This window comes from Anaerobium acetethylicum (assembly GCF_900096945.1).
GTDB lineage: Bacteria > Bacillota > Clostridia > Lachnospirales > Lachnospiraceae > Anaerobium > Anaerobium acetethylicum.
The window spans coordinates 1-57,671 of sequence record NZ_FMKA01000003.1 but is presented as its reverse complement, the minus strand read 5'-3'; the positions used below and the strand labels follow the sequence as shown (position 1 = coordinate 57,671).

Here is a 57,671-nt window from a genome sequence, read left to right as displayed (position 1 = left end):
AATGAAAGATTGCTGGGAATCCTTTCCACCAAGGAGAACGTAAATCTTTCGACTTTAGGTTTTGAAGCCGATGATGTGAAAAAGTACAGGGCAATCATTACACCAATCGATATCGCAGGTGAGCGTCTTGGAACATTATTCATCTACAAGAGCGACAGCCAGTATGAAATCGATGACATTATTTTGAGCGAGTATGGTACAACGGTCGTAGGGCTTGAGATGATGAGGTCTGTGAATGAAGAAAATGCAGAGGAAACAAGAAAGGTACAGATTGTCAAATCAGCAATCAGCACACTTTCATTTTCCGAACTTGAAGCGATTACGCATATATTTGATGAGCTTGAAGGAAGCGAGGGCATCCTTGTAGCGAGCAAGATCGCGGACCGTGTCGGGATAACAAGATCTGTTATCGTAAATGCACTTCGTAAATTTGAAAGTGCAGGCGTAATCGAATCACGTTCTTCAGGAATGAAGGGCACTTATATCAAGGTGCTTAATGATGTGATCTTTGATGAGCTTAAGGATATAAAAAAACACAGGAACAATAAATTATAAAATGAATGTCCGGTTATAACAACCCATGAGCCTCCACCGGCATCAGGGTTGAGGGGAGCCTTTAGAAAATCAGTATGATTTTCTAAAGGCTCTTTTTTTGATATATAGGAAATTCATCGAATTTCCTATATATCAAAAACGCTCCGCCAGGAGCTGCATGATGTGGGGGTAGAATGTGTCGCAGAAGCGAATTCTTTGGCCTTGCAGAAAATGAAAACAAAAAAGAGCATAACGTAAGCGACAAAGCATAAAAAATGCACAAAAATATAGACAGAAAACCTTGTTTTATACGGTCACATGTATTATAATCTGTAATGTGACCGTTTTGGGGCGTATGGTCGTCAAAACAGGACACCCATATAAGTTCTCAATATTACAATAGAATGAGGTGTTGAAAGTGATTAGTTCAGGTGTTTTTGACTATATTAATGTGCTGGACAAGGCGGCAGATGCAAGCTGGACCAGAAATCAGATAATCAGCAATAATATTGCAAATGTGGATACTCCGAATTATAAGAGGCAGGATGTTTCTTTCGAGGAAGCCTTACAGAGGGAACTGAGGACAGCCACAGAAAATTCTCTGGATGAAAAAGTTTCCCGCGTTTCGATTGACAGGCTTGCGGCTGATATCTACACGGATTCGGCTGGATATTCATACAGGATGGATGGCAACAACGTGGATATCGATACAGAAAATGTTGAACTTGCATCCAATCAGATCAAGTATGAGGCGCTTGTGGACAGTATGTCGCAGGAATTTGCAAGGATTAAATCGGTGCTCAAATAAATAGCTGCTTTTAGGCTGTGTTCTAGCGAAAAAAATCATGAAAGAGGGTATGAACTTATGTCAATATTCAATTCATTCAATATAAGTGCATCGGGAATGACGGCACAAAGATTCAGGACAGATATTATTTCCCAGAATATAGCAAATGTCAATACAACAAGGACGGAAGACGGGACACCATATGTACGCAAGATTGTGAGCTTTTCTGAAAAAACGGAAGGAACCTTCAGCACAGCACTTGGTCAGGCAAGAAGAGCATACAGCGGCAGCGGCGTAAAAGTAACATCAGTTACGGAGGATACCGCAACCGATATGATCAAGAGTTATGATCCGGCTCATCCGGATGCAGACGAAAACGGATATGTCACCTATCCCAATGTGAACGTCGTCACTGAAATGACAAATATGATTGATGCAAGCCGTTCTTATGAGGCAAACGTGACGGCATTCCAGTCAGGCAAATCGATGGCCATGAAAGGCCTCGAACTGGGCAAATAGGAGGATAGGAAATGTTAGATATTTCATCGCTATACAGTGTCGGATCGGGTTTGATACAGCAGGCATCGTCAGCCAGCACGGCGGCGGATACGGAAAAACCAGGTTTTGGAACAGTCCTGCAGTCAGCAATGGATATGATCAAAGAAACGAATCAGTTTCAGAATGTTGCTGAGACAGAGGAAATGAATTTTGCCATGGGATATTCGGACAATACCCATGACCTTGCGGTGGCTCAGCAGAAGGCGAATGTCAGCCTGCAGTATACTGTTGCCGTAAGAGACCGGCTGCTGGATGCATACAAAGAGATTATGAATATTCAGATATAAACGTCCGTAGACTAGGAGATTATGAATGAAGGACAGACTAAAACAGGTGCCCCAAAAATTACTTGATTTTTGGGATAAATATAATGGAAAACAGAAAACGCTGATGATCAGCATAGCGTGTGTGGTAATTCTGACCTTTACCATATTAGGAGTAGCTCTCAGCCAGCCAAAGATGGCAACTCTGGTTACCTGCGAGTCAGCCGCTGAGGCGGCTGAAGTCAAGGAGCTTCTTGAAGCAGAAGGAATACCCTTTGAGATATCAGATGACGGACTGATCATAGCTGTTGAAAAGGAATACCTGTCCGATGCCACGCTTCTGCTTGGCGCAAACAGCATACCTGCTGACGGATACAGCATAGACAATGTGTTTGACGGCGGCTTCAGCGCTACTGAAGCCGACAAAGAAAAAAAATACAAGCTTTATCTTGAAGAAAAGATCTCCGATGATCTTGAAACCATGGAGAGCGTAAAGACAGCAACTGTTCAGCTTTCGATACCGGAGAATGACGGAACTATCATTGCAAAAGAGCAGGATACGTATGCAAGCGTTCTGCTGGAACTGGACGGAAAGGTTGAAAACGAGGCAGCAAAAGGACTTGCAAAGTATATTGCGACCGCTGTTGGAAATAAGACTCCTGAAAGCATTCTGATCATCGATTCAAACGGAAACGTTCTCTTTTCGGGGGAGGAGCCTTCCAGCGTGTCAGGGAATGCCAGCAGCCAGCTCGCTGTAAAAAACGAGGCAGAAAACCTTGTCAAATCAGAAGTAAAAGATGTGCTTCTGGGTACGAACGTATATGACAATGTTGAAGTTGCACCAAACCTGGTTCTCAATTTTGATTTGATTAATGAGACAGAGCATACCTATACGCCTGCAGACGGGCAGAGCCAGGGGCTCTTAAGCCATGAAGAAACCTATGAGTCGGAAACTTCAGGAGGAACTTCTTCAGCGCCAGGAACTGATGCAAACGACGACACGACTTATGTGGTTGAAGATGGAAATCAATCTTCAGCCACAGTTGTTGAAGAGTCAAAGGATTATCTTCCAAATGAGAAGATCACAGATACCCAGTATGCTACCGGTGCAGTCAGATATAAGGAATCCTCTATCTCGATTGTTGCAACAACCTATAAGGTATATGATGAGCAGAAACTGAAGGCTCAGGGAGCCCTTGATGAGATGAGCTTTGACGAGTTCATGGCTGCAAACAAGGAAAAAATCAAGACGGAAGTCGATCCGGACTTCTACACAATGGTTTCCAAAGCAACCGGGATTGAAGAAGAGAATATTTCTATTGTAGCCTACGACATACCGTTCTTCCAGGCGTCAGAAGAAGAGGAAGGGACGATCTGGGACTATGCAGTTATTGCAATGATCATCCTGATACTGGCACTTCTCGGATTTGTGGTGTTCAAGAGCGCAAGGCCGCTGCATACAGGAGAAATCGAACCTGAGCTTTCGGTTGATGCCCTCCTGGCTGCAACGAAGGAAAACGTGGAACTTGAAAATATAGACTTTAAAGACAAATCGGAAACAAGGATTATGATCGAGAAATTTGTAGACGAAAATCCGGAAGCGGTTGCGCAGCTTCTGCGCAACTGGCTGAACGAGGAATGGGAGTGATAAGCAATGCCTAAGGAACAGGAAATAAGCGGAGTACAGAAGGCGGCGATACTGCTGATCGCCCTCGGCCCTGAGAAGGCAGCCAGCATATTCAAACATCTGAAAGAAGAAGAGATTGAGGAACTCACCCTGGAAATCGCGAATACGAGAAGCATTTCGCCTAAGACAAAGGACATGGTCATGAATGAGTTCTACGAAGTGTGCCTGGCGCAGCAGTATATCGCCGAGGGCGGTATCGGATATGCAAAGGATCTGCTTGAAAAAGCCCTTGGTTCTGACAAGGCGAGAGATGTAATCGGAAGGCTGACATCATCACTTCAGGTAAGGCCTTTCGAATTCATAAGGAAGACAGATGCATCGCAGCTTCTGAATTTCATACAGGATGAGCATCCACAGACGATTGCGCTTATTTTATCATATCTTTCACCGGCACAGTCTTCTGTAATCGTATCTGCCCTTCCGCCGGAAAAGCAGGCTGATGTTGCAAAACGTATTGCACAGATGGACAGGACATCTCCGGATGTGGTCAAAGAAGTTGAAAGAATACTTGAACGCAAGCTGTCTTCACTTGTCAACCAGGATTACACGATTATCGGAGGCGTGGATGCCATTGTCGATATCCTCAATACTGTCGACCGGGGAACTGAGAAGCATATTATGGAAAGCCTTGAAATCGACGAACCGGAACTTGCAGACGAAATCAGAAGGAAAATGTTTGTCTTCGAGGATATCCTTTCTCTGGACGACAGGGCAATTCAGAGAGTGCTCAGGGATGTGGACAATAACGACCTGGGAATCGCTCTGAAAGGTTCTACGGAAGAAGTACAGAATGTCATCTTCAACAATCTTTCCAAACGTCTTGCTGCCATGATCAAAGAAGATATGGAATTCATGGGGCCTGTACGTCTGAAGGATGTGGAAGAAGCGCAGCAGAAGATTGTCAACATTATAAGGAAGCTTGAAGATTCTGCCGAGATTGTTATATCAAGAGGCGGGGGAGATGAGATCGTTGTCTAATTTACTGAAATTCCATTCTGTTTACTGTGAAAACAGTGAAAAGAGAGTGATAGATTATAATGAACTGATTGCCAGCAGGATCGTGGAAAGGGCGTGGCAGGAAAAACATGCTGACGGTCAGGAGGCCTTTCCAGTATTTTGTGAAGGGCTTGTGGCTGGAGGCGTTGCCCCGGTGCCTGAACATGATGAAACAAAAGCCAGGGCAGAGGAAATCCTTGAAGATGCAAAGAAAGAGGCAGCCGGAATCCTGGAACATGCAAGGGAAGAGGCTGAAAGGATCAAGGAGCAGGGATTCAAACAGGGAAAGCAGCAGGGCTATGAGGAAGGCCATAGCGCTGCCATAGCAAGGGCCATGATTCTGCAGGATGAACTTCAGGATGAGCTGCTGAAAGCCAGACAGACACTGGAAGAGGAATATCAGAAAAAGGCAAAAGAACTGGAACCTATGCTGATGGATACCCTTGTGGACATATTTGAAAAGATTTTCATGATACAGTTCGGGGAAAGGAAAGAAATGATCATCAACATCATTCGCAATGCAGCAGGCAGGATAGAGACCAGTACGGAATTTGTCGTAAGGGTATCTCCTGAAGATTATGCAAGTGTTGTGAAAAAAAAGGATTTTATCATGAGGCATGCAGCAAACGTCTCCTCCATGGAAGTTGTTGAGGATCTGACACTTACAAAGAACAGGTGCATAATAGAAACGGCTGACGGCATCTATGACTGCAGTCTGGACACGCAGCTGGAGGGACTCGTAAGAGATCTGAAGACATTGTCATGCCTATAGAAAGCAGGATGTGATTTGGAAACGGCAGATTTAGAAAAATACAGAAAATTATCTGAAAGAATTTATTATAAAAAGCTTGGCCGTGTTGTGAAGATTGTCGGGCTTACGATTGAATCGGCAGGACCGGATGCAAAGCTCAATGATCTGTGCAGGATTGTGGCAGACGGGTATGAGAAGAAGTATGTTTTTGCAGAGGTCGTCGGCTTTAAGGATAAGAAGATTCTTCTTATGCCCTTTGACAGCGTTGAAGGAATCGGCCTCGGATGCGTGGTGGAGAACACCGGCCATACCCTTTCTGTACCGGTGGGAGATGACCTTCTTGGGAAGACCCTTGACGGGCTTGGCCGCCCACTGGATGGATCGGAGATTTCTGCGGCAGCATACTATCCTGTTGAAGCGATGCCGCCTGATCCCATGGAAAGGGCTATCATATCTGAGATTCTTCCGCTTGGGGTAAAGGCCGTCGATGCTCTGATCACCGTTGGAAAGGGCCAGAGGATCGGGATTTTTGCGGGGAGCGGTGTCGGCAAGAGCACCCTTCTCGGCATGTTTGCGAGAAACACCAAAGCTGAAATCAATGTGATCGCCCTGATCGGTGAAAGGGGCAGGGAAGTAAGGGAATTCATTGAACATGACCTTGGTCCGGAAGGAATGAAGCGCTCGGTCGTTGTTGTTGCAACTTCTGATAAACCAGCCCTTATCCGTAATAAGGCTGCAAAGACTGCAACGGCTATCGCGGAGTATTTCAGGGACCAGGGGAAAGATGTGCTTCTGATGATGGACTCCCTTACCAGGTTTTCCATGGCACAGAGGGAGATCGGACTTGCATCGGGGGAACCGCCTGTTACAAGGGGATATCCGCCGAGCGTATATGCTGAAATGCCAAAGCTCCTGGAGAGGGCTGGCAATTCAGACAAGGGATCCATAACAGGGCTCTATACGGTACTCGTAGACGGAGATGATTTCAATGAGCCCATAACGGACACGGCAAGGAGCATACTTGACGGTCATATCATGCTGTCCAGGAAGCTGGGCCATAAGAATCATTATCCGGCTATCGATGTGCTGCAGAGCATCTCCCGTGTTATGAGCAAGATTGCTGATAAACAGCATAAAACCGTATCGGGAAGGCTCAAGAATGTTCTGGCAACCTATAATGAGGCTGAAGATCTCATAAACATAGGGGCCTATAAAAAAGGATCGAATAAAAATATTGATTATGCAGTGGGAAAAATCGACCAGGTCAATGAATTCCTGAAGCAGGATGTGGATGATAAAGTCGAATTCAGGGAAGTCATAAGAATGCTAAACGAAATTTTTGATGAGTAGGTGGAGCGATGGCTAAATTTATCTATAAAATGCAGAATATACTTGATGTCAAATATAAACTTGAGGAACAGGCAAAAACCAGATATTCCGAAGCCAGGGTGAGGCTCGACGTCGAACAGGAAAAGCTGGAAGGCTTGAGAAACCGGAAGCTCATGTATGAGGATATGGCCAGGGAGCTCATGTGCGGTATCCTGAATCTTGCCCGTATAAGGCATGTCAGGCAGGAAATCGAGAGAATCAAAGAAGAGATAAAGAACCAGCTCATTCAGATCAGAGTGTCTGAAAAGAACCTGGAGCAGGCGAGGCTTACGCTGAACGAGGTCATCGTCGCCAGGAAGACCCATGAAAAACTGAAAGAGGATGCATTTGAAGAGTTTAGGAAAGAGCTCAACAGCCAGGAAAGCAGGGAAAACGACGAACTGGTAAGTTACAGCTATAGCAATAGGAACAGTTAGGCAGGTGGATGTATGGCGCAGGAGAGAAAAGGGTTGTTGGAGGAAACGACAGAGGAAAAGGGAACTGGCAGAAAGAAAAGGGAATCCCGCAAGCAGGAAGTGATAAGGCCTGCAGCGAGAAAGACGGACGGTGACGACGAAAGAGAAGAAAACAGGGGCGCAGTCTTTTTTGTGACCATGATCATCATAATCGTATGGCTCGCCATTTTCGCCTTGCTGATCAAATGGGATGTGGGGGGCTTCGGTTCCACGGTTCTTCGTCCGATTCTGAAGGATGTACCGGTAATAAACAGTATACTTCCGTCCCGGGAGGAAGAATATGCGGAGGAAGGTTATCCTTATGCAACGCTTGTGGAGGCTGTGGAGCAGATAAAATCTCTTGAATTGGAGCTTCAGGTTGTTCAGGAGGAAAAAAATGCCGATAAAGTAACTATAGAACAGCTTAATGCGGAGATAGACAGGCTGAAAGCCTTTGAAGGCAGTCAGGCTGAATTCGAGTCAGTAAAATCGGAATTCTATAATGAGGTGGTTTTTACCGAGAATGCCCCTGACATCAGTGAATATCAGAAATATTATGAATCGATCGATCCGGCAAATGCGGAAGTTCTTTATAAACAGATTGTGCAGCAGACAGCGTATTCTGCCCAGGTCAGGGAGTATGCAGGTGCATATGGGGCAATGAAGCCTGCACAGGCAGCAGGAATTCTCGAGGCGATGACGGATGACACAGACCTGGCAGCACAGATACTTGAGAATATCAGTACGGATGCCAGAGGTGAGATACTGGGAGCGATGGATCCAGACATAGCGGCCAAAATCACTAAAATCATGGCACCACAGAAAGGAGGATGAGGATGACAGGAGCAGTGATTGCGGGCATCGGTCCGACGGGCCGGGGAGGCCTGCAGGCAACAGCAAAAATGGAGCGTTCAGAAAGCCCGGTTTTCAAAAGCTTTATGGACGGGGCTTCGGCAGGAAATGTCGGAGAGGCTTCGTTGGAAAACAAAAAGGTCCTAAAACAGGAAACGGATTCCGAAGACTATGGAGTTTGTGAAGATGCGGATCGTGAGGAAGAAATATCAGGGTCAGACAGCATGATGAAAGAGGATGCTGCGGAGCCCGTGTCTGATAACGGCAGCAATATACAGAAGCTGTCTGAAACGGATTCCCCGGAGGCAGCACAAGAGATGCAGGATGCCACAAGGGAACTGGAGGCAGATATAAAAGCACTCATTATGGACAGATTCGGCATATCGGAGGAAGACCTCACGGAAATAATGGAGAATATGGGTATGGAGGCAATGGAGCTTCTTAATCCATCAAGTCTTGCAAAAATTGCTGTCGCTTTGTCGGGCGGCACTGACATGGCTTCCCTCATAACCGACAGCGGCCTGTATAAAGATTACATGGAGCTGGCGGGAGCAATGAATGAATTGAAGGAAGATGCAAGGAAGGATTCCGGCCTTTCCGAAGAAGAGTTTTCCTTGATGACGCAGATGTACAGCGAATCGAAAAGACAGGCGGATGTGACACCATCTGGAATTCAGGCGTCAGCCGTTGTGCAGAAGGAAGCTGAATCTCCACAGGGGACATCTGTAAGTGACGGGGCGGTAGAATTGAAAGTGGAGATCAGCAGCGAGATGAGCGTTACGGATAAAGGCAGCCAGAATGCAGGAACAGGAGAATCTGGAACCACCCAGAGCGATGGAGGCGGATTTGCAGGAACGCTTATGAACCGGATTTCCGAAGTGGCTGCAGCTTCAGGCCAGACCGCAGAGGATGTGCAGAATATCGTCAGACAGATCAGTGAAGAAATCAGGATAGCTGTCAGGCCTGACACTACCAGTATAGAAATGCAGCTGAATCCGGAAAATCTCGGAAAGGTGACTCTTCATCTGTCAAGCAGGGATGGAGCGGTATCAGCGCAGTTTGTTGCCCAGAACCAGGCGGTAAAAGAAGCAATCGAAGGCCAGCTGGTCCAGCTCAGGGAAACGTTGGGGAACCAGGGAGTAAAGGTTGAATCCATAGAAGTTACCGTGGAAAGCCATGAGACCGGCAGAGACCCGGGACAGGGTGGAAACAGTTCCGGACATCCGGAGCAGTCCGGGAACAGGGGCCGAAGGAGCATTGATCTCAGGGAACTGATTGGAAATGACAGGAGCATCATGTCTGAGGAAGAGGCGATTACGGCAAATATCATGATGAGAAACGGAAACAGTGTGGATTACACAGCTTAAAGGAGAGAAATCAATGAGTCTTGCAGCAGCAGTCAAAGATGGAATTATACAGGAAACAAAAACGACAGTAAAATCATCTGTAAAGCAGGTGAGCGGGGGAGCCCTTGATAAAGAAGCCTTTTTACAGCTTCTCGTGGCACAGATGAAGTATCAGGATCCGCTTGAACCTACTTCAAATACGGAATATATAGCACAGCTGGCAACGTTCTCGGAACTTGAGGAGATGCAGAACCTTTCCTCCAGCATGTCGGTCCAGCAGGCATCGGGCCTGGTCGGAGAGAATGTAATCGTCAGGTCGGTATCCGACACTACAGGGGAAACATCCTATGTATCGGGAAAGGTCGACTTCACAGTAATAGAAAACGGGAAAGCCTATCTCTCGATTGGCGGATCCCTGTATGCAATCGAAAATCTGGATACGGTAATCGATGAGGAGTATCTGGCCGGGCTGGAAGCAGAAGTATAGATAAGTAAATGGTAACTGTTCAGAACCCCCTTTAGTCCTGAATAGTTACAGTAAAGGAATGAAATAGACGGAAAATATCCCGATTGGCAGGAAGCCGTAAAAAACTTTAAAATTTCAGGAGGAAATTAATTATGATGAGATCACTTTATTCTGGCGTGTCAGGCTTAAAGACACATCAGACCAAGATGGATGTTATTGGTAATAACATCGCAAACGTCAATACTGTAGCATATAAATCCAGTTCTGTAACCTTCAGTGAAATCATGTATCAGACGACACAGGGCGCTTCAGGCGCGAATGCCCTTACAGGAACAGGCGGAACAAATGCAAAACAGATAGGTCTCGGCGTTACCACGGGCGCAATCAATACAAGCATTACCACAGCAGGTGCTTCCCAGACAACGGGAAATCCTTTTGATATCAAAATAACCGGTGACAGCTTTTTTATTGTCAACGATGGGACAACAAACTATTTCACCAGAGCCGGCGCTTTCTATGTTGACGGTGCAGGAAATCTGGCAATGACATCCACAGGATACAATGTAATGGGATGGCAGGTCGACAAGGCGACTGGCAGCATCAAGCAGGATACGGTTTCTGCTCTGAACATCATGTCGGAGGAAAACCAGACTGCGGCGCCGGCAGCTACTTCTGAAGCCATTGTAGGAGGAATCATTGACAAGAATAATACAAATGTATCCAGTGAAAACGGACAGGTCATCAATCTTTCCTTTTACGATAATCTGGGATATGCCTATACTTCAAAGTTATCTATCCATTCGACAGCTGATGACGGTGTTTACAGCGTAGAACTTGATGACATTCTGGATTCCAAAGGAAATTCAATTATCAAAGACGGCATGACGCTCCCAACACTCGGCGGGCAGGGGGCAGACGGGATTGCAGCTACTATGACCTTCGATACCTCAACAGGCGTGTTCAGCGGAATATCGACGGACGGAACGGCTTCAGGCAATACCATCAATCTCGGAATGGCCTCCCTGGGAGGAAACTTCTCGGATATCAATCTGGACTTCAGCACTACAAGGATGTTCAACAATGGAGGATCCTCAACAATCGGCGCATCCTCAGGCGATCTGAACGGCCTTGGGGCAGGAAAGAAGCTTGGAGCCATGATCGGAGTAAGCATATCCTCAAACGGCATGATTCATGGAACCTACGACAATGGCGATACGAAGACCCTTGGCCAGATAGCAGTTGCAAACTTTTCCAATGCCTCCGGCCTTTCAAAAGAAGGAGAAAATCTCTATGCTTCATCCCTGAATTCGGGAGAATTTGACGGAGTAGGGCAGGATATAACGGCCAACGGAGGAAGCATGGCTACAGGCGTGCTCGAAATGTCAAATGTCGACCTTTCATCGGAATTCACCGAAATGATTACGACGCAGCGAGGGTTCCAGGCAAATTCAAGGATTATAACGACATCAGATTCCATGCTTGAAGAGCTTATTAACCTGAAGAGATAAAATCAGGCCAGTGTTCGCTCTGTGACCAGTAACTCGCAGAGCGATGCACAGAACTGGTGCCCGGCTGAAAGGGGAATCTTATGATAGAAGTGACAAAACTGAATGGATCCAGAATCCTGGTTAATGCCGAGCTGATGGAAACGGTTGAGGAAACTCCGGATACAGTGATTACATTTGTAAACGGAAAAAAAATAATCGTAAAAGAAAGTAGACAGGAAGTCAGAAATTTAGTAATATCATATAAAAGAGAAGTTGTGACGATTTCTGAAAATAAAACAAAAGAAATAGATTAGGTAGGTGACGTTTGTGGATTTGGCATCAATTATCGGTTTGGCAGGCTGCATTTTAATTATCATATACGGAATTGTATCGGGTGTTGACGGTTTTTCCGCGCTGGGGAACTTCGTTGATCCCCCATCTGTATATATAACGGTTGGAGGCACGCTTTTTTCTGTTCTTGCAGCCTATAGTCTGAAGGATTTTTTAACGGGATTAAAAGGGTTTGTACTGGTCTTTAAGTCGGCAGAAGTCAATGAGGCGGAAACCATAAAGAGTATTATTGAACTTTCAAATGTAGCCCGTAAAGAAGGGCTTCTTTCTTTGGAAGAAGCTGCAAACAATCTGGAAGACGAGTTCCTAAGGAAAGGAATTCTGCTGATTGTTGACGGTACCGATCCGGAACTTGTCCGTGCGATTCTCGAAACAGAACTTACCTGCATCGAGAGCAGGCATAAGGTGGTAATCGGATTTTGGGAAAACATAGCGACGATGGGTCCGGCCTGGGGTATGATCGGAACGCTGATCGGACTGATCAACATGCTCAAGAGGCTGGATGATGCTGCATCGATAGGTCCGAACATGGGAATTGCCCTCATAACGACTTTATACGGCTCTATGCTGGCCAACTGGATAGGGACGCCAGTTGCAGCGAAGCTGAAGTATCAGAACGATGTAGAAATCATGATTAAGGAAGTGATGATCGAGGGGCTGCTTTCCATACAGGCGGGCGAAAATCCAAGAGTTATCGAAGAAAAGCTCAAATCCTTTATATCTCCTAAGCAGCGTCTGGAAATGCAGGAAGCTGTCGGAGGTGCGTAAGTATGGCTAGAAGAAAACTGGAAGACCCTCCAAAGGGCCTTGCCCCGTGGCTGGCAACATTCGGGGATCTGATGAATCTGCTCCTTTGCTTCTTCGTGCTTCTATTCTCCATGTCGAACATTGATGCGCAGAAGTACGCAGAAGTAGCGGCTTCCTTTGCGAGCAGTTTCAGCATCTTTCAGAGCGGAGGCACCGGAATCGGAGAGGGTGTACTGGTATCGAGCGGCACTACCCAGCTGAATCTTCTTGATGAATATTTCAGCACCATGGGCAGGTCTGAGGAAGGCGAAGAGACTGATGACAAAGAGGAATTCAAAAAGGCCCAGCTGGCTGAATCGGAAAAGATGTCGGAGGATATCACCAAAGCAGTTGAAAGCAGCGGGATTGCGGATAAGGTACGGATTGACTTTACAACCCAGTATGTCAGGCTGACGCTGAACGGGGCACTGCTCTTCGATTCGGGAAAAGCGGAGGTCAGGGAGGAGTCCCTGCATATTGTAGACCGGGTGGGGAACATTCTTCTGCAGTATGCGGACCATGTGATTGAAATAGAAGGCCATACTGACAACGTTCCGATCAGCAGCCCGCTATATAAAAATAACAATGTACTGTCTACGTTCCGTGCCCTTTCGGTCTCGGAATACCTGATCAATGAGAAGGGACTATCGCCGGAAAAACTGAAATATTCGGGCCGGGGAGAATATGTGCCGGTTGCGGATAACGCAACTGCCGATGGAAGAGCCAGAAACAGACGTGTCGAAATCAAGATCTACAATACATTGAGTGAATGATAAAGGAGTAACAGGATGAAAAAGAACCTATTGAGCATGATGATTCTTGCACTTGTTCTAATGAATACAGTCATGAATGCGGTTATTATTTTTGCCGTTCTTCCGGCAGCAAAAAAGACGGACACCCTTGTAACCAAAATATGCAGTCTGGTCGATCTCGAACTGGAGAGCGAGGAAGAAGCCACCGGCAAAGTTGATATAGCAAATATTGAAGTTTACGATATTGCAGACAAGCTGACAGTAAACCTTGCAAAAGGAGATGATGGTGCAGCACATTATGCGGTAGCCTCTGTTTCCATTTCGATGAACTCGAAAGATCCGGATTATGAGCAGTATAAAGACGCAGTCGCAACAAAGGAAAGTCTGATTAAGAGCAGAGTGATTGAAATTATTTCCAGCCGCACCATAGAAGAGGCTCAGGGGAACACGGAGGGGGTGCAGACTGAGATTCTGACAGCCCTTCAGGAGATGTTTGATTCCAAGTTCATTATCGATGTCGCTTTCAGGGATATTATATTCCAGTAATGTAGCAGATTGTCCAGATAGAAAAGCGATAAGGAGGTGGAAACAAATGGGAGAAGTGTTGTCCCAAAACGAGATTGACAGCCTGCTGCAGGCACTGAGCTCCGGTGAAATAGATGCGGATGAGATTAAGGAAACAGAAAAAAGACTGGTCAAGCCTTATGATTTTGCAAGACCGGCAAAATTTTCAAAAGAACATCTCAGGACGCTGGAAATCATATTTGAACATTATGGAAGACTGTTATCTACAAATCTGCCTGGATATTTAAGGTCAAACGTCCTGGCGGAAGTGGTGAATTCTGAAGCAGCAACCTATTCTGAATTTACAAATGCACTTTCAAATCCTGTACTGCTTGGAATTGTCAGTATGCCGCCGCTTCAGGGAAACATTATCATCGAACTGTCTGCCAACATGGGATATGCCATCGTAGACAGGATGCTGGGAGGCAAAGGCGTTATACTGGAAAAAAACAGGGAATTTACTGAAATCGAACTCTCAATCGTTGAACGTGTCATGAATATGGCAGTCAATCTTCTGAGGAACCCCTGGAAGAATGTTGTGGAAACAGAACCCAGACTGGAGAGGATAGAGACCAATTCTCAGTTTGCCCAGATCATCTCACCAAGCGAGATGATCGCCATAGTAACAATCAACCTGAAAATAGGCCCTGTGCAGGGACTGATAAACATCTGCCTTCCTTATATGGTACTGGAAGACGTCATGAATAAGCTCAATACGAAATTCTGGTTTTCCAATATGCAGACAAAAGATGAGAGCAGCCATGAGGAAGAGATTCAGGAGCGGATCGCTAATGCAGAGCTGCCGATTAAAGCAGTGCTTGGGAATAGCCGGATATCGGTAAGTGATTTCATGAACCTCCAGACCGGGGACATCATAAAAATAAATACGAAGGTCGAACAGGAATTAGATGTATACGTAGGAAATATCAGGAAATTCACGGCCCTGCCCGGTGCATCAGGAGATGCATATGCAGTAAGGATTACATCAGTTATTAGAGAGGAGCAGTAAAAGAATGGACGGTATGCTGTCGCAAGAAGAAATAAACGCATTACTGGGCAGTATGGCATTCGATGATGATGAAGCAGGCCAGGGGATAACTGAAGAGACCCTGACTCCTGAAGAACAGGATGCCATAGGAGAGATTTCAAACATTAACATGGGAACTGCAGCTACTACCCTTTATTCTCTTGTTAGCAGAAGGGTGACGATCACTACGCCGGTAGTGTCCTATGCTACCTGGGATGACGTTGTTGCAAATTATGACAGGCCATGTGTGTTCATACAGATTTCCTATAAACAGGGTCTGGATGGAAATAATATCCTGGTTTTGAAAGAAAAAGACGTAAAAGTCATAACCGACCTGATGATGGGAGGGGATGGAACAAATACAGATGTCGAACTTGGGGAACTACATCTGAGTGCAATAAGCGAGGCCATGAACCAGATGATGGGATCCTCGGCAACATCGCTTTCCTCGATGCTGAATAAAAAGATAGATATCAGCCCGCCAACTGCGTGTCTGATCAATCTTGAGGATGCCGCTGACGGTGCTGAAATATCAGAATTTCTGGCTGGAAGATTTGTAAAGATCGGGTTCAAGATGGAGATAGAGGGTCTGGTCGACAGCGAGATCATGCAGCTTTATCCCTTTGAGTTTGCCATAGAACTCTATAACAGGTTCAAGGAGACCATGAGCATGTCGTCAGGCGGAACCCAGGATGAACCGGCAGAGCCTCAGATGATGCCGACTCCCCAGCCACAGCCTGAAACAGTGCCGGAAATGGGAATGCAGATGCCGGAAATGGAGATGCAGATGCCAAACATGGGAGGGCAGATGCCGAACATGGGAATGCAGATGCCGAACATGGGAATGCAGATGCCGAATATGGGAATGCAGATGCCGAATATGGGAATGCAGATGCCGAATATGGGAATGCAGATGCCGAACATGGGAATGCAAACTCCGTACATGCAGCCGAATGTAAATGTTCAACAGGCCCAGTTCCAGTCTTTTTCCAATAATGTCAATATTCCAAACAACCCGGAAAACATAAACCTGATTATGGATGTACCGCTTGAAGTAACAGTCGAACTTGGAAGGACCACGAAGTCGATCCATGATATCCTTGAATTCTCGCCAGGAACCATTATAGAGCTGAACAAGATAGCAGGCGAGCCGGTAGATGTGCTGGTTAACGGCAAATTTGTCGCCAAAGGTGAAGTGGTTGTAATCGAAGAAAACTTCGGAATAAGAATAACGGAAATATTGTGAGTATGAAGGACATGGTCCTGAATAGTTGAGAATAAACCATAATAAATAGAAAGCAGGAGTGATAGTATGGCAAAGAATATTTTAATATGTGATGATGCGGCGTTTATGAGAATGATGATCAAGGACATACTTACGAAAAATGGATATAACATTGCCGGCGAGGCGGAAAACGGAATCAAGGCTGTTGAGAAATACAGCGAAACAAAGCCGGATCTGGTCTTGATGGATATTACAATGCCGGAAATGGATGGCATACAGGCTTTAAAGAAAATCAAGCAGGCTGATCCTGGTGCAGTTGTAATTATGTGTTCAGCAATGGGACAGCAGTCAATGGTAATCGAATCGATACAGTCAGGCGCAAAAGATTTTATTGTAAAGCCTTTTCAGGCAGACAGGGTCCTTGAAGCAGTAAAAAAGGTAGTCGGTTAACGAATGATGGTGGTGCTTATTACAGGAAGCTCCGGACTGGAGAGCTTCATTCAGCTTATAACAGTCCTGCTGATCTTCCTTTTTGTGCTGGCGGTGACTTATTTTACGACAAGATGGATTGGAAAATACCAGCAGGGACAGCAGCAGCATAAAAACATCCAGGTTCTGGAAACGACAAGGCTGACTAACAACAAATGCCTCCAGATCGTAAAAGCAGGAGATGCATATCTGCTCATAGCAGTATGCAAGGATTCTGTTACAATGCTCACAAAGCTGGAAGAAAGCAGTATAAAAGAGATGCAGGCGGAACATCCGGTACCGGGTGAAAGCTTCAGCGATGTGCTGAAAAAAATAAAATCCCAAAAAGCAGGTAGGAGTCAGCATGTTCAGAATAGCAAAAGGTAAACATCAGTTATTTTTAAATATCATAATCGGAATAGTTGCGGTTTTGCTCCTTGCATCAGGAGTGCATGAAACTGCATACGCAACTGCCGGAAATCCGGTTTCCGACAGCAGCGGGCCTGACGCGGTGACGGAAGACACAGGGCTGAACATATCCTACGACAGTGGGGGAACCACTTTGTCAGGAAGCCTGAAGATGCTGATCATCCTCACACTCATATCTCTTGCACCCTCTCTTCTGATTATGCTGACTTCGTTTACAAGGATACTGATTGTGCTGCATTTTACAAGATCCGCACTTTCCACGCAGTCAGCGCCGCCTAATCAGGTTCTGATCGGGCTGTCGCTGTTTCTGACTTTTTTCATCATGAGCCCCATACTCACACAGATAAACGAACAGGCAATCAAGCCTCTTGACAGGGGCGAAATCACCCAGGAACAGGCTTTGGAAGTGGGACTTAAACCCCTCCGCGAATTTATGTACGAGCAGACAAAGACAAAAGATCTGAAGCTTTTCCTCGATATCGCCGGCATCACAGAAGCAGAGGGAACGGAAGACATACCGACAACCGTACTCATCCCAAGCTTTATCATAAGCGAGCTGCGTACGGCTTTTATAATTGGATTTCTGATTTACATCCCTTTTATTATAATCGATATGGTTGTGGCTTCAACCCTCATGTCCATGGGAATGATGATGCTTCCGCCGACGACGATATCCATGCCGTTCAAGATTCTGCTGTTCATACTGGCAGATGGATGGAATCTGATAGTAGGAAGCCTTGTGAAAACATTTTACTGATATAAATGGTAACTGTTCAGAACCCCTGTCTCGCGAGGTGTTTTTTATGCTGAATTTGCATAAAAACCCGAGACATGCGTGTGCCAAATTGCCGATTTTGCAATTTGTGTGCATCATCTGTGACTATGAAGGACGTAGTCCTGAATAGTTACTATAATGAATGATGAAGGAGTGGTCATATGACACAGGAAGCTGTAATGGATTTAGCAAGGGAAACCTTGTACATAATGATTATCACGTCAGCGCCTCTGCTGCTGATCTCCCTTATAGTAGGGCTTGTGATCAGCATATTTCAGACTGTCACTTCGATACAGGAACAGACGCTGACTTTTGTCCCCAAGATTCTGGCGGTTTTTGTCGGGATCATGATATTCGGATCCTGGATCATGACGGTCATCAACAATTATGTTGTCAGGCTGTGGTCTGACTTCAGCATATACATAGGTTAGAATAATGGCGGATATAACATTCAATTTTGGGAATTTCGATTTTTTTCTGCTGATACTGGTGAGGATGGCCTCATTCGTATTTCTGGCACCTTTTTTCGGTTCTAGTGACACCCCACAGAGGATAAAAGCAGGTTTTTCGATATTTGTCTCTGTAGTGCTTTTTCAGGTGGTTCCCAAAAGCACCCTGGAATATGCATCGGCTACAGGCTTTGCTGTTATAGCTTTGAAAGAAGGAATTACGGGGCTGCTCATAGGGTTTGCAGCCAGCATCTGCAATTCCATCGTTTTGTTTGCGGGAAGGCTGATTGATATGGAAATCGGCCTGTCCATGGCGACGATGTTCGATCCGGTCAGCAGGCAGGAATCGAGCATTTCGGGCACCATGTATTCCTATTTCGTCATGCTGCTGCTGATCATAACCAATATGCATCATTACCTGATCCGTGTCCTGGCTGATTCCTTTACGCTGGTGCCGGTGGGAGGAGCCATATTCGATACCGGCAGCCTGTATTCCTCCATGATGGGATTCATGACGGATTTCACAGTAATCGGATTCCGCATTGCGCTGCCTGTATTTGCAGTGAATCTGATCATCAATGCAGTCCTTGGCATCCTTGCAAAAGTTGCACCCCAGATGAACATATTTGTGGTAGGAATGCAGCTGAAGATTCTTGCAGGGCTTGCAATATTGCTCCTGACTGTGGGGATGCTTCCTGGAATCTCGGATTTCATCTTCACCGCAATGAAGAAAATGATAGTTGCTTTTATTAAAGGAATGTACTGATTATGGAAATGAGAAACATGCACAGAGACGAGATGCCGAAAAATTTATTGCGCTATAATCTGCAGTACTTTGCGGCAGACGGAGGCGGCGGGGAAAAGACCGAGCCTGCCTCAGCAAAAAAAATGACGGATGCAAGAGAAGAAGGACAGGTCGCAAAAAGTAAGGAACTTGGGTCCGCCCTGGCCCTGATAGCCCTTTTCATGATTCTGAAATATTTTGGAGGCAGCATGGCTCAGGATTTTTTGGACGTGTTCAGATCCATATACGGAAAAATCCCTGAACTGGCCGGTGGCAGCGGAACGCTTACGGTAAAGGGTGCTGGGGCGCTGATGAATCTGATGGCGTTGAAAATACTCGCCATACTTGCCCCTGTACTCATAATAGCTACAGCAACGGCAATTGCGGCGGATATCGTACAGGTAGGCTGGAAAGTCACCAGCAAGCCCATGATGCCGAAGCTGAGCAAAATCAATCCGATTTCCGGATTTAAAAGAATGTTTTCAGTGCAGTCCCTGGCAGAGCTTGTAAAATCAATTCTCAAAATAGGGGTAATTTCCTATGTTGCCTATGACACGCTGAAGGATCAGATGGGGTTCATGTTCATTCTTTACGATATGCCTCTTCCTACGGCCATTGGAATGGTCTGCGATATGGTGATCAGTCTGGGGCTGAAGATCAGCTTCATATATCTGATCATCGGTTTCGGAGATTATGCATTCCAGAAGTTCAAATTAAAAAAAGATCTGAAAATGACGAAGCAGGAGGTCAGGGACGAGTACAAAAACTCAGAAGGAAATCCTGAAATAAAAGGGAAAATAAAGAGCAGGATGAGGGAGGCCTCACAGAAGAGGATGATGAAAGCTGTTCCCACAGCCGACGTAGTAATCACAAATCCGACTCATTTTGCAGTTGCCATAAAATACGACACGGAGGCATCAAAAGCACCGGTCGTCATAGCGAAGGGGGAAGACTACCTGGCTATGAAGATAAAAGAGACAGCGAAGGAAAACAAGATAGAAATAGTAGAAAACAAGCCGCTGGCAAGAATGCTTTATCATAATGTCGATGTTGATGCTGAAATTCCCCCTGAACTTTACCAGGCGGTAGCGGAAGTCCTGGCATATGTATACAGCTTGAAGAAGCAGTAGGATAAAATTTCATTTAGAAAAGAAAGGAGGAGTGGAGATGAAAAAATCAGAATTGGGAGTAGGCCTGTTTTTAATGGCGGCAATCGTATTCTTAATCATCCCCATCCCGTCACTGCTTCTGGACGTTATGCTTTCCGTCAATCTTTCCGTTTCCATGGTGATCATGTTTACGGCGCTTTTTTCGAAGGACATCCTTAGCATGTCGGCATTTCCGACAATCATCCTGTTCACGACAATGTTCAGGATTGCGCTTAATGTTTCAAGCACGAAGCTGATACTGACAAAAGGAGACGCAGGCAACGTGGTGGAGACTTTCGGCGAATTCGTAGGCGGCGGAGATATGATTCTTGGAGTAATTATATTCATCATACTGATCCTGGTGCAGTTTATCGTCATCAACAAGGGATCGGAGAGGGTTGCTGAAGTTTCAGCAAGATTTTCACTGGACGCCATGCCCGGAAAACAGATGGCCATAGATGCGGACCTGAATACCGGTGCCATAAGCGATGCGGAGGCAAGGGAGAGGCGTGAAAACCTGCAGAGGGAATCAAGCTTCTTTGGTGCCATGGATGGTGCGACAAAGTATGTGAAGGGGGATGCGGTAACAGGCCTCATCATCACGGTCATCAATATTGTCGGAGGACTTTCGATCGGCGTACTGAGGCAGGAACTGCCTGTGGCAGAGGCTCTTGCAAAATATTCTGTTCTGACGATCGGCGACGGTCTGATCAGTCAGATCCCGTCATTGATGATTTCCCTCTCAACAGGTATTATCGTCACGAAAGCAAGCAACAAAGCGGACTTCACCTCCGCAGTCATCGGGCAGCTCTTTTCTCTGCCAAAAGTGCTTTATATGGTTGGCGGAACGCTGATATTTCTTGGTATAGCAACGCCCCTGAGCACCTTCCTTTTTGTGGCAGAAGGAATCATGTTTATACTGGCAGGAAGATGGGCAGATAAGAAGCAGGGAATCGCAGCCATAGAGCAGGAGGCTGACGCTGACGAAAGCCAGGCAGAAGAAATCAGGAGGCCCGAAAACGTGGTTTCGCTGCTGCAGGTGGATCCGATAGAACTGGAATTCGGATACGGAATCATACCACTGGCTGACGTAAACCAGGGAGGCGACCTTCTTGACAGGGTGGTCATGATCAGGCGGCAGATAGCCATAGAACTTGGAACAATCGTACCGATCATACGCCTCAGGGATAACATTCAGCTGAACCCGAACCAGTATATCATAAAAATAAAAGGTGTACAGGTCAGCAGCGGGGAAATTCTTTTTGACCATTACATGGCCATGAATCCGGGGTTCGTGGAGGAGGAAATCACGGGAATCCCTACATTTGAGCCATCCTTCCATCTTCCGGCTATCTGGATTACAGAGGGACAGCGGGAACGGGCGGAAAGCCTGGGTTATACGGTAGTTGATCCGCCGTCCATTATAGCGACCCACCTGACGGAAATCATCAGGACACACATAGACGAGCTTCTTACAAGACAGGATGTCCAGAATCTCGTGAACAACCTGAAGGAGTCGAATCCGGCGCTGATCGAGGAACTTGTTCCAAAGGCACTCGGACTTGGCGAGATACAGAGGGTGCTGCAGAACCTCCTGAAAGAAGGCATTTCAATCAGAGATCTGCTGACGATTTTCGAAGCGCTTTCAAACAATGCGGGAATAACGAGGGATACGGACATACTGACGGAATATGCAAGGCAGGGTCTGAAGAGGGCTATTTCCCATAAATATTTTCCAGCTGGAGAGGCGACCAGCGTCATCACCCTGGATCCGAAGATTGAGCAGGATATCATGGGCTCTGTCAAGCAGACGGAACAGGGAGCATATCTTTCACTGGACCCGGAAAGGACGCAGGGCATCCTTGCATCCGTCGAGCAGGAAATCAAAAAGCTTGAAAATCTCGGAAGGAATGCAATTGTCATTACGTCCCCTATCGTAAGGATGTATTTTAAAAAGCTTACAGAGGATTATTTTAAAGACTTAATCGTAGTATCATACAACGAAATAGATTCCAACGTTGAATTACAGTCAGTAGGGATGGTGACCGAATCATGATCATAAAAAAATATCAGGGCAGGACGGAAGCGGAGGCTGTTCTAAAGGCAAAGGAAGAGCTGGGAAGCACCGCAATCGTCATGAATGTAAAAATAACAAGGCCGAAAGGAATATTCAGATTTTTCAGGTCAGGCACCACTGAGGTCACGGCAGCGCTTGAAGAACCGGAAGATGTTCTTAAAGAAACCTCTGCCATTGAAAAACGCCTGGACAGTCTCCAGAGCATGCTTGAACGCCAGACGGCAACCGGCAGCGAATTGAAAAGGGAAGTTGGTTCAGACGCAGTGAAAGAAGAGGCCGTGGAAAAGAGCGAAGCATTTCATTGCATGCAGCTGATCTACAGCACCATGATTGAAAATGAAGTAGACGAAAAATATGCAAACCAGATTATCGGAGAGATTGACCAGAATATGAGGAGCGAAGCTGAGCTTGGATCCATACTGGCAGGCATTTACCAGAAAATGATATTGAAATTCGGAGAGGCAAATCCGATCACCCTTTCGGACCAGAAGCCAAAAACCGTATTTTTCATCGGACCCACCGGGGTCGGAAAAACCACTACCATCGCAAAAATCGCTTCCAGATTCTGCGTTGAGGAAAAGAAGAAAGTGGTGCTTCTTACCGCAGATACCTATAGGATCGCTGCAGCGGAACAGCTCAGAACCTATGCAAATATCCTGGATATCCCTTTCAGGGTAATCTATACGCCTGAGGAGCTTCAGCAGGCCGAAGAGGATTACGCAGACTATGACCTTATCCTGGTCGATACGGCGGGTCATTTTTACAAGAACGAGGACCAGAAAGGCGAGATTAAAAATCTGCTGGATTCCATGGACCAGGAAGCTGAGACCGAGGTATTCCTGGTGGTCAGCGCAACAACAAAGTACGCCGATCTGATCGAGATTACCCAGGCATATGCGGGAATGGCTGATTACAAGCTGATTTTCACAAAAACCGATGAAACGGCGAAGCTGGGGAATCTGCTGAATATTAAGCTGCATTCGGGTGCGGAAATGTCATATATAACCTGTGGCCAGAATGTACCTGACGATATCGAGCAGTTCAATGGGCAGAGTATCGTCAAACGGCTTTTAGGAGGGAAGTAAGCAATGGATCAGGCAGAACGGCTTAGAACTATCATAAAAATGAACAGACAGGATAACAGCCAGAAGAAAATACAGAACCAGGATCATCCGAAACCGGCGAAGGTGATAGCTGTCACAAGCGGGAAGGGCGGAGTAGGAAAATCCAACGTATCGATAAATCTTGCCATACAGCTGACAAAGCTGCAGCACAGGGTGGTCATTTTCGATGCTGATTTCGGACTGGCCAACATAGAGGTCATGTTCGGGGCTGTTCCAAAGTATAATTTCAGCGATCTGATCTACGGAGGAAAAGGCATCAGGGACATCATAACCCAGGGGCCTATGGGCATTGGTTTTATATCAGGAGGATCCGGGATTCCCGGCATGGGGAACCTGACGAAGCCTCAGATCGAATATCTGGCAGGCTGCCTCTGTGAACTGGACGAGATAGCTGATATCATCATTATTGACACGGGTGCGGGAATATCGGATTCGGTCGTCAGTTTTCTGACGGCATGCGCTGAAATCCTGCTGGTAGTGACGCCGGAACCGACTTCGGTAACGGACGCCTACTCGCTCCTTAAGATATTGAACAGGACTCCGGGATTTGGCAATGAAAATACCAGCATACGTGTGGTAACGAACAGGGTCGGGTCTGAGCATGAAGGCGCAGTTCTTTACAGTAAGCTGAATGCAGTGGTCAAAAGGTTTCTTGATATCAGAATAGGATTCCTGGGTTATGTCCCGGAAGACAGGAATATATCGAGAGCTGTCATACAGCAGACCCCGATCAGCATCCAGAACCCCTGGGCAAAATCATCGAAGGCCTTCGAACGGCTGGCTTCTGTATTTGCAGAAAGTACCCAGAACCAGCCGCAGCAGCAGGGCTTCGTCCAGATCATTGCCGGGCTGATGAACAGAAAAATGTAGAATAAGGGGTTTGATTATGATTTCAGACATACTATCCATAGGGGACAAAGCAGAAGTCAAGGCAGTGCGAAGGGACGGAGACGTCAAAGAAATAAAAATCGATAACCGGAAATTAAAGAGCCAGGTAATAGATATCACAGGCGAAACAGATATAAAGGTCACCATGCCTATGGAAGGAGGCAGAATCATACTTCTGCCTTTAAACGGGATATTTGAAATGATTTTCTATACGGAAAAAGGCCTTTACAGATGCTTTGGAAGAGTCGTGGAGCGGAACAGGAGCGGCAATATTTATTATCTGGTTGTGAAACTTATATCAGCCCTTGTCAAGTTTCAGAGAAGGGAGCATTATAGATTCAGATGCACCATCAATACGTATTTCAGACCGCTGACGGAGGCGGAAAGCAGCAGGGAGGACCTGGAAAGCCTGCTGATGGGAATTGCCGAAGAAATGGAAGCTCCCGCAAAAAAATTCGAGCAGGGCACCATTGTGGATATAAGCGGAGGCGGTATGAATCTGGTCACCGACCGGCAGCTTGAAAAAGGAAGCCTCATGGCTATCTGCTTTCATATACAGCAGAATTTTATACTGAGGGAGTTTCATGTAATCGGCAGAGTGCTGCTTTCGGAAGAAACGGCCAACAGAAAGTCGTCCTTCGGAAACAGAATTGAGTTTGAACAGATCGTAAGTGATGAAAGAGAAGCGATTATCCGATATATATTTGAAGAAGAAAGAAAAATCCGCAAGAGTGAAAAGAGCTGAAAAATATGAAAAAAAATATTCTGATTGTTGATGACTCCGCGCTTATGAGAAGAGTCATGAGCGATATTGTGGAATCGGATAAACGGTTCCGGACTGCAGATATGGCAAAAGACGGGCTCGAGGCTTTTGAACTGCTGATTGAAAAGGAATACGATGCCGTCCTGCTTGACATCAATATGCCCAGGATGACAGGGCTTGAACTATTAGAACAGCTTCAGAAAAACAAGATGAAGGCCAGGATCGTAATGGTCAGTACACTGACCAGAGAAGGTGCGGCAGAAACAATCAGAGCCCTTGAACTTGGAGCTTTTGATTTCGTCACCAAGCCGGGAAATTACCTGGAAGCCAGAGGCATCGGCTTTAAGCAGGCACTGCTCGAGATGCTTGCGGCAGCAGTAATGCCCCGTTCTGGTGAGAAGTCTCAGGAGCCTGTCTGCAGAAAGACAGTGCGGGCCCTGAAGGATACGGAGGTCAGCAGAAACACCGCTGAAGCCGGAGGATCCAGGGTTGTGGCCCTTGCCTGTTCCACTGGAGGCCCAAGGTCTTTACAGTCGGTCCTGCCGCTGATTCCCGCTGATATAGATGCCGGCATACTGATTGTACAGCATATGCCCCCCGGATTTACCAATTCCCTTGCCCTGCGCCTTAACGAAATGAGCCGGATCAGGGTGAAGGAAGCAGAGGATGGGGAAATGATAGAAAATGGATGCGCATACATAGCACCCGGCGGAATGCATATGAAAATCGCCAGGGACGGTATGAAAAGGCACAGGGTCCTGCTCACGAAGGACGCTCCTGTCGGAGGACTCAGGCCATGCGCAAACCTGATGTACGAATCGCTTCTGGACTGCGGTTTCGATGAAATCATCTGTGTGGTGATGACAGGAATGGGCAGCGACGGAACTGAAGGCATACGCAGACTCAGCACGGGAAAAAGCACCTATGTCATAGCCCAGGACGAAGCGACAAGCGTTGTATATGGAATGCCCAAGGCAATAGCAGATGCCTGTCTTGCAGATGCAGTAGTGCCGCTCGACAAATTATCTGAATCAATTATGAAGAATGTGGGGGTACATGAAAATGGATGTTAGCCAGTATTTGGAAATTTTTATCGATGAAACAAAAGAACATTTACAGAGTCTGAACGAGCACCTGCTCATTATAGAGAAGGAGCCTGATAATAAGGATACGATAAACGAAATCTTCCGTGCTGCCCATTCCCTTAAAGGGATGGCAGGCACTATGGGCTATAAGAGGATGCAGCGGCTGACCCATGATATGGAAAATGTGCTGTCTGAAATCAGGAACGGAAAGATGAGCGTGACTGCAGAACTGGTCGATGTGCTTTTTCAGTGCCTGGATGCCCTTGAAGCATATCTGGAAAATATCCAGCAGACATCGGACGAGGGAACTGACGATAATGAAAAGATCGTCGGAGAACTGAACCGGCTGCTCGGCGGCGAAAGCACTGCGGCGGTTATAGCGAAAACAGCAGGAAAAACTGCAGCACCGGCTTCTGATGAAAACAAATACAGAAGCATCAAAATTGCGGATTATGAGATGCATGCATTCGATGAGGCTGTCAGCCAGGGAATGAATGTATACGGTCTGACTGTTTATGTACAGGAAAGCTGCGTGCTGAAAGCGGCCAGAGCGTTTCTTGTGTTTAAGGCAATAGAAGAACTTGGTGAAATTGTCAGAGCAGAGCCAGGCGTAGATGATATCGAAGATGAAAAATTCGATTTTGATTTCAGCCTGCTTGTGATTTCAGAGCATCCGGTTGAAAAAATAATCAAGGCTGTTGAAAACGTTTCGGAAATTGCAAAAGCAACAGGAGGCAAAATCGAACTCAAATCTGATTCTGTATCCGAAGCCGGAAGTGCCGAAACCAAGGAAAATGAAAAGGAACAGCCAGGGGAAGCAAAGGAACAGAAAAACCAGGCTGTTTCCACAAAAAAGCAGGGAAAACCTGTTTCAAACCGCACAGTGAGAGTCGACATAGAGAAACTGGATGAACTGATGAACCTGGTCAGCGAACTCATTATTGCAAAAAACAGCATCGTGTCGGCCGATTCCACTGATTCAGGCAGAGGCCGTAATGGTTTTCGTGATCAGATTGAATACCTGGAAAGGGTTACGACAAATCTCCATGAATCCGTGATGAAAGTCAGGATGGTTCCTATCGAGAGCGTTGTAAACCGCTTTCCGAGGATGATCAGGGATCTGAGCAAGAAGCTGGACAAAAAAATGGAACTGTATATGAGCGGTGAGGATACCGAACTGGACAGAACGGTAATAGATGAGATCGGCGATCCCCTCATGCATCTGCTGAGAAACTCAGCCGATCACGGACTGGAATCTGGAGAAAAACGTATCGCCCGGGGAAAGAATGAACAGGGAGCTATTTTTCTGGATGCCTATCAGGACGGAAACAACGTGGTGATAGAAGTAAGGGATGATGGAAATGGGATTGATGTTGAGAACGTAAGGGAAAAAGCTGTTGAAAGAGGAACCATTACCAGAGAACAGGCGGACACCATGAACGACAGGGATATCATAAACCTGCTGTTCCTGCCAAGCTTTTCAATGTCGAAAAAAGTTTCGGATATTTCAGGCAGAGGTGTCGGACTTGATGTGGTCAAGTCAAAAATAGAGAGCCTTGGGGGGGACGTCGAGGTCAGAAGCGTTCTTGGAGAAGGAAGTAAATTTATCATAAGGCTTCCACTTACCCTGGCGATCATACAGGCGCTTATGGTGGAGGTCGCAAAAGAAAAGTATGCGATTCCATTGGGAACGATCCAGACCATAGAAGATATACCGGTGTCTGATATCAGGCATGTACAGGGAAGGGAAGTAATCCATCTCAGGGGAGCTGTAATCCCGGTCGTACGGATGAACGGTATATTGGAAACCGGAGCTGTAGAAGAGGCGCAGGAAAATATGACTGTCGTCATCATCAAGAAGGGCGACAGATTCGCAGGGCTGGTTGTTGACAGCCTTATAGGACAGCAGGAAATCGTAATCAAGCCGATTGGAAAATATATCAGAAACAGCAAGCTGATCAGCGGAGCAACCATTCTCGGCGATGGAGAAGTAGCGCTGATCCTTGATGTCAATACTTTAGTATAGGGGGTGCCGGAATGGAAGAAAATAAAGCAGAATCAGGACCGATTCAGTACATCGTCGTCAGGATTGAAGATGAACAGTACGGTTTTGATATTAAATACGTGGATAACATTGTGCGCATGCAGAAAATCACCAGAGTCCCGAAGGCTCAGCATTATTTCAGAGGGGTGATCAATCTCAGAGGAGAAATCGTGCCGGTTATGAGCATCAGAACAAAAATGGGCCTTTCCGAAGATGAGTTTACAAATGAAACCAGGATCATTATTCTTGAACCTGAGCAGCAGGGAGCAGTTGGTGTCATTGTAGACGAGGTAAGGGAAGTAGTAACTCTCGAAGATGCCGATGTGGACAGACAGATGTGCGTTTCTGCTGAAGGCAGGAGCTCATTCATAAACGGAGTAGGGAAGCATAATGATGAACTGATTTCGCTATTTGACATCAGTGCCGTTATTTCAGACTAGATAAACAGGGAGGCGCGGCAAATGCCAAAAGTCGATTTGGATAACATGGATTCGGTTTATTTTGATGTGCTTAAGGAAATAGGCAATATCGGAGCCGGGAATGCAACCACGGCTCTTGCAAAGCTTCTGAACATGAGGATAGACATGAAGATTCCGAAGGTTGCAATGACAGGATTCGATCAGCTTACCTCTGTGGTCTGCAGCGAAGAAGAGATCGTTGTGGGAATCTATTTGCTGTTGGAGGGCGATGTGGCAGGAAGCATGATGTTCCTGTTAAAAGAGGCTTCGGCCCACCGCCTTGCAGACCAGCTTATGGGCAGGGAAAAACCAGCGGGGAACACATTTTCTGCAATGGATTTATCAGCACTGCAGGAGGCAGGGAATATAATTGCAGGTGCATATCTGTCATCCCTGTCGGCCCTTACCAATCTGACAATTACAGCATCGGTTCCCTATATCAGTATAGATATGGCCGGAGCAATTCTCAGCGTACCGGCAATTGAATTTGGAAAAACCGGCGACAAGGCACTGCTTATTGAGACCTGCATATCAGCAAAAATGATGATCAGCGGGTATTTCATTCTTATTCCGGAGCTGGCATCCTACGACAGGATTCTGGAAGCTCTGGGTCTATAACAGGGTGGTAAAGTGAAAATGAACGAGATGATCAAAGTAGGGATGGCAGATTACAAAGTCTGTCCTTATCCGGAAGCGATTACTACGCTGGGGCTGGGTTCGTGCGTAGGCATCGCACTTTATGATCCGGTATCAAGGGTTGCGGGCCTCGCCCATGTGATGCTGCCGGACAGCACAAAAATCAGTAACAACAGGAACAAGGCGAAATTTGCCGACACGGGAATTACCGGGCTGGTAGAGGCTATGGTGGAGTCGGGTGCGGTAAAAAGAAGACTCGTAGCAAAGATTGCGGGCGGAGCCCAGATGTTTGCTTTCAGCAGACAAAGCGATATGATGAAAATCGGCTTACGGAATGTAGAGGCTACAAAGATGAAGCTGCGGGAACTAGGCATAGCTGTTTTGGCTGAAGATATAGGGGATAACTATGGCAGGACGATAGAATTCCATTCCGCTTCGGGGGAATTGAAGGTCAAATCCGTTGGGAGACCGCCGAAATCAATATAAGGATATGTTGAGGAGGACAGGATGAATACAAGACAGATACCGGCCATAATCATGCTGATTGCAGGGCTTATTACATGTATTGTTACAGCATTTCAAAAAGTAAACACAATGACATTCCTGACAACGCTTTTTATGGTGCTGCTGGTTTTCTATGTATTGGGATGTATTGTAAAAATAGTGGTTGAGCGAACGATAAACACAGATAACAACAAAGACCAGGAAGAGACATCAGAGGAGGAGACGGAAAAATAAACAGGAAAGGCATCAGGCCGAATGGAGGAAAATATGGACGAAACGGGGAAACAGAAGTTATGGGAGGCTTATTCAAAAGGCAGAACGCCTGAATTAAGAGAAAAAATCATTATTGAATATGCCCCTCTTGTTAAACTGGTAGCAGGAAGGCTCAGCATGTATCTGGGCTATAATGTTGAGTATGACGACCTGGTTGGATATGGAATATTTGGCCTCATTGATGCAATAGACAAGTTTGATTATACAAAGGCTGTGAAATTTGAAACTTACGCAAGTCTCAGAATCAGGGGGGCTATACTGGATCAGATACGTAAGATGGACTGGATACCGAGGACGCTGAGACAGAAACAGAAGAAGATTGATGCAGCGAACAGAATGATCGAGGCTGAATCCGGAAAGTCCGCCACAAATGAAGAAGTGGCAGCAAAGCTGGAAATATCCCAGGATGAGCTGCTGAACTGGAAGTCCCAGATGAAAATAACAAATCTGGTATCACTGAACGAATATCTCGAGCAGGGTAGCGACATACCTTATGAAGGCGGAAAATCCTCGCATTTCGAACAGCCGGAAAAAATCGTGGAGAGCAGCGAATTGAAGGAAACCCTTGCCCAGTCCCTGGAACTTCTCACCGAGAAGGAAAAGAAGGTGATTCTTCTGTATTATTATGAAGATATGACGCTCAAGGAAATCAGCAAGGTGCTTGAAGTATCTGAATCGAGGATTTCACAGCTCCATACGAAGGCTCTGCAGAAGATGAAACAGAAAATGGGAAGCTATATGGGCATACTGAACAGCATATAAGGAGTGCAGAATATGGGGCAGACGAACGGAGATCTGGGACAGAATCAGGATGAAATGCTGAAAATAGAAGTTTCATCTGATAAAATGAAGGCTACGGCAAGATTTTACCCGCCATCTGAGCAGGGACAGAGGCTGACCCTGTCAGAAATAACGGACTATCTGGCTTCGAAAGAAATCAGGCATGGTATAGACATTCCGGCAATAGAAAGCTTTTTGAAGGAGAGGGACTACTCTGCAGAGTATATCGTGGCAAAAGGAACCGAACCGGTAAAAGGAAAGGATGCAGAAATAAGGTATCATTTCAATAGAGAACTGAAGGCAAGGCCAAAACTCAATGATGACGGTACTGTTGATTTCCACCAGCTCAATAATATCAGTCATGTTGAAAAGGGCGAGGTGCTTGCTGTTTTAATAAAGGAAACACCCGGGCAGCCAGGACAGAACATTTATGGGGAAATATTGAAGCCCAGGGAAGCGAAAAAGAAGATGCTCAGATTCGGAAGGAATATATCGCTTTCCGAAGATAAACTGTCGATCGTGTCAGATGTAAGCGGACATGTATCCCTGATAGATGGCAAGGTTCTTGTATCTGATGTCTATGAAGTGAAAGGCGATGTGGATACCTCCACCGGCGATATCATTTACGAAGGAAGCGTTGTGGTGTATGGAAATGTCAGAAGCGGATTCAAAGTCAGTGCAGCCGGAAACATTGAGGTCAGGGGATTTGTAGAGGCAGCAGCTCTTGAAGCAAAAGGACACATAGTACTCAGGCGCGGTATACAGGGCATGGGCAAAGGAAGCCTTTATGCAGGAGGAAATATCATAACGAAATTCATTGAGAGTGCCCAGGCAACAGCACAAGGCGACGTCATTGCAGAAGCAATACTCCACAGCAGGGTCTCTTCAAAGGGTGAAATCTGTGTAGAAGGACGGAAAGGCTATATCATCGGCGGAATGGTAAGGGCTGCAAATCTGGTAAAAGCGAATACGCTGGGTTCCCCGATGGGTTCGGATACAGTGATCGAAGTCGGTGCAGACCCACTGATGAAGGAACAGTATCAGGAGCTGAAGAAGGAAGTCCGAAATCAGGAGAAGGAACTTGCCAGGATGATGCCGATTTTATCGGCATTCAGAAAAAAACTTGGAATGGGAGAAAAAATTGCGTCTGACAAAATGCAGGATATACGTAAACTTGCAGAGGTCTTCCGTGGAATAGAAATCAGCTATGAGGAAAATAAAAACGAGATAGAGAAGATAAGCGGTATCCTGGCCAGGGATACAGATGCAAGAATAAAGGCCAGCGGTACCATATATCCGGGAACAAGGCTTGTGATTTCTGATTCCATGCTCTTTATAAGGGATGAAAGGAAATACAGCCAATTCGTAAGAGAAGGCGCAGAAATCAAAATGCTGCCGCTCTAGGCTGCTCTGGCAGCTGTCCAGTATAGAGATAGCAAGGAGAAACAGATGACAGTTTTAGAAATGTGTCTAATCATAATAGGCATTGCCCTGGTTGCGGGAAGTTACTTCATTTCCGAAAAAACATCTGATCAAAGCGGAGGACCCGTCGCTAAGGCAGATGTTTTTAAAACCATGATAGAGAAGGAAATCATAGAAGCAAAGCTGAAAATTGACAGCACTGTTGATGAGACCGCGGAAAATGTAGTAGAGAAGACAGAAAGGGAACTTGCAAAATTATCAAATGAAAAGATAATGGCTGTAAGCGAATATTCTGATACAGTACTTGCTGAGATCAACAGGAGCCACAAGGAAGTGATGTTTTTATACAGCATGCTCAACGATAAGGAAAAAGCCATAAAAAAAGACCTGGGAGGACCGGAAGCGAAGCCTTTGCAACCGGCAGAAGCGGCAGGTCCGGTTTCTCTGAAAGGGTTGGAAGAAGAGACTAAGCAAGAAACTAAGCAAGAAACTAAGCAAGAAACTAAGCAAGAGACTAAGCAAGAGACTAAACAAGAAACTAAGCAAGAGACTAAGCAAGAGACTAAACAAGAGACAGAAGAAACAGAAGAAGAGACTAAAGAAGAGATCAAAGAAAAAATCAAAGAAGAAACCAAAGAAATCAGAAATACTGGCACAAACAGCAACAGCAAAATTATGGATTTGTACAAAAACGGAATGACGCATCTGAAAATTGCTAAGGAACTGGGAATAGGAGTCGGTGAAGTCCGGCTTGTGCTGGATCTATTTAAAGAGGAAAGAAAATGAAATCAAGCCATTATGTAAGAGGTCTGGGAACAGGAATAATCATAGCTGCGGCAGTGCTGTCCATCGCATTCAGCTTCCGGGACCAGACCATGAGCAACAAGGAAATTATGGAAAAAGCAGAGGCGCTCGGAATGGTAAGGGAGGAGAATGTCCTCTTCCTGAAGGCGGAAGGAAAAGCGGAAGACGAGGAGAAGGGGACATTGGAAACAGCCGGGAATCAGGCGGCTGAAATGGTTCAGGAGGAAGAGGCATCAGATCAGGCAGCAACGCTGCCACCAGCAGAGGAATCTGCAGAGGAAGGAGACCTTTCATCGGCAGAGATATCCGGAGGCAGAACAGAACCATACGGGGCGTCAGATGTGGCAATTACAATCACTCCCGGAATGTGTTCCGAAGACATTGCAGACCTTCTGGAAGCAGCCGGACTTGTCGGAAAAAGTGAAAACTTTATCTCCTACCTGGAAAAGTGCGGTTACCAGAATTCAATACAGACCGGAGACTATGTATTCGGGAGCGATTCCACATACGAAGAGATTGCAGAAACGATTTCAGGACATTAGCAGGATGCATATTTGGGATGGAAGCGTGTTACTAGTCACAGAGTGAACAGTAATGCCGGAGTGGATAGTTCGTTACTATTCAGAGCCGGATAAATGAATAAAAAAGAGCCTACTCGATTCATCATAAGAGTAGACTCTTTCTGTATTGATTATTTTGGTGCCAAAACGGAAAATTTCATTTCATCCCCATGAATTTTGGACCCCATGAACTGCTCTATAAAATCAAAATATCCATCAGCCCCGTTCTGTTTAACCCATGTATCTATCGATTCTTTTATTCTCAAAAGACAGCGGACGGGTTCAACATAGTAAGCATGAAGCTGGTCATGATCGGATAAATCAATAGTTGTCTGGCTAGTGATGACTTCTTTTACTTCTTGGTTTGTAAAGGGATCGAATGCCATAAGAAGTGCTCTTTCAAGGCGCTGATTGTCATCGTCTCGAAAAGAATCCGTATTAATGCTTTCTCCTGTACATTGTTCTTTTACATCGAAGAGAACTAATGCAATGGCCTCTCTGAGCCTTCTGCTATTAGAGGAAGGATATTTACGGTGGATTTTAAGCGCGTTACCTTCTAACGGCATCAGCATCATAGCATGATATTCTTCCTGGCCAGAGTTTACTTTCCCAAATTCTTTTTCCATCTGAGAAAAGATTTTTTCAAATTGATAGTATTGCATAGTGACCTCCTGTATGTTTATAACTTCAAATTATTATATAATAAGAATTATCGCCTTAATCGGGATGTGTTTATTGTATGATATGCCAATTACTAATGCAAGAAAAAATGCTGAAAAGTGCTCATTTTTCAAGGCGTTTTAACACAATGGAGTACAAAATAAATGGGTTATGTGTTGAGGAGAAGATGTTGAAAAATAACACAACACATTAAAATGGCTGTGAATAGTAACGACGGTTCAAAAGAGTTTCAAATAATAACTTGATTACCACAAATCTTTGTGATATAATCGTTACGTTAAAAAAACACGCATTCGGATTTTCAGGACGGTGCCTAAAAGGTAGCCTGGAGAAGGGAAGCATGCGGAAGAAAACAACCAAATGGAGGTAAATTATGAGCGTAATATCAATGAAACAGTTACTTGAAGCAGGTGTACATTTTGGACATCAGACAAGAAGATGGAACCCTAAAATGGCAGAGTACATCTACACAGAAAGAAACGGAATCTACATTATCGACTTACAGAAATCTGTAGGTAAAGTAGACGAAGCTTACAAAGCAATCTCAGACGTAGTTGCTGATGGAGGCACAGTTCTTTTCGTAGGTACTAAAAAGCAGGCTCAGGACGCTATCAAAGCAGAAGCTGAACGTTGCGGAATGTACTATATCAACGAAAGATGGTTAGGCGGAATGCTTACAAACTTCAAAACCATCCAGAGCAGAATCGCAAGATTAAAAGCGATCGAAACTATGCAGGAAGATGGAACTTTCGAAGTTCTTCCTAAAAAAGAAGTAATCGAATTAAAGAAAGAATTAGGAAAGCTCGAAAAGAACCTTGGCGGAATCAAGAACATGAAGAGAGTGCCAGACGCTATCTTTGTTGTAGATCCTAAGAAGGAAAGAATCTGTATCCAGGAAGCACATACACTCGGAATTCCGTTGGTTGGTATCGCTGATACTAACTGTGATCCAGAAGAATTAGATTTCGTTATCCCAGGAAACGATGACGCAATCAGAGCAGTTAAGCTTATCGTATCTAAGATGGCAGATGCAGTAATCGAAGCTAATCAGGGAAGTCAGATGACTGAAGAAGCAGCTGAAGTGGCAGTTGAAGCTTAAATTTTAGATTTCAATGCTTCAGCCTGTGTGACAGGTTGAAGCATTTTCATATGCAGAACAAAAATTTAAAAAATATACGGAGGTATTTAAGATGGCAGTTACAGCAGCAATGGTAAAAGAATTAAGAGAAATAAGCGGCGCAGGTATGATGGATTGCAAAAAAGCACTTTCAGAAACTGACGGAGATATGGACTTAGCAATTGAATACTTAAGAAAGAACGGTCAGGCAAAAGCTGAAAAGAAAGCTGGAAGAATCGCAGCTGAAGGTATGGTTCAGGCAATCATCAAAGACGATAAAGTAGCAGCGATCGTAGAAGTAAACAGCGAAACAGATTTCGTTGCAAAGAATGCTGAATTCCAGGGATTCGTAGCAGATGTTGTTGAACAGGTTGCAGCTGCAGATGTTGCAGATGTAGAAGCTTTATTAGCATCAGCATGGGCAAAAGACGCTACTAAGACTGTAAAAGATGTTCTTTCAGAAAAAATCGCAGTGATTGGTGAAAACCTCAACATCAGAAGATTTGCAAAAGTGACAGCTGAAAACGGATGTGTCGTATCCTATATCCATGGCGGCGGAAGAATCGGTGTTGTTGTTGAAGCTGAAACAGACGTTGTTAACGACACTGTGAAAGAAGCACTCAAGAATGTTGCAATGCAGGTTGCAGCAATCACTCCTAAGTATGTATCAAGAAATGAAGTTTCAGAAGATTATATCGCTCATGAAACAGAAATCTTAAAAGCACAGGCTATGAACGAAAATCCTGGAAAACCTGAAAACATCATTGAAAAAATGATCATCGGACGTTTAAACAAAGAACTCAAGGAAGTTTGTCTCTTAGATCAGGTTTATGTAAAAGACGGCGATCTTACAGTTGGAAAATACGTTGATCAGGTAGCTAAAGAAGCAGGAGCTAAAATTACTGTAAAACGTTTCATCCGTTTTGAAACAGGCGAAGGTATCGAAAAGAAAGAAGAAAACTTTGCAGAAGAAGTAGCAAGACAGTTAGGCCAGTAATTATTAATACAAGCTGTACAGAAGACGGCTTTGCGAAGTGTTTCGTGAAGCCGTTTTCTTTACATAAAAATATATGGCAGTCAAGTCAAAAGTTATTGTTCACTCCGTGACCGGTAACAGACAATAGTCCTTTCGGAAAAGCAGCAGAAATAAATTCTTATACTATTTTATGAAATTGTGATACAATGGATGTAATATGTACAATAAATTCTTTGAAGACGATAAAAAGCGATAAGAGGTAAAAATGATGAAAAGAGTTTTACTTAAATTAAGCGGGGAAGCCCTCGCAGGCGATAAGAAAACAGGTTTTGACGAAGCTACGGTGACTGAGGTCGCAAAGCAGGTCAAAACGATTACAGACAAAGGAATCCAGGTTGGCGTCGTAATAGGCGGCGGTAATTTCTGGAGAGGAAGGACCAGCGAAAACATAGACAGGACGAAGGCTGACCAGATCGGCATGCTCGCAACTGTCATGAACTGCCTTTATGTGTCTGAAATCTTCCGGACTGCAGGCATGTCGACAGAGATATTCACTCCATTCACATGTGGTGCGTTCACTGATCTTTTCTCAAAGGATAAGGCCGTCAGGAACCTGGAAGAAGGAAAGGTCGTATTTTTTGCAGGCGGAATCGGACACCCTTACTTTTCAACAGATACGACTACGGTATTAAGAGCAGTCGAGATAGAGGCGGATGCCATACTTCTTGCCAAAGCAGTCGACGGAGTCTATGACAGCGATCCTAAGATCAATCCGGAAGCGGTCAGATTCGATGAGATCCATATACAGGATGTAATCGACAACAAGCTTGCGGTAGTAGACCTTACGGCATCAATCATGTGCATGGAAAACAAGATGCCGATGCTTGTATTCAGTCTGAATGAAACAGACAGTATTATCAATACAATTGAAGGAAAACTCAATGGTACAAAAGTAACTGTATCATAAATGGATATATAATGATAAACGCATAGGAGGAGATTGAAATGGACGAGAGAATACAGTTGTATGAAAGCAAAATGCAGAAATCCTATATGTCATTAGAGGAAGAATATGCATCGATCAGAGCAGGAAGGGCAAATCCTCATCTGCTTGATAAACTGAAAGTAAATTATTACGGAACACCGACTGCAATCCAGCAGGTCGCAAATATATCGGTGCCCGAAGCAAGGATGATCCAGATACAGCCTTGGGAATCAAGCCTGATAAAGGAAATCGAAAAGACAATCATGCAGTCAGACCTGGGTCTTACACCGAACAACGACGGCAAAGTCATCCGCCTCGTTTTCCCTGAACTTACAGAAGAGAGAAGAAAAGAACTGGTTAAGGATATCAAGAAAAAAGGCGAAGCTGCCAAAGTTGCAGTGCGTAATATCAGACGTGATGCAAATGATGCCTTCAAGAAACTCATCAAATCAAGCGATGTTTCAGAAGACGAAGTAAAAATATTAGAAGAAAAAATCCAGAAATTAACAGATAAATATGTTGCAGATATCGATAAGGCAGTAGAAGCAAAATCAAAAGAAGTCCTTACTGTATAAAGTGTTTCTTTGAGAAGGCAGCATAAAGAGGGGCACCTTTTGCACCGGCCCGCAGTTTCGGACCGGTGTGGGAAGCAGCCCCTTTTTTTATCTAATAGGAGAAGAGTGTCAAAAGCCCATTTACAAAATAGTGTTCGTCAATTTGCACAGGTTTTCGAATGAGGACGTGATGCAAAACATGTTGATTCGCAGCGCGCTCTCGCTTAGATGAAGACGTAGTGGTACGTAAGGCCGTAAAGTACGCGGCCTAAGTACCAACGTCTTCATAAAGCTGCTCATCAATTCATGTTTTGTATCACTATGTGATAGATGGCGAATGTGCAAATTGACGAATCGGAACGTTACGAGAGGGCTTTTGACACTCTAATCCTCATAGGAAAGTTCGTCCTGTGAGATAAAAAGCTCTGCGTGGAAGCGGCGAAGCCGCTTTGGTCTCGATAATGACAGTACAATAGGAAGGGGGTCACGATTATGAAAATTCCTCAGCATGTTGCAATTATTCTGGATGGAAACGGCCGATGGGCAAAAAGCAAAGGAATGCCACGGAACTACGGACACGTCCAGGGGAGCAAAAATGTGGAGCGGATATGCGAAGAAGCATATAATATGGGGATAAAGTATCTTACGGTATATGCATTTTCAACAGAGAACTGGAAGCGGCAGACGGAAGAAGTTTCGGCGATCATGAAGCTGCTTAGGAACTATATGAAGACCTGCCTGAAGACGGCAGAAAAGAACAGAATGAAGGTCAGGGTCATAGGCGATAAAAACGGTCTGGATCAGGACATAAGGGAACGGATAGAAGAGCTGGAGGAGGCCACAAAGAATAATGAAGGCCTCAATTTTCAGATTGCGATAAATTATGGCAGCAGGGATGAGATGGTCCGTGCCATGAAAGCTATGATGGCGGACAAGGATGCAGGAAAAATATCGATGGAAGATATCGATGAAGCCACGTTTGCAGGCTATCTGGATACCAGGGGAATTCCGGATCCGGATCTGCTCATCAGGACAAGCGGTGAGCAGAGGCTTTCGAATTACCTTCTCTGGCAGCTTGCATATTCGGAATTCTATTTTACGGACGTGTTCTGGCCGGATTTTGACAAGGCGGAGCTTGTAAAGGCGATTGAAAAATATAACAGCAGAGACAGACGCTACGGAGGCGTAAAGGAGGAATAGCAATGTTCTGGACTCGATTGGCAAGTGGGATCGTACTGATTGCGATCGCTTTAATAACCATCATTGCAGGAGGCAATGTACTGCTTTTTACGCTTCTTGGGGTTTCCATGATAGGCTTAAGCGAATTGTATAATGTAGTAAAAATAAAAAAGACAGTGCTGGGAGCAGCGGGATACCTGGCTGCCCTGGCCTATTACCTGATACTCGGGTTCGGTTCCCGGGATTTTGTGTTTATATCGGTGGTCGGCGGCCTGATTCTGTTTATGGCGGTGTATGTGCTGACCTATCCGAAATACCATGCGGATCAGGCGATGGCTGGATTCTTCGGCATATTTTATGTGGCAGTGATGCTTTCTTATGTCTATCAGACAAGGATTCTGGAGGGAGGAGCCTATATCGTCTGGCTTATTTTCCTGTGCTCATGGGGATGCGACACCTGCGCATACTGTGTGGGAGTCCTTTTTGGAAAGCACAAGCTTGCACCGAAGCTGAGCCCTAAAAAATCAGTAGAGGGCGCCGTCGGCGGAGTCGCAGGCGCGGCGCTGCTCGGAGCAGCCTATGCACTGATTTTAGGAAAGCACCTTACAGTATTCGGGAATCCGGTGGCAGCATGCGTAGTGATCTGTGCCATCGGCGCAGTCATTTCCCAGATCGGCGATCTGGCAGCATCCGGCATTAAGAGAAATCATGAAATCAAGGATTACGGGAAGCTGATTCCGGGACACGGCGGGATACTGGACCGCTTTGACAGCGTGATTTTTACTGCTCCTGTAATCTATTTCTTAGCTGTGATTTTGATGTAGATTTTGACTATTCAGGACTGCGTCCTTCATAGTCGTATAACATGATGCAGGGGAAAAAAGGTGTTTTGCGGGTCAAAAAGTCATGTTTTTCATGCAGGCATAAAACACATGACTTTTTGACCCTGGTATCATAACGTAAGAAAGGAAGAAGGATATAATGAAGCATATATCTGTTTTGGGGTCTACAGGTTCCATCGGAACCCAGACCTTAGATGTAGTAAGGAACAATCCTGAACTGAAGATAGCAGCCCTTGCGGCTGGAGGAAATATAAAACTTCTGGAACAGCAGATACGTGAATTCAGACCTGAAAAGGCCTGCGTCTGGGCTGAAGAAAAGGCTTTAGAACTCAGGAGCGCAGTTTCCGACCTGAATGTTGAAATACTGTCCGGAATGGACGGGCTCATTGAAATTTCCACGATGGAAAGTGTTGAGGTCCTGGTGACGGCAATCGTAGGAATGATAGGCATCAGGCCCACGATTGAAGCCATAAAGGCTGGGAAGGATATAGCCCTTGCAAACAAAGAAACCCTTGTGACTGCGGGACATATTATTATGCCTCTGGCAAAAGAGCACGGCGTCAGGATACTTCCAGTAGACAGCGAGCACAGTGCGATTTTCCAGTCCCTGAAGGGTGAGGATCCGGAAAAGATAAGCAGGATCCTGCTTACGGCATCCGGAGGCCCGTTCCGGGGCAGGACAATGGACCAGCTGAAGGAAATTCAGGTAGAGGATGCCCTGAAGCATCCCAACTGGGTGATGGGACGCAAGATCACAATAGATTCAGCGACGCTTGTAAACAAGGGCCTGGAGGTAATGGAAGCCAAGTGGCTCTTTGATGTGGATCTGGACCGGATAGAAGTAGTCGTGCATCCGCAGAGCGTCATCCATTCCATGGTTGAGTTCGTGGACGGCGGAATCATTGCACAGCTGGGGACACCCGATATGAAGCTGCCGATACAGTATGCGCTTTTTTATCCGGAAAGGCGTTTCCTTGGAGGCGAAAGACTGGATTTTGCGAAACTTTCCCAGCTTACATTTGAACAGCCGGACAAGGTGAATTTTCCGGGACTCCAGCTTGCGTTTGAGGCTTCGGCGGCAGGCGGTTCCATGCCTACTGTTTATAATGCAGCCAATGAACTGGCGGTAAGCAAGTTCCTCGACAGGAAGATCAGATTTCTTGAGATCCCCGAGATTATCAGCTGCTGCATGTCAGAACATAAAATAGTGCAGAACCCTTCAGTTGAAGAGATACTTGAGACGGAAAAAACGACATACGAATTGATTGAAAGCAGGTGGTAACTTGGATATAGTAATAGCACTTCTGATATTCAGCCTTATTGTAATTATACACGAACTTGGCCATTTCCTACTGGCGAAGAAAAACGGCATCGGAGTTATTGAATTTTCTCTCGGCATGGGTCCAAGACTCTTAAGCTTCGTAAAGGGAGAAACCAGATATTCCGTAAAAATTCTCCCCTTCGGCGGTTCCTGCATGATGGTTGGGGAAGACGGCGAAAGTGATGACGAGAAGGCCTTCGGAAACAAGTCCGTATGGGCAAGGATCTCTGTCGTAGCGGCCGGTCCGGCCTTCAATTTTATCCTGGCTTTCGTACTCTCTCTGATCATAGTGGGAAATATCGGATATGACGCTCCTGTAATAGGAGGCATCATGGAGGGATACCCGGCTGAAACCGCCGGCCTGCAGGCAGGCGATGTGATTGTCAGGATGAACGGCGAAAAAATCAACCTTTACAGAGAGGTAAGCCTGTATGTGCAGCTGCACCAGGGCGAGACTGTAAAGATGGTTTACGAAAGAGACGGAAAAACGGAGACAGTGACAATAGAACCTAAACGCAGCGAGTCCGGCGCCTATCTGATGGGAATTTCCAGCAGCGGCGCACGGACAAAGGGGAATGCCCTTGATACAATCAGATACAGCGGCTATGAAGTAAGCTACTGGATCAAAACGACGGTCAAGAGCCTGGGCATGATGCTGCAGGGCCAGGTCAAGGCAGACGATGTATCGGGTCCCGTGGGAATCGTCAACATCATCGGCGATACTTATGAGGAAAGCAAACAGGATGGAATCCTTTATGTGATTCTGAACATGCTCAATATCTCCATCCTTCTGAGCGCCAACCTTGGCGTCATGAATCTGCTTCCAATTCCGGCACTTGACGGCGGCAGACTGGTATTCCTGGTCATCGAGGCTGTCAGGGGAAAACCGGTAGACCCTAAAAAGGAAGGACTCGTGCATTTTATCGGTTTCATCGCCCTGATGGCGCTGATGGTATTTGTACTGTTCAACGATATAAAGAATATATTCGGATAGGAAGATGAATATGTATAGAGATCATACGAAGGTAATAAAAATAGGAGACAGAGTGATCGGAGGAGGAAATCCGATTCTCATCCAGTCCATGACGAATACCAGGACGGAGGATGTGGAAGCGACCGTTGCACAGATAAACAGGCTGGCTGCGGCAGGCTGCGACATCATCCGGTGTGCGGTTCCTACCATGGATGCCGCCAAGGCTCTGGCAGATATCAAGAAACAGATCAGCATCCCCCTGGTTGCAGATATCCATTTTGACTACCGCCTTGCGATTGCGTCTATGGAAAACGGCGCTGATAAGATCCGTATCAATCCGGGCAATATCGGAAGCATAGACAGGGTCAGGGCTGTTGTAGACATGGCTAAGGAAAAAGGAATACCAATCCGTGTCGGGGTTAACAGCGGTTCCCTGGAAAAGGACATACTGGCAAAATACGGCGGCGTCACTGCAGAAGGCATCGTGGAAAGCGCCCTGGATAAGGTCAGGATGATTGAGGAACTGGGATATGACAACCTGGTAATCAGCATCAAGTCTTCTGACGTACTTATGTGCGTTGCGGCTCACGAACTGATTGCAAAGAAGACGGATTACCCCCTTCATGTAGGGATAACCGAATCAGGAACCATCATGTCGGGAAACATCAAGTCGGCGATAGGACTTGGCATCATTCTGAACCAGGGAATCGGAGATACCATCCGTGTATCTCTGACAGGAGATCCTGTAGAAGAGATCAAATCAGCAAAACTGATATTGAAGACATTGGGGTTAAGAAAAGGCGGAATCGAAGTGGTTTCCTGTCCGACCTGCGGAAGGACCCAGATTAACCTGATCGACTTGGCAAACAAAGTGGAAGCAATGGTCGCAGATATTCCCCTTGACATAAAAGTAGCGGTCATGGGGTGTGTCGTGAACGGGCCTGGAGAGGCAAAGGAAGCGGATATAGGGATTGCGGGCGGAAAAGGAGAAGGCCTTCTGATCAAGAAAGGCCAGATCATCAGGAAAGTACCGGAAGACCAGCTTATTGACGTATTAAGAGAAGAGCTGCTTCATTGGAGTGAATAGATAAAATGGGAAAAGTATTTTTTGAAGTATTTCCAAGCTTACAAGTGAATAATGAGATTGGCGATCTGTTGGCTGAGGCGGAGGTGACGAAGGTCACCACCACCAAAGCCAAAGATTTTCTCAGGATATATCTGATGAGCACCAGACTCATTCCAAAAAAGAATATATTCTACCTGGAAGGGGCTATTAAAGACCAGCTTTTTGAAAAGGCGCCGCTTACGATAAAAATCCTGGAAAAGTACCAGCTGTCAAGCCAGTACACACCTGAAAAATTTATGACGATCTACTATGAAAGCATTCTGGAGGAACTGAAAGCCTACAGCATGCTTGAGTATAATGTGTTCAGGATGGCGAAATGGGAATTCCCGGAAGAGCAGAAGCTTGTCCTCCATATGGAGGATACGGTGATTGCAAGGAGCAAGACTGACGAGCTTGTCAGGGTGCTGGACAAGATATTCAATGAGCGGTTCGGATTCAAAACAGAAATCCATGCGGAATATTTCGCTGCCGAGCCAAGCAGGGCAAGGAAGAACAGCGAGCTTAAGATTGCCCAGGAGGTTGCGTTTATAGTCGGAAATTCATCAATCAGCAGCGGTGGGGATGACGAGTATGAAGGTCAGACAGGCGGTGATCCGGCAGGCGGAGCAGAAGGAATGACCGTATCGGCAGGTGATGCCGGAGCAGGGACGGAAATACAGAAGGCCGGAGGAGCAGCCAACAGGGAAGGTGCGGAATCCGGAAAGCAGGCAAAGGATGGCGAAGCAAAGAAACAGGCCAAAGGCGGATTTTCCAGGAACAGCTATGGAAATTACAAGAAATCAGATAATCCGGATGTTATTTATGGCAGGGATTTTGAAGAGGACGACATGCCGATGAGCCAGATCATGGGCGAAATGGGTGAGATTGTCATCAGAGGAAAGATCATCAGCCTGGATACAAGGGAAATCAGGAACGAAAAGACCATCATCATGTTCAATATTACCGATTTCACGGACACCATGACTGTCAAGATGTTTGCTAAGAATGAACAGCTCGACGAGATCCTGGGAGGGCTGAAAAAAGGCGGCTTCTATAAAATCAAGGGTGTCACGACAATCGATAAGTTCGACAGCGAGCTGACGATCGGTTCGGTAACCGGCATCAGAAAAATCCAGGATTTCACATCCACCAGGATGGACACCAGCCCGGAAAAAAGGGTGGAGCTCCACTGCCATACGAAGATGAGCGATATGGACGGCGTAACGGACGTAAAGGATCTTATTTCCCGCGCAATAAAATGGGGACATAAGGCGATGGCGATCACCGACCACGGAGTGGTCCAGTCCTTCCCGGAAGCGAACCATGCGGTCCCGAAAGGCGTGGACTTCAAGGTTATTTACGGGGTGGAGGCATATCTGGTGGACGACCTGAAGGAGATCATCGTAAATTCCAAAGACCAGAGCCTTGACGACAGCTATGTGGTTTTTGACATAGAGACGACCGGGTTCAGTCCGACAAGCAACAGGATCATCGAAATCGGCGCCGTCAGGATTGAAAATGGTGTTATGACTGAACGCTACAGTGCCTTCGTCAACCCGGACGTGCCCATCCCATTTGAAATCGAAAAGCTTACGGGAATCAATGACCATATGGTTATGGATGCCCCTATGATAGATCAGGTACTGCCAGAATTCCTTGATTTTTGCAGAGATTCTGTCATGGTGGCCCACAATGCCTCCTTTGATATGAGCTTCATTGAAGAAAATGCGAGGCTGCTGGGAATTGAAACGGACTTTACGGTCATAGACACAGTTGCACTTGCAAGGGTACTGATGCCGAGCCTGAATAAATACAAGCTGGATGCAGTTGCAAAAGCGCTGGGAGTATCCCTTGAAAACCATCACAGGGCAGTGGATGATGCAGGCGCGACGGCGGAAATATTCATACGGTTCGGCGGGATGCTGCTTGAAAGAGGAATCCGCAGCCTTGGCGGCGTGAATGCCCTTGGAACCATGTCAAAAGATTCTGTGAAGAAGCTCCCGACCCATCACGCAATCATACTTGCGCAGAACGATGTGGGCAGGGTGAACCTTTACAGGCTCATATCCTATTCCCATATTGATTTTTACAGCAGGAGGCCCAGAATCCCAAAGAGCGAGTTCCTGAAATACAGGGAGGGACTGATCATCGGTTCGGCCTGTGAGGCCGGAGAACTCTACCAGGCCATCCTCAAGGGACATTCCAAACAGGAGATTGCAAGGCTTGTGGATTTCTATGATTATCTGGAAATACAGCCTCTTGGAAACAATGATTTCATGATCAGAAGCGAAAAAGTATCCATAAGCAGCAAAGAAGAGCTGATGGAGATAAACAGAAAGATTGTGGCTCTTGGCGACGAATTCAGCAAACCCGTGGTTGCGGCATGCGACGTGCATTTCATGGATCCGGAGGACGAGGTATACAGGAGAATCATAATGGCCGGCAAGGGCTTCAAGGATGCAGACGACCAGGCACCGCTGTATCTGAGGACTACGGAGGAAATGCTTGAGGAATTCGCATACCTTGGAAGCGCAAAGGCGGAAGAAGTAGTCATCACGAACACGAACATGATCGCTGAAAAAATCGAAAAGATTTCGCCGGTAAGGCCCGACAAATGTCCGCCTATAATCGAGGACTCGGATAAGACGCTCAGGACAATATGCTATGACAAGGCCCATTCGATTTACGGGGAAGAGCTTCCGGAAGTGGTTGTGGAGAGGCTCGAGAGAGAACTCAATTCAATCATATCAAATGGCTTTGCCGTTATGTATATCATCGCCCAGAAGCTGGTATGGAAGTCAAATGAAGACGGATACCTGGTAGGCTCCAGGGGTTCGGTAGGATCCTCTTTCGTTGCAACGATGGCAGGTATAACAGAGGTTAATCCTCTGTCGCCGCACTATTACTGCAAGGAATGCCATTACAGCGATTTTGAATCCGATGAAGTCAGGAAATTTGCGGGAGGGGCCGGCTGCGATATGCCTGACAAGGCATGTCCGGTCTGCGGAGCGCCCCTTGTAAAAGAGGGATTCGACATTCCTTTCGAGACCTTCCTTGGATTCAAGGGAAACAAAGAACCTGATATCGATCTTAACTTTTCAGGAGACTACCAGAGCAAGGCACATAAATATACGGAGGTCATCTTCGGGGAAGGCCAGACATTCAGGGCCGGAACCATAGGAACACTGGCTGATAAGACGGCCTTCGGATATGTAAAGAATTATTTCGAGGAAAGAGGAATCCACAAGAGGAACTGCGAGATAGGCAGGATCGTGGAGGGCTGCGTGGGAGTAAGGAGGACATCAGGACAGCATCCTGGCGGAATCATCGTATTGCCTCACGGCGAGGAGATCTATTCTTTTACACCTGTCCAGAGACCGGCAAACGATATGAATACGGATACGGTCACGACCCATTTCGACTACCATTCCATCGACCATAACCTGCTCAAACTCGATATACTTGGACACGACGATCCGACCATGATCAGGATGCTGGAGGATCTGACGGGCGTGGACGCCCAGAAAATAGAACTGGATAACCAGGAGGTCATGTCGCTTTTCCTGAACACCAAGGCCCTTGGGATAGCCCCTGAGGATATCGGAGGCTGCCAGCTTGGATCCCTTGGAATCCCGGAATTCGGAACGGACTTCGTTATGCAGATGCTTATGGATACTCGGCCAAAGTCATTTTCCGATCTGATCAGGATTTCAGGACTTTCACATGGTACCGACGTTTGGCTCGGAAATGCCCAGACCCTCATACAGGAGGGAAAGGCGACGATTTCGACAGCCATCTGTACACGAGATGATATCATGACCTATCTGATCAATACGGGTATGGACAAAGAGCTTTCATTTACAATCATGGAAAGCGTGCGTAAGGGAAAAGGATTGCGGCCGGAATGGGAAGAGGCCATGACAGAGGCAGGGGTTCCGGACTGGTATATCTGGTCCTGTAAAAAGATCAAGTACATGTTCCCGAAAGCCCATGCGGCAGCTTACGTTATGATGGCATTCCGAATCGCTTATTTCAAGGTCTACCATCCGCTTGCATATTATGCGGCTTTCTTCAGCATCCGTGCTTCAGGCTTCAGCTACGAGCTCATGTGCCTCGGCAGGGACAAGCTGGAATACCATATGGCAGATTACAAGAGGCGCAGCGACACCCTTTCAAAAAAAGAGCAGGATACCTACAAGGACATGAAGATCGTCCAGGAAATGTATGCGAGAGGGCTCGAGTTCCTGCAGATCGATATCTACAGGGCCCAGGCGAACCGCTTCCAGATAATTGACGGGAAGCTGATGCCAGCCCTCAGCACAATAGACGGCCTTGGAGACAAGGCGGCCGATGCAGTGGTGGAGGCAGCCAAGGATGGAAAATTCCTTTCCAAGGACGACTTCCGGCAGAGGACAAAGGTCAGCAAGACGGTAATCGACCTGATGTCGGACCTGGGGATATTTGAGGAAATGCCCGAAACGAACCAGTTTTCGTTATTTGATTTTTAGCTGGAAAATGAAGCCAGTCTCTCCCTGTTCCGGCGGTACCGCAGAGGGGAGGGGCTGTTTTTTGAGTATTATCTGTGACGATGAAGGACTCAGTCCTGTGAGGCTGCCTTTAATGTACAGCTGCTCCCTGCGGGGAGCCCCATGGAAAATGGAAACAGTTTCGCTTGTGCGGCGCACAGGGGGTAAAGATTACAGTTTATATATGGAGGAACAGAATGGAAAAATATACAGTGAAACTGACAGAAGGACTGGCTGAGAATCCGGATGCCAGATTGATCAGACAGGCAGTATTTGTCGAGGAGCAGGGATTCGTGAATGAATTTGACGACATAGACGGTTATGCCACCCATATCGTGATTTATGATGAAGGGATCCCGGCAGCCACAGGCCGCGTGTTTACGAAGGAATGCAATGATATATATACAATCGGACGGGTAGCCGTCATGAAGGCGTTCAGGGGGCGTTCACTGGGGGCTGAAGTGATCGGCCGCCTGGAGAAAGCGGCAGCGGACAAGGGGGCAAGAGAAATCGTGCTGTCAGCCCAGGAGAGAGTGAAGGGTTTTTATGAGAGGCTTGGCTACCAGGAAGTGGGCGAAGTGTATATGGATGAATCCTGTCCTCACATCAGGATGACCAAATCGTTATAATTGAACAAAATAATTACACAATTCGATTGACAAATATTCTGAAATTGTTATAATAATGCCAGAGTGTGAAAAAGGTCACACGAAGGGGTACACCACCGCGGGTGTATCTTTTCGTGTGGCCTTTTTTTGATTTATAGGAGTGGAGTGTCAATTTGCGCAGGTTTTCGACAATGAGGACGTGATGCAAAACATGTTCATTCGCAGCGCGCTCTCGCTTAGATGAAGACGTAGTGGTACGTAAGGCCGCAAAGTACGCGGCCTAAGTACCAACGTCTTCATAAAGCTGCTCATTGAATCATATTTTACATCACTGCGTGTTAGGTGGCGAATGTGCAAATTGACGAAGCCGGACGTTACAAGAGGGCTTTTATTATGAAAACGTCTATACCAGTTTTCATTCATAGTGGTGCGATGGGCGCATGGGGAATTTTACACGCTAATCTTTATAGGAAATTCCACGAATTTCCTATAAATCAAAAACACTCCACATAGGATAAGGAGCCGGGATTATGGTATTTGAGCGGTTTGCACCAGGAGGGAGGTGAGAGCATGATTAAGGTTAACGGCAAAAGCGCAGAGGAGGCCGAAGGAAGTATTCTGGCTGATTTTTTAGAAGTGGAAGGATATTCCATGACCCGGATAGCAGTAGAATGCAACGGGGAAATCATCCCGAAAGCTGCATATGGTGAGAGGATTCTGAAGGATGGCGACTGCCTGGAGGTTGTGAATTTTGTGGGAGGAGGCTGAAATGGAAATGAAAAAGGAACTGGAAATGAAAAAGGAACTGGAAGCAGAACGGAGGATTCCGTCCCGGGAGGAATTCAAGAAGGTAATGGATGAACGCTTCTCACCTGAGATACACGCAAGGCTCAGTAGTGGAAGGATAGGTATCGCAGGTCTTGGAGGCCTGGGCTCGAATATCGCTGTGATGCTGGCGCGTTCGGGAATAGGCTGCCTGCATCTTGTGGATTTTGACTATGTAGATCTCAGCAATCTGAACCGGCAGGCTTACCGGGTGGAGCATCTTGGAAGGGCTAAGACAGAAGCTCTTAAGGGGGAGCTGATGCAGATCAACCCTTACCTGGAAATAAAGACGGATATGGTGAAAATTACGGCTGAAAATGCTGTTGACATATTTTCGGAAGACCAGATTGTATGTGAAGCCTTCGATGTGCCGGAAAACAAGGCAATGCTCGTCAACGCCCTGCTGGGACATCGGCCGGATGTGGCGGTGATAGCGGGTTCGGGTATGGCAGGATACGGAAGCGGCAACTCCATACAGACCAGGCGGATTTGCAAGAATCTTTACCTGTGCGGGGACGGAATCACCGATGCCGGAGAGGGAACAGGCCTGATGTCTGGCAGGGTAAGCATATGCGCAGGCCATCAGGCAAATATGGCGGTAAGGCTGCTTCTTGGAGAAAATGAGATTTAGCGCATGTGCGGATAAACGTGATGGCAGATAGTTCAAGCCGTCAGAAGCACAAAGAATCTGTGCAATTTGTGTGCATCATCTGTGACTATGAAGGACATGGTCCTGAATAGTCACAAAATAATATGAATAAGGGAAACAGGAGAGAAGAACATGAGGAATGAGAATGACAAACTGATAATCGGAGGGCACGAATTCACCTCCAGATTCATACTTGGATCGGGGAAATACAGCATGGAGCTTATCAAGGCGGCAATCACCCATGCCGAAGCCCAGATCATAACGCTGGCTCTGCGCCGTGCAAATACAAATGCAGGAGAAAACATACTGGATTTCATACCGGAAGGAGTGACTTTGCTCCCGAATACCTCAGGAGCAAGAAATGCGGCCGAGGCTGTCAGGATTGCAAGACTGTCACGGGAAATGGGCTGCGGGGATTTTGTAAAAATCGAAGTCATAAGAGACAGCAGATATCTCATGCCGGACAACTATGAAACCATCAAAGCGACTGAAATACTTGCAAAGGAAGGCTTTATCGTCATGCCCTATATGTATCCGGACCTGAACACGGCAAGGGATCTTGTGAATGCAGGAGCCGCATCCATCATGCCGCTGGCTTCCCCAATCGGCTCCAATAAGGGGCTGTGCACCAAGGAGTTCATTAAGATGATTGTTGATGAAATTAGTCTGCCGGTCATTGTGGATGCCGGCATCGGAAGACCCTCACAGGCATGCGAGGCAATGGAGATGGGAGTGGCCGCTGTCATGGCAAATACGGCTATTGCCACGGCAGGAGATGTGGCAGTGATGGCAGGGGCATTCAAAAATGCGGTTGAGGCCGGCAGGATGGCATACCTTGCAGGACTTGGGCGCATCATGGATAAAGGGGCTTCTGCATCCTCGCCGCTGACTGGGTTTTTGGAAGATTAGGGGGAGAGAAAGATGGAACGGATCAATCATATGGAATACATGGAGGGAATGGAAACAATCCCGGAAGACATCATGGAAGAAGTCATAGCCAGGATGGAGGCATACGATTACGACAGGTATACAGAGGCTGACGTGCGGCGCGCTCTGGACAGCAACCCACTGGCTCCGGAAGGCTTTGCGGCACTGCTCTCACCGGCAGCGATGCCCTTCCTCGAGGACATGGCGAAGAGGGCACGGGAGGAGACCAGGAAGCATTTCGGAAATTCGGTCTACATTTTTACTCCGATCTACATATCCAATTACTGCGAAAACCATTGCGTATACTGCGGATTCAACTGCCATAACAGGATACGGAGGGTAAAGCTTGACCTGGACAGGATAGAGGCCGAAATGAAGGCGATATCGGAGACGGGCCTGGAAGAGATCCTGATTCTGACAGGGGAGAGCCCTGCCATGTCTGATGTGGCGTATATCGGGGAGGCCTGCAAAATTGCACGCAGATATTTCAGAATGGTGGGCCTGGAGATATACCCGGTGAATACGGAAGAATATGCTTATCTGCATGACTGCGGGGCGGATTTTGTCACCGTATTCCAGGAGACTTACAATTCGGAAAAATACGAAACCCTGCATCTGGCAGGCAGGAAGCGTATATTTCCGTACCGCTTCCATGCACAGGAGAGGGCTCTCAGGGGAGGGATGAGGGGCGTTGCCTTTGCAGCACTTCTCGGACTCGACGATTGCAGGAAGGACGCCTTTGCAACGGGCATGCATGCGCATCTCATCCAGAGGAAATATCCCCATGCCGAAATCTCCATATCATGTCCGAGACTTTGCCCCATCATCAACAATGACAGGATCAATCCAAAAGACGTCCACGAAGCCCAGCTTCTGCAGGTGATTACGGCGTACCGCATATTCCTGCCTTTTGCGAACATCACAATCTCAACAAGGGAGCGGGCCGCATTCAGGGACAATGTAATCGGCATGGCGGCAACAAAAATCTCTGCAGGCGTCAGCACAGGAATAGGGGGCCACGGCGGGGAGGAAGGAGAGCAGGGCGACGACCAGTTTGAAATTTCCGACAGAAGAACCGTGGATCAGGTATATGATGCCATCAGGGAAAAAGGCCTTCAGCCTGTCATGAATGAATATGTCTATGTATAATTGCAGGGTATTTGCAGTCACAAACAGGAAATTGTGCCGGATTCCCTTCCTGGATCAGGTTGAGAAGATAGCAGAAAAAAGACCCGCAGGAATCATACTGCGGGAGAAGGATCTGTCTGAATCCGAATACATGGAGCTTGCAGGGCAGGTTATGGGGATATGCAGAAGATACGGGGTGGAATGCATCCTCCATACATATATGGAAGCGGCTTTGCATCTTGGCTGTCCGAATATCCATCTTCCGATTGGACTGTTGAGAAATTCAGTGGTTGAAATGACCCGGTTTAAAAAAGTAGGAGTCTCTGTACATTCAGGCGAGGAAGCATTAGAGGCCCAGGGTCTCGGAGCCACCTGTCTGATCGCCGGCCATATATTTGAAACGGGATGCAAGAAGGGGCTTCCGCCCAGGGGCATCCCCTTCCTGGAGGAACTCTGCAGGAATGTAGACCTGCCCGTCTACGCCATCGGCGGAATTAATAGGGAAAACGCCGGCCTCGCTGTTAAAGCGGGGGCTGACGGAGTGTGCATCATGTCAGGATTTATGAATATGGATTGAATTATGAAACAGGAGTGCTTGTGAACCGAAGTGATTGATGAACTGGAGTGATTAATGAACTGGAGGGGCCAGGCAGAGCATCTGGAAAACTTGAAAAGATGCTCTGCTTTTTATTGTGCTTTTTTCAGAAAAACAGATGGAATTAGAAAAAATAGTATGGTATGGTTAATGTGAGAGGTATATAGGTCGTGCACTGTTTCCGTTGTAATAGCAAAGGCGGTGGTTTTATGAAGAAGCTGAAAAAGGCACTTAAATTTGTAGGAATCACAGTCCCCCTTCTTGTCGCAGCAGGAATGGTATTTCCGACCTGGACGCCGGCAATCAAGGGGAAAAACAGCATCAGTATACTTGAAGAAGTGGAACTGGGCGGAGCCAAACAGGAAATCATGATAAGGGGACGGGATAGTTCAAATCCTGTCATAATCTATGTCCATGGAGGTCCTGGAAGCCCTGAGGCACCATACCTTACAAAATACCAGGATCTGCTGGAGGAGGATTTTACCGTCGTCAATTATGACGAGAGAGGCAGCGGAAAATCATTTCATTTCTTTGAGGACTATTCAGAGCTCACAACAGAACTGCTGGTGGAGGACCTTCTGGAATTGACGGACTACATTTCCAGGCGTTTCGGCAAGGAGAAAGTCATCCTGATGGGCCATTCCTTCGGCACCTACATAGCCATGCAGGCTGTTGCCAGAGAACCCGAGAAATACGCGGCCTATATCGGCGTCGGGCAGATGGCCGACATCAGGACCAACAACCAGGAAAGCCTGGCCTATTGCCTTAAGATGGCTGAGCAGGCCGGAAATGCCCGGGATGTCGAGCAGATGAAGGAACTGAGCGACAGAATTTTATCAGGTGACATTCTGATGCCTGCGAAATACATCAGAAAATATAAAGGCTCCTCACGCCTTATAGATTACTACCGGGATTATCTTGTGGGATTCCTGAAAAACCCGGAATATAACCTCCTGGATACGGTGCGCTATTTTTCGGGAATGTATGTAACGATGAAGGCAATCCAGTATGACCCTCTTGAAAAGCCTCTGGCAGATCTTGTGACGAGCGCTGCGGTTCCCTGCTATTTTGTCATGGGCCAGTATGACTATATGACTTCTGTCCGGGCAGCCAGGGATTATTTCGACATGCTTGATGCAGAAGTCAAAGAGTTCATCTTGTATGAGGATTCGGCGCATTTTCCTCATTTTGAAGAAGAGGAGAGGTTTGCCCGGTGGATGGCAGAGAAATTCGCAGGTAAGACGGAGTGAAAATTCGCCGGTTCCTGAGCTGAATGAGGGTCAGGCTGAAAGGGAAAACAAAGCCCGGGCATACTTTTGCCAGGCAGCAAAACATACTTGAAAAAGGAGCATAAAAATGAAAATCGTTCAGATTTATTTTATTGCCGCAGTAATAGTACTGGTAGCGGCGGCAGTTTTTTCAATACGGGATATCAGTGCCTACATGAAAGACGACGCGGACAGGCAGGTCGAGGAAGTAAAAGCCGGCATGATGAAGAGATTGCTGGTAGTTCCGGCACTATGCGTGGTGCTGGTGGTGCTTGGGCTTATCCTGAGTGCTGTTTTCAAATAATTGATTCGGAGGAGGAAAAACAATGGCAAACACACCGACCCCCCATAACGGGGCAAGACCAGGCGAAATCGCAAAAACAGTCTTAATGCCCGGTGATCCCTTAAGGGCGCAGTTCATCGCAGAAAATTTTTTAGAGGATGTCAAATGCTTCAACACAGTACGCAACATGCTGGGATATACAGGCACCTATAACGGGAAACCGGTTTCTGTAATGGGAGGAGGCATGGGGATGCCCTCAATCGGCATCTACGCCTATGAGCTCTACCATTTCTATGATGTCGACAACATTATCCGGATCGGTTCCGCCGGCGGGATTGCTGACCAAATCAGGGTGCACGACATTGTAATCGGGATGGGGGCATCCACGAATTCCAACTACGCTGCCCAGTATCAGCTGCCGGGAACATTTGCGCCCATAGCGGATTTTGGTATGCTGCGCAAGGCTGTGGAAGCAGCTGAAAAGAACGGCATAAAAGCTGTGGTCGGCAACATACTGTCATCAGATACCTTTTACGATGACAACCAGAATGCGGCGTCATTATGGAAAAAAATGAATATACTGGCGGTCGAGATGGAGGCTGCGGCCTTATATATGAATGCCGCAAGGGCAGGGAAGAAGGCCCTGTGCATCCTGACCATTTCCGACCATCTGTTTACCGGCGAGTCCCTGTCTGCAGAAGACAGGCAGACAACCTTCACGGATATGATGAAGATTGCGCTGGAGATTGCTGAATAGCACTGTGGAACGGTATTGAGGAACGGGATTATGGAATGGGATTGTAGAACTGGATTTGTGAAACTTGATTTTAAGAAAAGAGGTTGTTTATGGACAGAAAGACGATTTTTGAAAAAGTTGACCATACCCTGCTTACCCAGACGGCAACCTGGGAAGAAATCAGGCAGATCTGCGATGATGCAATAGCATACAAAACAGCATCAGTGTGCATACCGCCTGCCTATGTACAGCGGGCCCGGGAATATGTAAAGGACCGGATGGCCGTGTGCACGGTCATCGGTTTCCCGAACGGATACAGCACGACTGCAGTTAAAATATTTGAAACAGAGGATGCCATCAGAAACGGCGCAGATGAAATAGACATGGTGATCAATATCGGCGATGTGAAAGACGGAAACTTCGAAAAGGTGGAATCGGAAATACAGGCCATCAAGGCGGTCTGTGGAAGCAGGATCCTCAAGGTCATCATCGAAACCTGCCTCTTGACTGAGGAAGAGAAAATCAGGATGTGTCAGGTGGTAAGCCGTGCAGGTGCGAATTTCATCAAGACATCTACCGGATTTTCGACGGCAGGAGCGACTTTTGAGGACGTAAAACTGTTTGCAGAACACGTAGGGGAAAATGTCAGGATCAAGGCAGCAGGCGGCGTGGCGTCATTTGATGACGCCGAGAAGTTTATAGAGCTTGGGGCGTCGCGCCTTGGGACAAGCCGTATCGTGAAGCTTGCCAAAAATGAGGCGGCATCAGGATACTGATTGATGGTTGAAGTGACATGATAGAAGTAACATGATAGAAGTAATATGATAACAATGTCGTGATAGTAGTCTACATGCTTCAAAGTTCGCATTGCGTTGCAGATGCTTCGTGTATATAACATTGTGTATGCACTGACGCAAAATGTATTTATACTGCGGCTATGTACAGTCGTTATATACCACTCAAGGAAAGGAATGCAAGAAAAATGGAAATCAAGGAACTGATACAGAGGGCAATCGACGCCCTGCCCAATTCCTATGCGCCGTATTCCAACTTCAAGGTTGCAGCGGCGCTGCTGACAAAAGGACAGAAGGTCTATACAGGCTGCAACATTGAGAATGCGGCTTTTTCCCCGACGAACTGTGCGGAACGGACTGCCTTTTTCAAGGCTGTCAGCGAAGGGGAGCGGGAATTTGATTCGATTGTGATTTTCGGCGGGAAGGAAGGAAAGATAACGGATTACTGCCCGCCCTGCGGCGTCTGCCGCCAGGTGATGATGGAATTCTGCAATCCCCGTACATTCTGGATCATTCTGGCAAAGTCGCCGGAGGATTATAAAGTATATACGCTGGAGAAACTCCTGCCCGAAGGGTTTGGGCCGGGGAATCTCCTGTAATAGATAGAATCAGGTAACTATTCAGGACTACGTCCTTCATAGTCACAGATGATGCACACAAATTGCAAAATCAGCAATTTGGCGCAGGCATGTCTCGGGTTTTTATGCAAATTCAGCATAAAAACGCCTCGTGAGACGGGGGTCTGAACAGTTACAGAATCAGCTCTTATTTCCGGATGTTCGGGGATAGGGGCTGATTTTCATTTTTGGTAATCAGGATAAGAGATGCATCAGATATCTGGTTGGAGTGAGATACTGTTCGGATTGAGCATCAGTTGTATATCCTGTGTAAATATTCCTTGAAAATGGCGGGTTTGTAACATTGAAGATGGTTGTAAAAATATAACTATTCAAAAGATAGTTAACATAAATAACACATAAAAACTGAATTGACAAAAAATAAAATAAATATACGCAAAAACATTGACAACATAAAGCAGCGGTGGTAGAATTCAGTTATACTTAAATATGACCGAAAAAAAACACAAAAGCACACATAATAAACATAAAATAAACTTCATGTTGACACAAAAGATTCGGACAGAAGGAACACTTGGTTGATACATAATTTTTGGCTTGGAATTAGTGAGCAGGATGGAAATGATAACCTGAGTTCATTTGAAATTTTCTATAGCCTTTTAATTGATTCATGGTATATGTTCGGAGTTCTATCCCAAAGAAAGTATAAAACAGTATATGGTAACACAGGGAACAACTTTGCTTTTAGCACTGTTCTCTTTTAACAATATAACTTTTTTATTTTGGCTGATGTAAATAGTTGCATTAGCTAGGGGGTATAGGAAGGAGAGTTTATTATGACATTATTAAGAAGATTAGTTAGGGAAGAAGAAGGACAGGGAATTGTAGAGTATGCGCTGGTAATAGCAGTTATTTCATTGTTAGCAATAGCGGCAGGTCCAACATTGGTAGCTGCAATACAAACTGCATTTACTAAAATTTCAGATAAAATTAATAACCCAGTCCCCGCAGCTCAACAGCCCCCAGCCTAGCAGATACTGTGATTTGAAAGCAAAGTAAAAAGTAAATGTTTTCCTTTGTGATGATAATTATACTCGTTATCTAAAAGCGTAGTTATCCTGTATGGTATTTATTATGAAAGATACCTAGTAAAAGTTGATAGGACGTGTTAACACAGGAATCAGTTTGATTTGACACTATTTGAACCAAATCACGCATGCTGCGTGATAGCCCTCTCTATTTTTTGCTGTTCCATATTGCCTTGGAGCAGCTTTTCTTTTACAATTAACTCATCT

Annotated in this window: 62 protein-coding genes (1 of these 62 running past the window's edge); 61 read left to right on the top strand and 1 reads right to left on the bottom strand. The window is 46.2% G+C overall.

Annotated features, from left to right (window positions below; all coding sequences use genetic code 11):
- From codY to BJR36_RS04270, 39 genes are all read left to right on the top strand, one after another.
- A protein-coding gene (codY, locus tag BJR36_RS04460) for a GTP-sensing pleiotropic transcriptional regulator CodY (protein WP_091230724.1) crosses the window boundary here: on the top strand, window positions 1-555 show its 3' portion. The gene continues 234 nt to the left of window position 1, outside the view; only the last 555 of its 789 coding nucleotides appear in the window; the start codon falls outside the window, past its left edge; the stop codon is at window positions 553-555.
- 397 nt (window positions 556-952) lie between these two features.
- Window positions 953-1,342 (top strand): flagellar basal body rod protein FlgB, encoded by a 390-nt coding sequence (flgB, locus tag BJR36_RS04455; RefSeq protein WP_091230722.1) that lies wholly within the window; start codon window positions 953-955, stop codon window positions 1,340-1,342.
- A 57-nt stretch (window positions 1,343-1,399) separates the two neighbouring features.
- Window positions 1,400-1,840 (top strand): flagellar basal body rod protein FlgC, encoded by a 441-nt coding sequence (flgC, locus tag BJR36_RS04450; protein ID WP_091230719.1) that lies wholly within the window; start codon window positions 1,400-1,402, stop codon window positions 1,838-1,840.
- Window positions 1,841-1,851: 11 nt separating this feature from the next.
- Window positions 1,852-2,166 (top strand): flagellar hook-basal body complex protein FliE, encoded by a 315-nt coding sequence (gene fliE, locus BJR36_RS04445; protein WP_091230716.1) that lies wholly within the window; start codon window positions 1,852-1,854, stop codon window positions 2,164-2,166.
- 25 nt (window positions 2,167-2,191) lie between these two features.
- On the top strand, window positions 2,192-3,790 hold the full coding sequence (locus BJR36_RS04440; RefSeq protein WP_091230714.1) for a flagellar M-ring protein FliF C-terminal domain-containing protein: 1,599 nt from the start codon (window positions 2,192-2,194) through the stop codon (window positions 3,788-3,790).
- Between the two features lie 6 nt (window positions 3,791-3,796).
- On the top strand, window positions 3,797-4,807 hold the full coding sequence (gene fliG / locus BJR36_RS04435) for a flagellar motor switch protein FliG (RefSeq protein ID WP_091230712.1): 1,011 nt from the start codon (window positions 3,797-3,799) through the stop codon (window positions 4,805-4,807).
- Entirely contained in the window at window positions 4,800-5,597 is a 798-nt protein-coding gene (locus BJR36_RS04430) for a FliH/SctL family protein (RefSeq protein WP_169823588.1), read from the top strand. Before fliG ends, BJR36_RS04430 begins: the two co-directional genes overlap by 8 nt.
- A 15-nt stretch (window positions 5,598-5,612) precedes the next feature.
- Window positions 5,613-6,926: a flagellar protein export ATPase FliI gene (gene fliI / locus BJR36_RS04425; protein ID WP_091230707.1), complete on the top strand. Its 1,314-nt coding sequence runs from the start codon at window positions 5,613-5,615 to the stop codon at window positions 6,924-6,926.
- Between the two features lie 8 nt (window positions 6,927-6,934).
- On the top strand, window positions 6,935-7,381 hold the full coding sequence (fliJ, locus tag BJR36_RS04420; RefSeq protein ID WP_091230705.1) for a flagellar export protein FliJ: 447 nt from the start codon (window positions 6,935-6,937) through the stop codon (window positions 7,379-7,381).
- Between the two features lie 12 nt (window positions 7,382-7,393).
- Window positions 7,394-8,233, top strand: a complete 840-nt coding sequence (locus tag BJR36_RS04415) for a MotE family protein (RefSeq protein WP_091230702.1) — start codon at window positions 7,394-7,396, stop codon at window positions 8,231-8,233.
- Window positions 8,234-8,235: 2 nt separating this feature from the next.
- The gene (locus tag BJR36_RS04410; RefSeq protein WP_169823587.1) at window positions 8,236-9,618 is read left to right on the top strand and encodes a flagellar hook-length control protein FliK; all 1,383 of its coding nucleotides are present in this window, start codon (window positions 8,236-8,238) and stop codon (window positions 9,616-9,618) included.
- Window positions 9,619-9,631: 13 nt separating this feature from the next.
- Window positions 9,632-10,084, top strand: a complete 453-nt coding sequence (locus BJR36_RS04405) for a flagellar hook assembly protein FlgD (RefSeq protein WP_091230697.1) — start codon at window positions 9,632-9,634, stop codon at window positions 10,082-10,084.
- A 131-nt stretch (window positions 10,085-10,215) separates the two neighbouring features.
- Window positions 10,216-11,571 carry a flagellar hook protein FlgE gene (locus tag BJR36_RS04400; protein WP_091230694.1) on the top strand — a complete coding sequence of 452 codons (1,356 nt, stop codon included), beginning with the start codon at window positions 10,216-10,218 and terminating at the stop codon, window positions 11,569-11,571.
- Window positions 11,572-11,651: 80 nt separating this feature from the next.
- Window positions 11,652-11,864 (top strand): flagellar FlbD family protein, encoded by a 213-nt coding sequence (locus BJR36_RS04395; RefSeq protein ID WP_091230692.1) that lies wholly within the window; start codon window positions 11,652-11,654, stop codon window positions 11,862-11,864.
- Between the two features lie 13 nt (window positions 11,865-11,877).
- Window positions 11,878-12,669, top strand: a complete 792-nt coding sequence (locus tag BJR36_RS04390; protein WP_091230690.1) for a motility protein A — start codon at window positions 11,878-11,880, stop codon at window positions 12,667-12,669.
- Window positions 12,670-12,671: 2 nt separating this feature from the next.
- The gene (locus tag BJR36_RS04385; protein ID WP_091230688.1) at window positions 12,672-13,460 is read left to right on the top strand and encodes an OmpA/MotB family protein; all 789 of its coding nucleotides are present in this window, start codon (window positions 12,672-12,674) and stop codon (window positions 13,458-13,460) included.
- 15 nt (window positions 13,461-13,475) lie between these two features.
- Entirely contained in the window at window positions 13,476-13,985 is a 510-nt protein-coding gene (locus BJR36_RS04380) for a flagellar basal body-associated FliL family protein (RefSeq protein ID WP_091230686.1), read from the top strand.
- A gap of 46 nt (window positions 13,986-14,031) precedes the next feature.
- Window positions 14,032-15,012: a flagellar motor switch protein FliM gene (gene fliM / locus BJR36_RS04375; RefSeq protein ID WP_091230684.1), complete on the top strand. Its 981-nt coding sequence runs from the start codon at window positions 14,032-14,034 to the stop codon at window positions 15,010-15,012.
- Between the two features lie 4 nt (window positions 15,013-15,016).
- Window positions 15,017-16,276, top strand: a complete 1,260-nt coding sequence (gene fliY, locus BJR36_RS04370) for a flagellar motor switch phosphatase FliY (protein ID WP_091230681.1) — start codon at window positions 15,017-15,019, stop codon at window positions 16,274-16,276.
- A gap of 66 nt (window positions 16,277-16,342) precedes the next feature.
- Window positions 16,343-16,705, top strand: coding sequence for a response regulator (locus BJR36_RS04365; RefSeq protein WP_091230679.1), 363 nt, complete (start codon window positions 16,343-16,345; stop codon window positions 16,703-16,705).
- 3 nt (window positions 16,706-16,708) lie between these two features.
- Window positions 16,709-17,110, top strand: a complete 402-nt coding sequence (locus BJR36_RS04360) for a flagellar biosynthetic protein FliO (protein ID WP_242875453.1) — start codon at window positions 16,709-16,711, stop codon at window positions 17,108-17,110.
- Window positions 17,088-17,909 carry a flagellar type III secretion system pore protein FliP gene (fliP, locus tag BJR36_RS04355; protein WP_091230676.1) on the top strand — a complete coding sequence of 274 codons (822 nt, stop codon included), beginning with the start codon at window positions 17,088-17,090 and terminating at the stop codon, window positions 17,907-17,909. The genes BJR36_RS04360 and fliP overlap by 23 nt, the downstream gene beginning before the upstream one ends.
- 179 nt (window positions 17,910-18,088) lie before the next feature.
- Window positions 18,089-18,358 carry a flagellar biosynthesis protein FliQ gene (gene fliQ, locus BJR36_RS04350; protein WP_091230674.1) on the top strand — a complete coding sequence of 90 codons (270 nt, stop codon included), beginning with the start codon at window positions 18,089-18,091 and terminating at the stop codon, window positions 18,356-18,358.
- 4 nt (window positions 18,359-18,362) lie between these two features.
- Window positions 18,363-19,142: a flagellar biosynthetic protein FliR gene (fliR, locus tag BJR36_RS04345; protein WP_091230671.1), complete on the top strand. Its 780-nt coding sequence runs from the start codon at window positions 18,363-18,365 to the stop codon at window positions 19,140-19,142.
- 2 nt (window positions 19,143-19,144) lie between these two features.
- Window positions 19,145-20,290: a flagellar biosynthesis protein FlhB gene (gene flhB / locus BJR36_RS04340; RefSeq protein ID WP_242875452.1), complete on the top strand. Its 1,146-nt coding sequence runs from the start codon at window positions 19,145-19,147 to the stop codon at window positions 20,288-20,290.
- A 37-nt stretch (window positions 20,291-20,327) separates the two neighbouring features.
- Window positions 20,328-22,364, top strand: a complete 2,037-nt coding sequence (gene flhA / locus BJR36_RS04335) for a flagellar biosynthesis protein FlhA (protein ID WP_091230668.1) — start codon at window positions 20,328-20,330, stop codon at window positions 22,362-22,364.
- The gene (flhF, locus tag BJR36_RS04330; RefSeq protein WP_091230665.1) at window positions 22,361-23,470 is read left to right on the top strand and encodes a flagellar biosynthesis GTPase FlhF; all 1,110 of its coding nucleotides are present in this window, start codon (window positions 22,361-22,363) and stop codon (window positions 23,468-23,470) included. The genes flhA and flhF overlap by 4 nt, the downstream gene beginning before the upstream one ends.
- A 3-nt stretch (window positions 23,471-23,473) precedes the next feature.
- Complete coding sequence (locus BJR36_RS04325; protein ID WP_091230663.1) at window positions 23,474-24,379, top strand: nucleotide-binding protein; 906 nt, start codon at window positions 23,474-23,476, stop codon at window positions 24,377-24,379.
- Between the two features lie 16 nt (window positions 24,380-24,395).
- Window positions 24,396-25,142 (top strand): flagellar brake protein, encoded by a 747-nt coding sequence (locus BJR36_RS04320; RefSeq protein ID WP_091230661.1) that lies wholly within the window; start codon window positions 24,396-24,398, stop codon window positions 25,140-25,142.
- 5 nt (window positions 25,143-25,147) lie between these two features.
- A complete protein-coding gene (locus tag BJR36_RS04315; protein WP_091230658.1) occupies window positions 25,148-26,233 on the top strand; it encodes a protein-glutamate methylesterase/protein-glutamine glutaminase in 1,086 nt (361 codons plus the stop codon).
- Window positions 26,223-28,271 (top strand): chemotaxis protein CheA, encoded by a 2,049-nt coding sequence (locus BJR36_RS04310; RefSeq protein ID WP_091230655.1) that lies wholly within the window; start codon window positions 26,223-26,225, stop codon window positions 28,269-28,271. The genes BJR36_RS04315 and BJR36_RS04310 overlap by 11 nt, the downstream gene beginning before the upstream one ends.
- An 11-nt stretch (window positions 28,272-28,282) precedes the next feature.
- On the top strand, window positions 28,283-28,729 hold the full coding sequence (locus BJR36_RS04305) for a chemotaxis protein CheW (protein ID WP_091230654.1): 447 nt from the start codon (window positions 28,283-28,285) through the stop codon (window positions 28,727-28,729).
- Between the two features lie 21 nt (window positions 28,730-28,750).
- A complete protein-coding gene (locus BJR36_RS04300; RefSeq protein WP_091230651.1) occupies window positions 28,751-29,365 on the top strand; it encodes a chemotaxis protein CheC in 615 nt (204 codons plus the stop codon).
- Window positions 29,366-29,383: 18 nt separating this feature from the next.
- Window positions 29,384-29,869: a chemotaxis protein CheD gene (locus BJR36_RS04295; RefSeq protein WP_091230649.1), complete on the top strand. Its 486-nt coding sequence runs from the start codon at window positions 29,384-29,386 to the stop codon at window positions 29,867-29,869.
- Window positions 29,870-29,890: 21 nt separating this feature from the next.
- Window positions 29,891-30,121, top strand: a complete 231-nt coding sequence (locus BJR36_RS04290) for a hypothetical protein (protein ID WP_091230646.1) — start codon at window positions 29,891-29,893, stop codon at window positions 30,119-30,121.
- 33 nt (window positions 30,122-30,154) lie between these two features.
- A complete protein-coding gene (locus tag BJR36_RS04285) occupies window positions 30,155-30,922 on the top strand; it encodes a FliA/WhiG family RNA polymerase sigma factor (RefSeq protein WP_091231108.1) in 768 nt (255 codons plus the stop codon).
- A gap of 12 nt (window positions 30,923-30,934) precedes the next feature.
- Complete coding sequence (locus BJR36_RS04280) at window positions 30,935-32,344, top strand: DUF342 domain-containing protein (protein WP_091230643.1); 1,410 nt, start codon at window positions 30,935-30,937, stop codon at window positions 32,342-32,344.
- A gap of 45 nt (window positions 32,345-32,389) precedes the next feature.
- Window positions 32,390-33,148, top strand: a complete 759-nt coding sequence (locus tag BJR36_RS04275; RefSeq protein ID WP_091230641.1) for a DUF6115 domain-containing protein — start codon at window positions 32,390-32,392, stop codon at window positions 33,146-33,148.
- Window positions 33,145-33,708, top strand: coding sequence for a hypothetical protein (locus tag BJR36_RS04270; protein WP_091230638.1), 564 nt, complete (start codon window positions 33,145-33,147; stop codon window positions 33,706-33,708). The genes BJR36_RS04275 and BJR36_RS04270 overlap by 4 nt, the downstream gene beginning before the upstream one ends.
- A 149-nt stretch (window positions 33,709-33,857) precedes the next feature.
- On the opposite strand, the gene BJR36_RS04265 is transcribed toward BJR36_RS04270, so the two are convergent.
- On the bottom strand, window positions 33,858-34,388 hold the full coding sequence (locus tag BJR36_RS04265) for a hypothetical protein (RefSeq protein WP_091230635.1): 531 nt from the start codon (window positions 34,386-34,388) through the stop codon (window positions 33,858-33,860).
- A gap of 392 nt (window positions 34,389-34,780) precedes the next feature.
- On the opposite strand from BJR36_RS04265, the gene rpsB reads away from it, so the two are divergent.
- The 22 genes from rpsB to BJR36_RS04155 all read left to right on the top strand — a co-directional run bounded on the left by rpsB (window position 34,781) and on the right by BJR36_RS04155 (window position 57,407).
- Entirely contained in the window at window positions 34,781-35,506 is a 726-nt protein-coding gene (gene rpsB / locus BJR36_RS04260; RefSeq protein WP_091230633.1) for a 30S ribosomal protein S2, read from the top strand.
- Between the two features lie 91 nt (window positions 35,507-35,597).
- Window positions 35,598-36,521: a translation elongation factor Ts gene (gene tsf / locus BJR36_RS04255; RefSeq protein WP_091230630.1), complete on the top strand. Its 924-nt coding sequence runs from the start codon at window positions 35,598-35,600 to the stop codon at window positions 36,519-36,521.
- Window positions 36,522-36,768: 247 nt separating this feature from the next.
- Window positions 36,769-37,467 (top strand): UMP kinase, encoded by a 699-nt coding sequence (pyrH, locus tag BJR36_RS04250; protein WP_091230627.1) that lies wholly within the window; start codon window positions 36,769-36,771, stop codon window positions 37,465-37,467.
- A gap of 38 nt (window positions 37,468-37,505) precedes the next feature.
- A complete protein-coding gene (gene frr / locus BJR36_RS04245) occupies window positions 37,506-38,060 on the top strand; it encodes a ribosome recycling factor (protein WP_091230625.1) in 555 nt (184 codons plus the stop codon).
- 471 nt (window positions 38,061-38,531) lie between these two features.
- Window positions 38,532-39,239, top strand: coding sequence for an isoprenyl transferase (locus tag BJR36_RS04240; protein WP_091230622.1), 708 nt, complete (start codon window positions 38,532-38,534; stop codon window positions 39,237-39,239).
- A gap of 2 nt (window positions 39,240-39,241) precedes the next feature.
- Window positions 39,242-40,042, top strand: coding sequence for a phosphatidate cytidylyltransferase (locus tag BJR36_RS04235; protein ID WP_091230619.1), 801 nt, complete (start codon window positions 39,242-39,244; stop codon window positions 40,040-40,042).
- 157 nt (window positions 40,043-40,199) lie between these two features.
- Window positions 40,200-41,342 carry a 1-deoxy-D-xylulose-5-phosphate reductoisomerase gene (locus tag BJR36_RS04230; RefSeq protein WP_091230615.1) on the top strand — a complete coding sequence of 381 codons (1,143 nt, stop codon included), beginning with the start codon at window positions 40,200-40,202 and terminating at the stop codon, window positions 41,340-41,342.
- A gap of 1 nt (window position 41,343) precedes the next feature.
- Window positions 41,344-42,375 carry an RIP metalloprotease RseP gene (rseP, locus tag BJR36_RS04225; RefSeq protein WP_091230612.1) on the top strand — a complete coding sequence of 344 codons (1,032 nt, stop codon included), beginning with the start codon at window positions 41,344-41,346 and terminating at the stop codon, window positions 42,373-42,375.
- Between the two features lie 10 nt (window positions 42,376-42,385).
- A complete protein-coding gene (gene ispG, locus BJR36_RS04220; protein ID WP_091230610.1) occupies window positions 42,386-43,441 on the top strand; it encodes a flavodoxin-dependent (E)-4-hydroxy-3-methylbut-2-enyl-diphosphate synthase in 1,056 nt (351 codons plus the stop codon).
- A 5-nt stretch (window positions 43,442-43,446) separates the two neighbouring features.
- On the top strand, window positions 43,447-47,967 hold the full coding sequence (locus tag BJR36_RS04215) for a PolC-type DNA polymerase III (protein ID WP_091230607.1): 4,521 nt from the start codon (window positions 43,447-43,449) through the stop codon (window positions 47,965-47,967).
- 215 nt (window positions 47,968-48,182) lie between these two features.
- Window positions 48,183-48,614, top strand: a complete 432-nt coding sequence (locus BJR36_RS04210) for a GNAT family N-acetyltransferase (RefSeq protein WP_091230604.1) — start codon at window positions 48,183-48,185, stop codon at window positions 48,612-48,614.
- A gap of 549 nt (window positions 48,615-49,163) precedes the next feature.
- Complete coding sequence (thiS, locus tag BJR36_RS04205) at window positions 49,164-49,361, top strand: sulfur carrier protein ThiS (protein ID WP_091230602.1); 198 nt, start codon at window positions 49,164-49,166, stop codon at window positions 49,359-49,361.
- Window position 49,362: 1 nt separating this feature from the next.
- On the top strand, window positions 49,363-50,049 hold the full coding sequence (gene thiF / locus BJR36_RS04200; protein ID WP_242875451.1) for a sulfur carrier protein ThiS adenylyltransferase ThiF: 687 nt from the start codon (window positions 49,363-49,365) through the stop codon (window positions 50,047-50,049).
- Between the two features lie 150 nt (window positions 50,050-50,199).
- On the top strand, window positions 50,200-50,976 hold the full coding sequence (locus BJR36_RS04195) for a thiazole synthase (protein WP_091230600.1): 777 nt from the start codon (window positions 50,200-50,202) through the stop codon (window positions 50,974-50,976).
- A 12-nt stretch (window positions 50,977-50,988) separates the two neighbouring features.
- On the top strand, window positions 50,989-52,143 hold the full coding sequence (gene thiH / locus BJR36_RS04190) for a 2-iminoacetate synthase ThiH (protein ID WP_091230597.1): 1,155 nt from the start codon (window positions 50,989-50,991) through the stop codon (window positions 52,141-52,143).
- Complete coding sequence (locus BJR36_RS04185) at window positions 52,130-52,699, top strand: thiamine phosphate synthase (RefSeq protein WP_242875450.1); 570 nt, start codon at window positions 52,130-52,132, stop codon at window positions 52,697-52,699. The genes thiH and BJR36_RS04185 overlap by 14 nt, the downstream gene beginning before the upstream one ends.
- 227 nt (window positions 52,700-52,926) lie before the next feature.
- Window positions 52,927-53,967, top strand: coding sequence for an alpha/beta fold hydrolase (locus BJR36_RS04180; protein ID WP_091230591.1), 1,041 nt, complete (start codon window positions 52,927-52,929; stop codon window positions 53,965-53,967).
- Window positions 53,968-54,073: 106 nt separating this feature from the next.
- Complete coding sequence (locus BJR36_RS04175) at window positions 54,074-54,289, top strand: hypothetical protein (protein ID WP_091230588.1); 216 nt, start codon at window positions 54,074-54,076, stop codon at window positions 54,287-54,289.
- Window positions 54,290-54,311: 22 nt separating this feature from the next.
- Window positions 54,312-55,025, top strand: coding sequence for a purine-nucleoside phosphorylase (gene deoD, locus BJR36_RS04170; RefSeq protein WP_091230585.1), 714 nt, complete (start codon window positions 54,312-54,314; stop codon window positions 55,023-55,025).
- An 89-nt stretch (window positions 55,026-55,114) separates the two neighbouring features.
- On the top strand, window positions 55,115-55,780 hold the full coding sequence (deoC, locus tag BJR36_RS04165; RefSeq protein WP_091230582.1) for a deoxyribose-phosphate aldolase: 666 nt from the start codon (window positions 55,115-55,117) through the stop codon (window positions 55,778-55,780).
- A gap of 206 nt (window positions 55,781-55,986) precedes the next feature.
- Window positions 55,987-56,397 (top strand): cytidine deaminase, encoded by a 411-nt coding sequence (gene cdd / locus BJR36_RS04160; RefSeq protein WP_091230580.1) that lies wholly within the window; start codon window positions 55,987-55,989, stop codon window positions 56,395-56,397.
- 815 nt (window positions 56,398-57,212) lie between these two features.
- Complete coding sequence (locus BJR36_RS04155) at window positions 57,213-57,407, top strand: Flp family type IVb pilin (protein ID WP_139133509.1); 195 nt, start codon at window positions 57,213-57,215, stop codon at window positions 57,405-57,407.
- The last annotated feature ends 264 nt before the right edge of the window (window positions 57,408-57,671 follow it).

Bases quoted from the DNA above. Each gene is read 5' to 3' on its own strand.
- fliP (WP_091230676.1), top strand. From the start codon at position 17,088: ATGTTCAGAATAGCAAAAGGTAAACATCAGTTATTTTTAAATATCATA.
- BJR36_RS04185 (WP_242875450.1), top strand. From the start codon at position 52,130: ATGTCTATGTATAATTGCAGGGTATTTGCAGTCACAAACAGGAAATTG.
- pyrH (WP_091230627.1), top strand. From the start codon at position 36,769: ATGAAAAGAGTTTTACTTAAATTAAGCGGGGAAGCCCTCGCAGGCGAT.
- fliJ (WP_091230705.1), top strand. From the start codon at position 6,935: ATGGCTAAATTTATCTATAAAATGCAGAATATACTTGATGTCAAATAT.
- BJR36_RS04285 (WP_091231108.1), top strand. From the start codon at position 30,155: ATGGACGAAACGGGGAAACAGAAGTTATGGGAGGCTTATTCAAAAGGC.
- fliG (WP_091230712.1), top strand. From the start codon at position 3,797: ATGCCTAAGGAACAGGAAATAAGCGGAGTACAGAAGGCGGCGATACTG.
- fliM (WP_091230684.1), top strand. From the start codon at position 14,032: ATGGGAGAAGTGTTGTCCCAAAACGAGATTGACAGCCTGCTGCAGGCA.
- cdd (WP_091230580.1), top strand. From the start codon at position 55,987: ATGGAAATCAAGGAACTGATACAGAGGGCAATCGACGCCCTGCCCAAT.
- BJR36_RS04290 (WP_091230646.1), top strand. From the start codon at position 29,891: ATGAATACAAGACAGATACCGGCCATAATCATGCTGATTGCAGGGCTT.
- deoD (WP_091230585.1), top strand. From the start codon at position 54,312: ATGGCAAACACACCGACCCCCCATAACGGGGCAAGACCAGGCGAAATC.
- thiF (WP_242875451.1), top strand. From the start codon at position 49,363: ATGGAAATGAAAAAGGAACTGGAAATGAAAAAGGAACTGGAAGCAGAA.
- BJR36_RS04270 (WP_091230638.1), top strand. From the start codon at position 33,145: ATGAAATCAAGCCATTATGTAAGAGGTCTGGGAACAGGAATAATCATA.
- BJR36_RS04210 (WP_091230604.1), top strand. From the start codon at position 48,183: ATGGAAAAATATACAGTGAAACTGACAGAAGGACTGGCTGAGAATCCG.
- BJR36_RS04300 (WP_091230651.1), top strand. From the start codon at position 28,751: ATGCCAAAAGTCGATTTGGATAACATGGATTCGGTTTATTTTGATGTG.
- BJR36_RS04405 (WP_091230697.1), top strand. From the start codon at position 9,632: ATGAGTCTTGCAGCAGCAGTCAAAGATGGAATTATACAGGAAACAAAA.
- BJR36_RS04230 (WP_091230615.1), top strand. From the start codon at position 40,200: ATGAAGCATATATCTGTTTTGGGGTCTACAGGTTCCATCGGAACCCAG.
- deoC (WP_091230582.1), top strand. From the start codon at position 55,115: ATGGACAGAAAGACGATTTTTGAAAAAGTTGACCATACCCTGCTTACC.
- BJR36_RS04365 (WP_091230679.1), top strand. From the start codon at position 16,343: ATGGCAAAGAATATTTTAATATGTGATGATGCGGCGTTTATGAGAATG.
- BJR36_RS04380 (WP_091230686.1), top strand. From the start codon at position 13,476: ATGAAAAAGAACCTATTGAGCATGATGATTCTTGCACTTGTTCTAATG.
- flgC (WP_091230719.1), top strand. From the start codon at position 1,400: ATGTCAATATTCAATTCATTCAATATAAGTGCATCGGGAATGACGGCA.
- BJR36_RS04275 (WP_091230641.1), top strand. From the start codon at position 32,390: ATGACAGTTTTAGAAATGTGTCTAATCATAATAGGCATTGCCCTGGTT.
- BJR36_RS04295 (WP_091230649.1), top strand. From the start codon at position 29,384: ATGAACGAGATGATCAAAGTAGGGATGGCAGATTACAAAGTCTGTCCT.
- BJR36_RS04305 (WP_091230654.1), top strand. From the start codon at position 28,283: ATGGAAGAAAATAAAGCAGAATCAGGACCGATTCAGTACATCGTCGTC.
- BJR36_RS04360 (WP_242875453.1), top strand. From the start codon at position 16,709: ATGATGGTGGTGCTTATTACAGGAAGCTCCGGACTGGAGAGCTTCATT.
- thiH (WP_091230597.1), top strand. From the start codon at position 50,989: ATGGAACGGATCAATCATATGGAATACATGGAGGGAATGGAAACAATC.
- BJR36_RS04315 (WP_091230658.1), top strand. From the start codon at position 25,148: ATGAAAAAAAATATTCTGATTGTTGATGACTCCGCGCTTATGAGAAGA.
- BJR36_RS04240 (WP_091230622.1), top strand. From the start codon at position 38,532: ATGAAAATTCCTCAGCATGTTGCAATTATTCTGGATGGAAACGGCCGA.
- BJR36_RS04265 (WP_091230635.1), bottom strand. From the start codon at position 34,388: ATGCAATACTATCAATTTGAAAAAATCTTTTCTCAGATGGAAAAAGAA.
- BJR36_RS04175 (WP_091230588.1), top strand. From the start codon at position 54,074: ATGAAAATCGTTCAGATTTATTTTATTGCCGCAGTAATAGTACTGGTA.
- fliR (WP_091230671.1), top strand. From the start codon at position 18,363: ATGGCGGATATAACATTCAATTTTGGGAATTTCGATTTTTTTCTGCTG.
- BJR36_RS04215 (WP_091230607.1), top strand. From the start codon at position 43,447: ATGGGAAAAGTATTTTTTGAAGTATTTCCAAGCTTACAAGTGAATAAT.
- BJR36_RS04280 (WP_091230643.1), top strand. From the start codon at position 30,935: ATGGGGCAGACGAACGGAGATCTGGGACAGAATCAGGATGAAATGCTG.
- BJR36_RS04180 (WP_091230591.1), top strand. From the start codon at position 52,927: ATGAAGAAGCTGAAAAAGGCACTTAAATTTGTAGGAATCACAGTCCCC.
- BJR36_RS04415 (WP_091230702.1), top strand. From the start codon at position 7,394: ATGGCGCAGGAGAGAAAAGGGTTGTTGGAGGAAACGACAGAGGAAAAG.
- BJR36_RS04410 (WP_169823587.1), top strand. From the start codon at position 8,236: ATGACAGGAGCAGTGATTGCGGGCATCGGTCCGACGGGCCGGGGAGGC.
- flhF (WP_091230665.1), top strand. From the start codon at position 22,361: ATGATCATAAAAAAATATCAGGGCAGGACGGAAGCGGAGGCTGTTCTA.
- tsf (WP_091230630.1), top strand. From the start codon at position 35,598: ATGGCAGTTACAGCAGCAATGGTAAAAGAATTAAGAGAAATAAGCGGC.
- flhA (WP_091230668.1), top strand. From the start codon at position 20,328: ATGAAAAAATCAGAATTGGGAGTAGGCCTGTTTTTAATGGCGGCAATC.
- fliY (WP_091230681.1), top strand. From the start codon at position 15,017: ATGGACGGTATGCTGTCGCAAGAAGAAATAAACGCATTACTGGGCAGT.
- flhB (WP_242875452.1), top strand. From the start codon at position 19,145: ATGGAAATGAGAAACATGCACAGAGACGAGATGCCGAAAAATTTATTG.
- thiS (WP_091230602.1), top strand. From the start codon at position 49,164: ATGATTAAGGTTAACGGCAAAAGCGCAGAGGAGGCCGAAGGAAGTATT.
- BJR36_RS04325 (WP_091230663.1), top strand. From the start codon at position 23,474: ATGGATCAGGCAGAACGGCTTAGAACTATCATAAAAATGAACAGACAG.
- rpsB (WP_091230633.1), top strand. From the start codon at position 34,781: ATGAGCGTAATATCAATGAAACAGTTACTTGAAGCAGGTGTACATTTT.
- BJR36_RS04385 (WP_091230688.1), top strand. From the start codon at position 12,672: ATGGCTAGAAGAAAACTGGAAGACCCTCCAAAGGGCCTTGCCCCGTGG.
- frr (WP_091230625.1), top strand. From the start codon at position 37,506: ATGGACGAGAGAATACAGTTGTATGAAAGCAAAATGCAGAAATCCTAT.
- BJR36_RS04400 (WP_091230694.1), top strand. From the start codon at position 10,216: ATGATGAGATCACTTTATTCTGGCGTGTCAGGCTTAAAGACACATCAG.
- fliE (WP_091230716.1), top strand. From the start codon at position 1,852: ATGTTAGATATTTCATCGCTATACAGTGTCGGATCGGGTTTGATACAG.
- BJR36_RS04155 (WP_139133509.1), top strand. From the start codon at position 57,213: ATGACATTATTAAGAAGATTAGTTAGGGAAGAAGAAGGACAGGGAATT.
- BJR36_RS04195 (WP_091230600.1), top strand. From the start codon at position 50,200: ATGAGGAATGAGAATGACAAACTGATAATCGGAGGGCACGAATTCACC.
- BJR36_RS04440 (WP_091230714.1), top strand. From the start codon at position 2,192: ATGAAGGACAGACTAAAACAGGTGCCCCAAAAATTACTTGATTTTTGG.
- fliQ (WP_091230674.1), top strand. From the start codon at position 18,089: ATGACACAGGAAGCTGTAATGGATTTAGCAAGGGAAACCTTGTACATA.
- ispG (WP_091230610.1), top strand. From the start codon at position 42,386: ATGTATAGAGATCATACGAAGGTAATAAAAATAGGAGACAGAGTGATC.
- BJR36_RS04310 (WP_091230655.1), top strand. From the start codon at position 26,223: ATGGATGTTAGCCAGTATTTGGAAATTTTTATCGATGAAACAAAAGAA.
- BJR36_RS04320 (WP_091230661.1), top strand. From the start codon at position 24,396: ATGATTTCAGACATACTATCCATAGGGGACAAAGCAGAAGTCAAGGCA.
- BJR36_RS04235 (WP_091230619.1), top strand. From the start codon at position 39,242: ATGTTCTGGACTCGATTGGCAAGTGGGATCGTACTGATTGCGATCGCT.
- BJR36_RS04395 (WP_091230692.1), top strand. From the start codon at position 11,652: ATGATAGAAGTGACAAAACTGAATGGATCCAGAATCCTGGTTAATGCC.